General features: G+C 49.1%; 64 protein-coding genes (1 of these 64 cut by a window edge). 44 read left to right on the top strand and 20 right to left on the bottom strand.

Annotated features, from left to right (window positions below; genetic code table 11):
- From groL to KNP68_RS13095, 7 genes are all read left to right on the top strand, one after another.
- Nucleotides 1-1619, top strand: the 3' portion of a protein-coding gene (groL, locus tag KNP68_RS13125) for a chaperonin GroEL (protein ID WP_058765593.1). It extends 22 nt beyond the left edge of the window; the window shows 1619 of its 1641 coding nt (coding positions 23-1641); its start codon lies beyond the left edge, outside the window; the stop codon is at nt 1617-1619.
- 534 nt (nt 1620-2153) lie between these two features.
- A complete protein-coding gene (locus KNP68_RS13120; protein WP_214799885.1) occupies nt 2154-2765 on the top strand; it encodes an AlbA family DNA-binding domain-containing protein in 612 nt (203 codons plus the stop codon).
- Nucleotides 2766-2953: 188 nt separating this feature from the next.
- Nucleotides 2954-4429 (top strand): TIGR02677 family protein, encoded by a 1476-nt coding sequence (locus KNP68_RS13115; RefSeq protein ID WP_214799882.1) that lies wholly within the window; start codon nt 2954-2956, stop codon nt 4427-4429.
- Nucleotides 4426-5580, top strand: coding sequence for a TIGR02678 family protein (locus KNP68_RS13110; RefSeq protein ID WP_214799881.1), 1155 nt, complete (start codon nt 4426-4428; stop codon nt 5578-5580). Before KNP68_RS13115 ends, KNP68_RS13110 begins: the two co-directional genes overlap by 4 nt.
- Nucleotides 5577-9671, top strand: a complete 4095-nt coding sequence (locus tag KNP68_RS13105; RefSeq protein ID WP_214799879.1) for a TIGR02680 family protein — start codon at nt 5577-5579, stop codon at nt 9669-9671. Before KNP68_RS13110 ends, KNP68_RS13105 begins: the two co-directional genes overlap by 4 nt.
- Nucleotides 9668-10942, top strand: coding sequence for a TIGR02679 family protein (locus tag KNP68_RS13100; RefSeq protein WP_214799877.1), 1275 nt, complete (start codon nt 9668-9670; stop codon nt 10940-10942). The genes KNP68_RS13105 and KNP68_RS13100 overlap by 4 nt, the downstream gene beginning before the upstream one ends.
- Before the next feature lie 3 nt (nt 10943-10945).
- A complete protein-coding gene (locus KNP68_RS13095; RefSeq protein ID WP_214799875.1) occupies nt 10946-12838 on the top strand; it encodes a DUF2075 domain-containing protein in 1893 nt (630 codons plus the stop codon).
- 172 nt (nt 12839-13010) lie between these two features.
- On the opposite strand, the gene KNP68_RS13090 is transcribed toward KNP68_RS13095, so the two are convergent.
- From KNP68_RS13090 to KNP68_RS15330, 5 genes are all read right to left on the bottom strand, one after another.
- Nucleotides 13011-13823: an IS30 family transposase gene (locus KNP68_RS13090; RefSeq protein WP_214799873.1), complete on the bottom strand. Its 813-nt coding sequence runs from the start codon at nt 13821-13823 to the stop codon at nt 13011-13013.
- A gap of 253 nt (nt 13824-14076) precedes the next feature.
- Entirely contained in the window at nt 14077-15972 is a 1896-nt protein-coding gene (locus tag KNP68_RS13085; RefSeq protein ID WP_029596190.1) for a sensor domain-containing diguanylate cyclase, read from the bottom strand.
- A gap of 351 nt (nt 15973-16323) precedes the next feature.
- Nucleotides 16324-17031 (bottom strand): ABC transporter permease, encoded by a 708-nt coding sequence (locus KNP68_RS13080; RefSeq protein ID WP_128123920.1) that lies wholly within the window; start codon nt 17029-17031, stop codon nt 16324-16326.
- A complete protein-coding gene (locus KNP68_RS13075; protein WP_128123919.1) occupies nt 17028-17876 on the bottom strand; it encodes an ABC transporter ATP-binding protein in 849 nt (282 codons plus the stop codon). The genes KNP68_RS13080 and KNP68_RS13075 overlap by 4 nt, the downstream gene beginning before the upstream one ends.
- A gap of 131 nt (nt 17877-18007) precedes the next feature.
- Nucleotides 18008-18994, bottom strand: coding sequence for a LytTR family transcriptional regulator DNA-binding domain-containing protein (locus KNP68_RS15330; protein ID WP_214799871.1), 987 nt, complete (start codon nt 18992-18994; stop codon nt 18008-18010).
- A 135-nt stretch (nt 18995-19129) separates the two neighbouring features.
- Between KNP68_RS15330 and KNP68_RS13065 the strand changes: the two genes are divergently transcribed.
- The 4 genes from KNP68_RS13065 to KNP68_RS13050 all read left to right on the top strand — a co-directional run bounded on the left by KNP68_RS13065 (nt 19130) and on the right by KNP68_RS13050 (nt 21797).
- Nucleotides 19130-19510 (top strand): hypothetical protein, encoded by a 381-nt coding sequence (locus tag KNP68_RS13065; protein ID WP_214799869.1) that lies wholly within the window; start codon nt 19130-19132, stop codon nt 19508-19510.
- A 13-nt stretch (nt 19511-19523) separates the two neighbouring features.
- Entirely contained in the window at nt 19524-19832 is a 309-nt protein-coding gene (locus tag KNP68_RS13060) for a nucleotide pyrophosphohydrolase (RefSeq protein WP_214799867.1), read from the top strand.
- The gene (locus tag KNP68_RS13055) at nt 19829-20257 is read left to right on the top strand and encodes a hypothetical protein (RefSeq protein ID WP_214799865.1); all 429 of its coding nucleotides are present in this window, start codon (nt 19829-19831) and stop codon (nt 20255-20257) included. The genes KNP68_RS13060 and KNP68_RS13055 overlap by 4 nt, the downstream gene beginning before the upstream one ends.
- A 346-nt stretch (nt 20258-20603) precedes the next feature.
- Nucleotides 20604-21797: an MFS transporter gene (locus KNP68_RS13050; protein ID WP_214799863.1), complete on the top strand. Its 1194-nt coding sequence runs from the start codon at nt 20604-20606 to the stop codon at nt 21795-21797.
- Between the two features lie 287 nt (nt 21798-22084).
- Here KNP68_RS13050 and KNP68_RS13045 read toward each other — a convergent pair whose 3' ends face one another.
- Entirely contained in the window at nt 22085-22513 is a 429-nt protein-coding gene (locus KNP68_RS13045) for a DUF4279 domain-containing protein (RefSeq protein WP_214799861.1), read from the bottom strand.
- 72 nt (nt 22514-22585) lie between these two features.
- Here KNP68_RS13045 and KNP68_RS13040 point away from each other — a divergent pair, with 72 nt between their 5' ends.
- Nucleotides 22586-23056 (top strand): hypothetical protein, encoded by a 471-nt coding sequence (locus KNP68_RS13040; protein ID WP_214799859.1) that lies wholly within the window; start codon nt 22586-22588, stop codon nt 23054-23056.
- A gap of 26 nt (nt 23057-23082) precedes the next feature.
- Here the strand turns inward: KNP68_RS13040 and KNP68_RS13035 are convergent, their stop codons facing one another.
- Nucleotides 23083-23355 (bottom strand): hypothetical protein, encoded by a 273-nt coding sequence (locus KNP68_RS13035; protein WP_214799857.1) that lies wholly within the window; start codon nt 23353-23355, stop codon nt 23083-23085.
- A 112-nt stretch (nt 23356-23467) separates the two neighbouring features.
- The gene (locus tag KNP68_RS13030) at nt 23468-23695 is read right to left on the bottom strand and encodes a hypothetical protein (RefSeq protein ID WP_214799856.1); all 228 of its coding nucleotides are present in this window, start codon (nt 23693-23695) and stop codon (nt 23468-23470) included.
- 134 nt (nt 23696-23829) lie between these two features.
- Here KNP68_RS13030 and KNP68_RS13025 point away from each other — a divergent pair, with 134 nt between their 5' ends.
- The 3 genes from KNP68_RS13025 to KNP68_RS13015 all read left to right on the top strand — a co-directional run bounded on the left by KNP68_RS13025 (nt 23830) and on the right by KNP68_RS13015 (nt 26821).
- Nucleotides 23830-24363 (top strand): DUF3841 domain-containing protein, encoded by a 534-nt coding sequence (locus KNP68_RS13025; protein WP_214799854.1) that lies wholly within the window; start codon nt 23830-23832, stop codon nt 24361-24363.
- Nucleotides 24363-25118: a nucleotidyltransferase domain-containing protein gene (locus tag KNP68_RS13020; protein ID WP_214799852.1), complete on the top strand. Its 756-nt coding sequence runs from the start codon at nt 24363-24365 to the stop codon at nt 25116-25118. Before KNP68_RS13025 ends, KNP68_RS13020 begins: the two co-directional genes overlap by 1 nt.
- Nucleotides 25119-25780: 662 nt before the next feature.
- Entirely contained in the window at nt 25781-26821 is a 1041-nt protein-coding gene (locus tag KNP68_RS13015) for a flavin monoamine oxidase family protein (RefSeq protein WP_214799850.1), read from the top strand.
- Nucleotides 26822-26864: 43 nt separating this feature from the next.
- Here the strand turns inward: KNP68_RS13015 and KNP68_RS13010 are convergent, their stop codons facing one another.
- Nucleotides 26865-27296, bottom strand: a complete 432-nt coding sequence (locus KNP68_RS13010) for a MarR family winged helix-turn-helix transcriptional regulator (protein ID WP_021065346.1) — start codon at nt 27294-27296, stop codon at nt 26865-26867.
- A gap of 14 nt (nt 27297-27310) precedes the next feature.
- Nucleotides 27311-28516 (bottom strand): MFS transporter, encoded by a 1206-nt coding sequence (locus tag KNP68_RS13005; RefSeq protein WP_214799847.1) that lies wholly within the window; start codon nt 28514-28516, stop codon nt 27311-27313.
- 160 nt (nt 28517-28676) lie between these two features.
- Between KNP68_RS13005 and KNP68_RS13000 the strand changes: the two genes are divergently transcribed.
- The 10 genes from KNP68_RS13000 to KNP68_RS12955 all read left to right on the top strand — a co-directional run bounded on the left by KNP68_RS13000 (nt 28677) and on the right by KNP68_RS12955 (nt 34226).
- Nucleotides 28677-29141: a hypothetical protein gene (locus KNP68_RS13000; protein ID WP_214799845.1), complete on the top strand. Its 465-nt coding sequence runs from the start codon at nt 28677-28679 to the stop codon at nt 29139-29141.
- Between the two features lie 55 nt (nt 29142-29196).
- Nucleotides 29197-29652 (top strand): hypothetical protein, encoded by a 456-nt coding sequence (locus KNP68_RS12995; RefSeq protein WP_029596176.1) that lies wholly within the window; start codon nt 29197-29199, stop codon nt 29650-29652.
- Nucleotides 29653-29663: 11 nt separating this feature from the next.
- Nucleotides 29664-30125 carry a hypothetical protein gene (locus KNP68_RS12990; RefSeq protein WP_029596175.1) on the top strand — a complete coding sequence of 154 codons (462 nt, stop codon included), beginning with the start codon at nt 29664-29666 and terminating at the stop codon, nt 30123-30125.
- An 11-nt stretch (nt 30126-30136) separates the two neighbouring features.
- A complete protein-coding gene (locus KNP68_RS12985; RefSeq protein WP_214799843.1) occupies nt 30137-30619 on the top strand; it encodes a hypothetical protein in 483 nt (160 codons plus the stop codon).
- Nucleotides 30620-30636: 17 nt separating this feature from the next.
- Nucleotides 30637-31092, top strand: a complete 456-nt coding sequence (locus KNP68_RS12980; RefSeq protein ID WP_214799841.1) for a hypothetical protein — start codon at nt 30637-30639, stop codon at nt 31090-31092.
- Nucleotides 31092-31577 (top strand): hypothetical protein, encoded by a 486-nt coding sequence (locus tag KNP68_RS12975; protein WP_214799839.1) that lies wholly within the window; start codon nt 31092-31094, stop codon nt 31575-31577. The genes KNP68_RS12980 and KNP68_RS12975 overlap by 1 nt, the downstream gene beginning before the upstream one ends.
- A gap of 112 nt (nt 31578-31689) precedes the next feature.
- Nucleotides 31690-32628 carry a DMT family transporter gene (locus KNP68_RS12970; protein WP_214799838.1) on the top strand — a complete coding sequence of 313 codons (939 nt, stop codon included), beginning with the start codon at nt 31690-31692 and terminating at the stop codon, nt 32626-32628.
- A 15-nt stretch (nt 32629-32643) separates the two neighbouring features.
- Nucleotides 32644-33069, top strand: a complete 426-nt coding sequence (locus KNP68_RS12965) for a DMT family transporter (protein WP_214716089.1) — start codon at nt 32644-32646, stop codon at nt 33067-33069.
- Between the two features lie 77 nt (nt 33070-33146).
- The gene (locus tag KNP68_RS12960) at nt 33147-33740 is read left to right on the top strand and encodes a Crp/Fnr family transcriptional regulator (protein ID WP_251131513.1); all 594 of its coding nucleotides are present in this window, start codon (nt 33147-33149) and stop codon (nt 33738-33740) included.
- A gap of 12 nt (nt 33741-33752) precedes the next feature.
- Nucleotides 33753-34226 carry a DMT family transporter gene (locus tag KNP68_RS12955; protein WP_214799837.1) on the top strand — a complete coding sequence of 158 codons (474 nt, stop codon included), beginning with the start codon at nt 33753-33755 and terminating at the stop codon, nt 34224-34226.
- Here KNP68_RS12955 and KNP68_RS12950 read toward each other — a convergent pair.
- A complete protein-coding gene (locus KNP68_RS12950; protein WP_214799836.1) occupies nt 34223-34426 on the bottom strand; it encodes a hypothetical protein in 204 nt (67 codons plus the stop codon). The genes KNP68_RS12955 and KNP68_RS12950 overlap by 4 nt on opposite strands.
- Nucleotides 34427-34503: 77 nt before the next feature.
- On the opposite strand from KNP68_RS12950, the gene KNP68_RS12945 reads away from it, so the two are divergent.
- Genes KNP68_RS12945 through KNP68_RS12935 form a run of 3 tightly spaced genes read left to right on the top strand, consistent with a single transcriptional unit; the run spans nt 34504 to nt 36034 of the window.
- Complete coding sequence (locus tag KNP68_RS12945) at nt 34504-34995, top strand: hypothetical protein (RefSeq protein WP_214799835.1); 492 nt, start codon at nt 34504-34506, stop codon at nt 34993-34995.
- Between the two features lie 58 nt (nt 34996-35053).
- Nucleotides 35054-35533, top strand: a complete 480-nt coding sequence (locus tag KNP68_RS12940) for a hypothetical protein (RefSeq protein ID WP_214799834.1) — start codon at nt 35054-35056, stop codon at nt 35531-35533.
- 15 nt (nt 35534-35548) lie between these two features.
- Nucleotides 35549-36034, top strand: a complete 486-nt coding sequence (locus KNP68_RS12935) for a hypothetical protein (protein ID WP_214799833.1) — start codon at nt 35549-35551, stop codon at nt 36032-36034.
- 245 nt (nt 36035-36279) lie between these two features.
- Here KNP68_RS12935 and KNP68_RS12930 read toward each other — a convergent pair whose 3' ends face one another.
- Both KNP68_RS12930 and KNP68_RS12925 read right to left on the bottom strand, forming a co-directional pair.
- Nucleotides 36280-37782: a phytoene desaturase family protein gene (locus KNP68_RS12930; RefSeq protein WP_214799832.1), complete on the bottom strand. Its 1503-nt coding sequence runs from the start codon at nt 37780-37782 to the stop codon at nt 36280-36282.
- A gap of 123 nt (nt 37783-37905) precedes the next feature.
- Nucleotides 37906-38508: a TetR/AcrR family transcriptional regulator gene (locus tag KNP68_RS12925; RefSeq protein WP_214799831.1), complete on the bottom strand. Its 603-nt coding sequence runs from the start codon at nt 38506-38508 to the stop codon at nt 37906-37908.
- Nucleotides 38509-38679: 171 nt separating this feature from the next.
- Here KNP68_RS12925 and KNP68_RS12920 point away from each other — a divergent pair, with 171 nt between their 5' ends.
- Together KNP68_RS12920 and KNP68_RS12915 are read left to right on the top strand one after the other, a co-directional pair.
- A complete protein-coding gene (locus tag KNP68_RS12920; protein WP_214799830.1) occupies nt 38680-39408 on the top strand; it encodes an ABC transporter ATP-binding protein in 729 nt (242 codons plus the stop codon).
- On the top strand, nt 39401-40414 hold the full coding sequence (locus KNP68_RS12915) for an ABC transporter permease (protein ID WP_214799829.1): 1014 nt from the start codon (nt 39401-39403) through the stop codon (nt 40412-40414). The genes KNP68_RS12920 and KNP68_RS12915 overlap by 8 nt, the downstream gene beginning before the upstream one ends.
- A gap of 20 nt (nt 40415-40434) precedes the next feature.
- Here KNP68_RS12915 and KNP68_RS12910 read toward each other — a convergent pair whose 3' ends face one another.
- Together KNP68_RS12910 and KNP68_RS12905 are read right to left on the bottom strand one after the other, a co-directional pair.
- A complete protein-coding gene (locus KNP68_RS12910; RefSeq protein WP_214799828.1) occupies nt 40435-40977 on the bottom strand; it encodes a GNAT family N-acetyltransferase in 543 nt (180 codons plus the stop codon).
- 173 nt (nt 40978-41150) lie between these two features.
- Complete coding sequence (locus KNP68_RS12905; RefSeq protein ID WP_251128757.1) at nt 41151-41660, bottom strand: glucosaminidase domain-containing protein; 510 nt, start codon at nt 41658-41660, stop codon at nt 41151-41153.
- Nucleotides 41661-41997: 337 nt separating this feature from the next.
- On the opposite strand from KNP68_RS12905, the gene KNP68_RS12900 reads away from it, so the two are divergent.
- Together KNP68_RS12900 and KNP68_RS12895 are read left to right on the top strand one after the other, a co-directional pair.
- Nucleotides 41998-42642, top strand: a complete 645-nt coding sequence (locus KNP68_RS12900) for a plasmid pRiA4b ORF-3 family protein (protein WP_214756886.1) — start codon at nt 41998-42000, stop codon at nt 42640-42642.
- Between the two features lie 93 nt (nt 42643-42735).
- Nucleotides 42736-43194 carry a hypothetical protein gene (locus KNP68_RS12895; RefSeq protein ID WP_029596155.1) on the top strand — a complete coding sequence of 153 codons (459 nt, stop codon included), beginning with the start codon at nt 42736-42738 and terminating at the stop codon, nt 43192-43194.
- Nucleotides 43195-43237: 43 nt separating this feature from the next.
- On the opposite strand, the gene KNP68_RS12890 is transcribed toward KNP68_RS12895, so the two are convergent.
- Nucleotides 43238-44731 (bottom strand): DHA2 family efflux MFS transporter permease subunit, encoded by a 1494-nt coding sequence (locus KNP68_RS12890; protein ID WP_214756888.1) that lies wholly within the window; start codon nt 44729-44731, stop codon nt 43238-43240.
- A gap of 155 nt (nt 44732-44886) precedes the next feature.
- Here KNP68_RS12890 and KNP68_RS12885 point away from each other — a divergent pair, with 155 nt between their 5' ends.
- From KNP68_RS12885 to KNP68_RS12865, 5 genes are all read left to right on the top strand, one after another.
- A complete protein-coding gene (locus tag KNP68_RS12885; RefSeq protein ID WP_021065313.1) occupies nt 44887-45759 on the top strand; it encodes a TetR/AcrR family transcriptional regulator in 873 nt (290 codons plus the stop codon).
- 146 nt (nt 45760-45905) lie between these two features.
- Complete coding sequence (locus KNP68_RS12880) at nt 45906-46919, top strand: LacI family DNA-binding transcriptional regulator (RefSeq protein WP_214799826.1); 1014 nt, start codon at nt 45906-45908, stop codon at nt 46917-46919.
- Nucleotides 46920-47117: 198 nt separating this feature from the next.
- Complete coding sequence (locus KNP68_RS12875) at nt 47118-48053, top strand: ABC transporter substrate-binding protein (RefSeq protein WP_251131512.1); 936 nt, start codon at nt 47118-47120, stop codon at nt 48051-48053.
- Nucleotides 48054-48145: 92 nt separating this feature from the next.
- Nucleotides 48146-48646, top strand: coding sequence for a hypothetical protein (locus KNP68_RS12870; protein ID WP_214799825.1), 501 nt, complete (start codon nt 48146-48148; stop codon nt 48644-48646).
- 2 nt (nt 48647-48648) lie between these two features.
- Entirely contained in the window at nt 48649-49098 is a 450-nt protein-coding gene (locus KNP68_RS12865) for a WapI family immunity protein (RefSeq protein ID WP_214799824.1), read from the top strand.
- Between the two features lie 38 nt (nt 49099-49136).
- Here KNP68_RS12865 and KNP68_RS12860 read toward each other — a convergent pair whose 3' ends face one another.
- The 4 genes from KNP68_RS12860 to KNP68_RS12845 all read right to left on the bottom strand — a co-directional run bounded on the left by KNP68_RS12860 (nt 49137) and on the right by KNP68_RS12845 (nt 51358).
- The gene (locus tag KNP68_RS12860) at nt 49137-49286 is read right to left on the bottom strand and encodes a hypothetical protein (protein ID WP_214799823.1); all 150 of its coding nucleotides are present in this window, start codon (nt 49284-49286) and stop codon (nt 49137-49139) included.
- Nucleotides 49287-49363: 77 nt separating this feature from the next.
- Nucleotides 49364-50107, bottom strand: a complete 744-nt coding sequence (locus KNP68_RS12855; RefSeq protein WP_251131511.1) for a PTS sugar transporter subunit IIC — start codon at nt 50105-50107, stop codon at nt 49364-49366.
- A 41-nt stretch (nt 50108-50148) separates the two neighbouring features.
- A complete protein-coding gene (locus tag KNP68_RS12850) occupies nt 50149-50496 on the bottom strand; it encodes a PTS lactose/cellobiose transporter subunit IIA (RefSeq protein WP_214799822.1) in 348 nt (115 codons plus the stop codon).
- Between the two features lie 151 nt (nt 50497-50647).
- Complete coding sequence (locus tag KNP68_RS12845; protein ID WP_214799821.1) at nt 50648-51358, bottom strand: GntR family transcriptional regulator; 711 nt, start codon at nt 51356-51358, stop codon at nt 50648-50650.
- A gap of 199 nt (nt 51359-51557) precedes the next feature.
- On the opposite strand from KNP68_RS12845, the gene KNP68_RS12840 reads away from it, so the two are divergent.
- From KNP68_RS12840 to KNP68_RS12810, 7 genes are read left to right on the top strand one after another with little or no spacing between them, the layout of a single operon-like run.
- Nucleotides 51558-52001: a hypothetical protein gene (locus tag KNP68_RS12840; RefSeq protein ID WP_214799820.1), complete on the top strand. Its 444-nt coding sequence runs from the start codon at nt 51558-51560 to the stop codon at nt 51999-52001.
- Nucleotides 51998-52426, top strand: coding sequence for a hypothetical protein (locus tag KNP68_RS12835; protein WP_214799819.1), 429 nt, complete (start codon nt 51998-52000; stop codon nt 52424-52426). The genes KNP68_RS12840 and KNP68_RS12835 overlap by 4 nt, the downstream gene beginning before the upstream one ends.
- A gap of 4 nt (nt 52427-52430) precedes the next feature.
- Nucleotides 52431-52874, top strand: coding sequence for a hypothetical protein (locus KNP68_RS12830; RefSeq protein WP_214799818.1), 444 nt, complete (start codon nt 52431-52433; stop codon nt 52872-52874).
- A complete protein-coding gene (locus KNP68_RS12825; protein ID WP_214799816.1) occupies nt 52875-53384 on the top strand; it encodes a hypothetical protein in 510 nt (169 codons plus the stop codon). It abuts the gene before it with no gap.
- Entirely contained in the window at nt 53377-53847 is a 471-nt protein-coding gene (locus tag KNP68_RS12820; protein ID WP_021065295.1) for a hypothetical protein, read from the top strand. The genes KNP68_RS12825 and KNP68_RS12820 overlap by 8 nt, the downstream gene beginning before the upstream one ends.
- A 32-nt stretch (nt 53848-53879) precedes the next feature.
- Nucleotides 53880-54425, top strand: coding sequence for a P-loop nucleotide/nucleoside kinase family protein (locus KNP68_RS12815; protein WP_214799814.1), 546 nt, complete (start codon nt 53880-53882; stop codon nt 54423-54425).
- The gene (locus KNP68_RS12810; RefSeq protein ID WP_214799812.1) at nt 54422-55180 is read left to right on the top strand and encodes an endonuclease/exonuclease/phosphatase family protein; all 759 of its coding nucleotides are present in this window, start codon (nt 54422-54424) and stop codon (nt 55178-55180) included. The genes KNP68_RS12815 and KNP68_RS12810 overlap by 4 nt, the downstream gene beginning before the upstream one ends.
- The last annotated feature ends 108 nt before the right edge of the window (nt 55181-55288 follow it).

Here is a 55288-nt window from a genome sequence, read left to right as displayed (position 1 = left end):
CAGAAGACGCACGTCACGCGATGCTTCGCGGTGTCGACGCACTCGCTGACGCGGTAAAAGTCACAATCGGACCGAAAGGACGCAACGTCGTCCTCGAGAAGAAGTTCGGCTCACCGCTCATCACGAATGACGGCGTGACCATCGCGAAAGAAATCGAACTCGAAGACCACTTCGAAAACATGGGCGCGAAGCTCGTTGCCGAAGTCGCCTCGAAGACGAACGAAGTCGCAGGGGACGGTACGACTACGGCGACAGTCCTCGCTCAAGCGATGATTCGTGAAGGTCTCAAAAACGTGACAGCAGGCGCGAACCCGATGATCCTTCGTAAAGGGATCGACAAAGCGGTTCGTCGTTCACTCGAAGAGCTCAAGCTCATCTCGAAACCGATCGAGTCGAAAGAAGCGATCGCCCAAGTCGCGGCCATCTCGGCAGCAGACGAAGAAGTCGGCGAGTTGATCGCTGAAGCGATGGAACGCGTCGGTAACGACGGCGTCATCACGATCGAAGAGTCACGCGGCTTCACGACTGAACTCGACGTCGTCGAAGGGATGCAGTTCGACCGTGGTTACTTGTCACCATACATGATCTCAGACTCAGACAAGATGGAAGCGGTGCTCGACAACCCGTTCATCTTGATCACCGATAAGAAAATCTCGAACATCCAAGAAATCATCCCAGTGCTCGAGCAAGTCGTGCAACAAGGGAAACCGATCCTCATCGTTGCGGAAGACATCGAAGGCGATGCGCTCGCGACACTCGTCTTGAACAAACTCCGTGGTACGTTCAACGCGGTCGCGGTCAAGGCACCAGGCTTCGGCGATCGTCGTAAAGCGATGCTCGAAGACCTCGCAACGCTCACAGGCGGCCAAGTCATCACAGAAGACCTCGGCCTCGAGCTCAAGTCGGCAACGCTTCAACAGCTCGGACGCGCATCGAAAGTCGTCGTCACGAAAGACACGACAACGATCGTCGAAGGTGCTGGAGACGAAGCGACAATCAAAGCACGCGTTCAAACGATTCGCAACCAAATCGAAGAGACATCGTCTGACTTCGACCGTGAGAAACTCCAAGAGCGTCTCGCGAAACTCGCAGGCGGCGTAGCCGTCGTCAAAGTTGGCGCAGCGACAGAGACAGAGCTTAAAGAACGTAAGCTCCGCATCGAAGACGCGCTCAACGCGACACGCGCAGCCGTCGAAGAAGGCATCGTCGCAGGTGGGGGTACAGCCTTCATCAACGTCATCCCAGCCGTTCGTGCGTTGCTTGCAGAAGTGACAGCGGATGAAGCGACAGGTGTCAAACTCGTCCTCCGTGCCCTCGAAGCACCGGTCCGTCAAATCGCGGAAAACGCGGGTGAAGAAGGTTCGGTCATCGTCGAGAAACTCAAGAACGAATCGGTCGGCATTGGTTACAACGCCGCAACTGGCGAGTACGTCGACATGATCGCTCACGGAATCGTCGATCCGGCGAAAGTGACGCGCTCAGCGCTTCAAAACGCAGCATCCGTATCAGCCATGTTCCTCACGACAGAAGCGGTCATCGCAGACAAGCCAGAACCAGCAGGCGCTGGCGGCGGCATGCCTGACATGGGCGGCATGGGTGGAATGGGCGGTATGATGTAAGTCATACGCTCTAATGGAAACCATTCATCAGCGAAAAGCTGATGGGTGGTTTTTTGTCTTTAACATAAAAATTCTAACCTTAACATAATTCATGTTACAGTCATAAAATTCTTGTTCGGCTTAGTGGGACCCATCAAGCCCCACTAAGCTGAATAAAAGAGCCGTTAAGTTCCCATCAAGTCCCGCTAAGCTGAACAAAGGAGCCGCCAAGCTCCCATCAAGTCCCGCTGAGCTGAACAAAGGGGCCACCAAGCTCCCATCAAGTCCCGCTGAGCTGAACAAAGGAGCCACTAAGCTCCCATTAAGCCCCACTAAGATGAACAAAGCACCCATCAAGTTCCCTTAAAGCCTCACCAAGCTATCATTTACTTACTCACCCAATTAAGTTAAATGACAATCGGTTTATGTTAGAGGAAATAAGAAGATTTTAAACTTTTGCGAACTCAATGGTAAAATAATTGAAGGTATAATAGTCTTGCGTCGATGGTTATGATTCGTGAAAAATAACACAGAAATAGGTAAGGGGAGCGGAAGATGAGGAAAGAGCTAATAGATGAAATTAGTATGGGCAATGAAAGTATTACTATTGAATTCAAAGAGGCGCATAACAAACTTCCAAAAAGTCTATATGATACAGTTTGCTCTTTTTCTAATCGACAAGGGGGAAATATTTATTTAGGAGTATCTGATGAGGGTGATATCACTGGCGTTGACCCCAAAGCAGTTGCACAAATGAAAAAAGATTTTGTAACAACCACTCAGTCAGCTCAAAAGATAGAACCGCCTCTCTACCTTGATATACAAGAGTATCAAATCGAGGATAAAATGATTTTACATATTTTTGTACCGAGTAGTTCTCAAGTTCATCGATTGAATCGTACGAAAATTTACGACCGGAATGAAGACGCTGATATCGACATTACACATAATACGACTCAAGTACAACAAATGTATAATCGAAAACAAGCTGACTATACCGAGAGAAAAATCTTTTCTCATGTGAGCATGGAAGACTTAAGAATAGATTTGATTGAGCAACTGAGGAAAACGGCATTAGCACAAGAAGATTATAGAGCCTGGACAACGTTTGATCACCTTGAAATCCTTAAATCTTTAGGTATGTATAGTAAAGACTATACATTTTGATAAAACAGAATTAATGTTGGGATAGCCTAAAAATTCAGTTCAATGCTGAATTTTTAGGTTTTTTTATTTGTCATTCATAGACCGACTACAAAATTGTTTATCACCTTCCAAAAATAGGAATTGTCTATTTCCGCTCTCACGGATCTGTATTATGCTTAATCATGGAGAACACAGAGAGGGGCAACCGTATGCAACCAGGGCTGCAAAAGAAAATCAAAGAAGCGACGTATTTGACGGCGGAGAAGGCATGGAGCTATCGTCCGATTTTACGTTATTTCTACATCCAGCATGAACGAATGCGTGAATTTTTATATCCGGAAGAGATTTATGAGTACTTGAAGCAATACATAGAATTTCAAGAATACACGATGGACGGATTGCATCAGGATTTAGAGTCGCTCGTCAAATGGGGCAACTTGATTGCCAGTCAAGAACACCGAAAGGCGAAGACGATTGAAGAATACAAAAAGAAAAGTTTCCGCTACCAATGTACGCCGTACACGGTCGAATTTGAGCGGATGATGATTCAACTCGAGCAGCTCGGTGACAGTTTCGGCGGCTCACTCGAGAAGACACAGTTCGAGCGGCTCTATCACGTCCTTGACGCGATCGCTCAGGCAGACGGAAAGCCCGACGCCGAATGTGCACAGCTTTGGGAAGATGCCATGCTCTATTTCCGTCAAATCACGCAGAACACGTCGGACTATATCGCCTATATCCATAGTGAAAAAGTCGTCGACAAGATGAAGACGGAAGCGTTCCTCGTCTATAAGGACCGCTTCACGACGTATTTGCGCGACTTCATCATCGCGTTACAGCGGACGGCGATGCAGATTCAGGACTTGCTGACGTCGCTCACGACGAAGCGGCTCGAACCGTTCTTTCAACAAGTTGTCCGGCATCAGCATCAGGCGTTCCGATTCGAAGAAGACGACATGGACCCGATGATCGACTTAGTCGAAAAGTGGCGTAACTTGAGAGCGTGGTTTCTCGGGACGACGCACGGCGAGAGCGAGTTTGAACGTCTGCAAGAACGGACGAACGAGGCTATCCGCCGCATCACCCGCATCGTTCAACGCATGAGCGAACGGCATCAACAATTTCGGAGCCGGCGCCGTGATTACGAGCATTTGGCAAAGTGGTTCGATGGGATGGAGACGATCGAAACGGCCCATGAACTGTCATCGGTCGTGTTCGGCGTGTTCCATACGCGTCACCTTTACGGGGACCATGTTCCGACCGACGACATGTACGTCGACGTGTGGGACGAGGCACCAATCGAACACGAGACGAAACCACGAACTACGAAATTTAAAGAATCGACGAAAGCCGGGGCCATCATTGACCGATCTGATAAGATTGCGGAGATGCGCCGACTTCATTTAAAGCAACTCGAAGAAGAGAAAGAAGCCATCGAACGATACATCGAAGCGGGCGTCATCTCGATCAAGGTGCTCCCAGTCATCGAACCGCATGTGCGAAAGCTGTTACTGTCGTGGCTCGGTAAAGCGATGGTACGGGAAGATCGGGTCATCAAAACGGAGTACGGCCGCCGCGTGCGGGTGACGCTCGAGGAAGAGCGTGTCATCTTGCGTGCGACCGACGGGACACTTGAGATGCCGAACGTGGAATATTACTTCATCGATGAGGAAGTGACGTCATGAGTGAGGAAACAAAAATAGATGAACGGATGGTTGAGGCGCTCGGAATCCTCTTCGAACAGTTTTGGGTATTACGAGCGGAGCAACCGCCCATCTACCAAAAAATCCGAGAACGTGAACATCAACTGAAACGTTACGTGACCGAGAAATTCGGCTTTGATTTGATCGTCCATCAACATTTCATCAAACTTGAGAAGCTCCCGGTCGACCCAAAGCCATGGATGGGCATCCAAGCGTTCACCGAACCGATGGACTACGCAATTTTCTGTTGCGCGCTCGCATTTACAGAAAGCAAGTCGGTCGATGAGCAGTTCTTGCTGTCCCATATCACGGAAGACATTCAAGAGATGTACCCTGGAGACTTGCCGCTCGATTGGACGAACTACCGTCATCGCAAATCGCTCGTCCGCGCGCTCAAACAACTTGATGAGCTGAAGTTGATTCGTGCGGTCGACGGGGACGTCGACTCGTTCGCGATGAGCGAGACGGAAGAAGTGTTGTACGAAGTGAGCGTCCATGCCCGCTATTTCATGCGGTCTTACCCAGAGGACTTATTCAATTACGAGACGATTCAAGATATCTTGACGAGCGAGTGGAGCCGTCAAAAAGAAGATGAGCGGCGGAAACGCGTATACCGCAAGCTCATGTTCTCGCCAATCGTGTATCGGGAGTCAAAAGACGATCCAGACTTCGCCTATATCCGTAACTTCAGGAACCGGCTCGGGGATGAGTTCGAGAAGTTCACGCCGTTCCGGTTAGAAGTGTTCAAAAATGCGGCCATGCTCGTCCTTCCTGACCAAAAACAGCGCTACACATTGTTCCCGAATCAAAAAGGAATCACGGGCATCGCTTTGCATGTGGCAAGTCATCTTAGGAAACTTGAACTGCCGGTCAACGAGATGGGCGAGATCCGGGTCACGTTGCTCGAATTTGAGCGGATGGTCGAGACGGTTCAGCTTGAGTGGGGACCGGGTTGGGCAAAACAATATCGTGAAGACACACCGAAAAAAGTGGCGGCAGAACTCGTTTCGCTCCTCCTTGAATGGGAGTTCGGATATGTGGAGACCGATTCAGGAATCCTTGTCATCCAGTCCGGGTTCGGTCGCACCGTTGGATATTACCCAGAAAAATTTATAGAGGAGCTGACGAAATGAGGGCGCAAAATCGCTGGAAAATGAACCGAGCAGGCTTGCTTAATTTTTGGTATTACACAGAAGAAACGTTCGATTTCTCGGACGGGAAGCTGTTGCTTCGAGGGAGTAACGGATCAGGTAAATCCGTGACGATGCAGAGCTTCCTGCCCGTGTTACTTGACGGGAAGAAGTCACCGGACCGGCTCGACCCGTTCGGTTCGAGAGCGCGCAAGATGGAAGACTATTTACTCGGCGAGAAAGAAATCGTCGACCGGGAAGAGCGGACAGGCTATTTGTTCATCGAATACAAGAAGGCCGAGACGAATCAATATGTGACGACCGGGATCGGGCTTCAAGCGAAGCGTGGGAAGCCCCTCAAATTCTGGGGATTCGTCATCACGGACAATCGTCGCATTAACATCGACATCGAGTTGTATAAACTCGACCGCCAAGGGACACAGACGAGTAAAATCCCGTACTCACGGGTCGAGCTCGAACGGGTCATCGGGGATGGGGGAAAAGTCGTTACGACACAAGGCGAGTATATGCAGCTCGTCAACAAACACGTCTTCGGCTTCGAGTCAATCGATGCCTATGAAGAGTTGATCAAGTTGCTCATCCAGTTGCGGAGCCCGAAACTGTCGAAAGACTTCAGGCCGACCGTCATCTACGAGATTCTCGAGGCAGCGTTGCCACCGTTGTCAGATGATGACTTACGCCACTTGTCCGACACGATTGAACAGATGGATCAAACGAAGCAACAACTCGAGCAGCTCGAGCGTGAGCTCATCGCGTTGCAGAAATTGAGCCGTACGTACGATGCGTACAATGAGCGTCATGTGGCCGACCTCGCCGTCGAGTACCGGATGGCGACCGAACGAGAGACAACGGAAGCGCAAGAGCTTGAAAATTTACGTGAACTCCAGACGTCAAGGGCGCATGAGGTCGAGACGCTGAAGCAATTGATTCAACAGCTCGACCAAGACAAAGCGACGGCAGAGCGTCAAAGGCAACGTTTGGCGTCCCATAAAGTTTGGAACTTAGAAGACGAGTTGAAGAAAGAGGTAGATGCGTTACAGCACATCACGGCTGATTATCGACGGCAGGACGAGCGACGCGCGAAGACCGCTCAAAAAATCTATGACGCGAAACAGCGGCAAGACGAAGAACAGGTAGTCCATCGCACGACACTCCAAACGATCGATGACCTGATTGATGATATGGCGTACGACGCAGAACAGGCGGCGTTCGACCGTCATGAGTTGAACGTCGCCGATTATCGTCGCCTGAATCGAGACTTTGATTTCCTGACGTGGAAACGCGAAGTAGGGGAACATATGGAACGGCTCGGCAAAGTGGCGGAAGGGATGCGCGCGCTCGAAGAGACGAAACGGAAACTTCAAACGGAAAACAAGCAACTCGCCGACGAGCAACAAGCGCGTGATCAGAAAAAGCACGAGCAGAGCGATTGGCAAAAGACGTTCGACCAAGACTTGGAGCGTCATCTCGCAGACGTATATCGGTGGACCGAGGAGCATCCTGAGTTTGGTGTCGAAGGGGAGACGATGGGTCACATCGAGCGCACACTTCGAAACGACTATGACCCGTCAACGTATGAGGATGTGTTGCGTCTCGTTCGACCAAACGTGGTCGGTTACCAGAACCGGCTACGTGAAAAAGCGGCCTCGAAGAAAGCGGCCGAACGCGTGATTGATACGAACATTCAAAACATAGAGTCCTCACTTGCCGAGTGGAAAAAGAAGACCGATCCCGAACCGGACATCGACCCGATGACGAGAGCGTCCCGGGAACAGATGCGGGCCGACGGCGTCGTGTTCGCTCCGTTATATGCACTCGTCGAGTTCGTGGACGGAGTGGAGGAAGACGTTCAAAAACGGATTGAAGCCGCGCTCATGGACAGCGGGATGTTAGACGCTCTCGTCACCGAGGCGGACGTCACATACGACCGGGTCTTGTTGCCGGCGCCACAGATGATGGCGCATACGTTGGCCGATTATTTGAAGCCGAGCCCAGTAGATACGGGAATTGCTTCGGACCGAATCGACGACGTGCTCCGCAGTATCCTCATCGGTGATGGCGAGACGTCCATCGGAGAAGACGGGACGTATCGGCTCGGTCAATTAAACGGACATGCGGTACCGGTCGAACACGTCCGTTTCCTTGGGCGAACTGCCCGTCAACGATATCGGGAAGCAAAGATTGAACAGTTACAGCACGAAATCGAACAACTTCAACTCGAGCGCGTGACGCTACGTGGTGAGCAGGCGGAGTTGGGTCAACACATCCAATCGGCTGAAGCGGCGTGGGAGGCATTCCCGTCTGACCGGGATTTGCGGATGAGTCATCAAGAAATCCAAAAGATCAGATTTGAGATCGAGAGTTTGGAGCGACGTTGCCGTCAAATCGAAGACATGTTGAAACAGACGAGTGAGCGGTTCAACGTGTTGAAGCGTGAGGTATATACACTGGCTGAGCCGTTCGAACTAGAAAAGACGCAAGCCGCGTTTGAACAAGCGAAGCGGGCGGTGGTGAGCTATAAAGATTTACTACTCGACACACATCGGGAGCACGACAACGCGGTCGCCTCGAACAAACGGCTCGCCACGATGGAGGCGGCCCTTGCGGAAGCGGAAGAAGACATTCTCGAACTCATGGGTGAATTGAATGAGCTCGAGGACAAAATGGTCCGGGTTCAAAAAAATATTGCGCAAATCGAGGACCAACTGGCGAGAGAGGGCGCTGACGACATCCGTCAACAAATCCAAAACGTCCAAGCTGAATTGGCAAGAATTGAACATGAACGGAGCCAATCGTTACAGCTTGTCGCGACGCGCCAGGCGCAACTTGATGCGGACGCGAACAAGTTGCACGAGAAGCAACATAGCCACACGTTGTCAAAACAGATGCGAGTAGCATGGGAGACGGCCTTGAAAACGGAGTGGAAACGAGGAATCGTCTCACTCGACGTAGACGGGGGTGATCCCGAAACATTGTCCCGAACGGTTGAAGCGATGTACGGGAAACGACTCACGAACAGCGCCTCAAAAGCCGACGAACATCTATCGAAAGCGTTCATCGACCAGCAAAATGATTTGATGGAATACCGGATGCGTAACTTCACCGAAGAAGTGCCGCTTGAAGCGTGGATGCGAGACGTCGATGACCGGTTCAGACGAGAAGTCGAGATGTGGCAACAGAAGACGACACGCCGCATCATCTCGCTCGACTTGCGGGGCCAACAGGCGAGCCCGCAAGCGGTCAAGCGAACGGTCGAGGAAGAGTTCGCCCGGCAAGAGAGCGTCTTGAACGAGAGTGATAAGGAACTATATGAAGAAATCCTCTTCAAATCGGTCGGGACGAAACTCCGCTCGCGAATCCGCCGGGCCGAAGAATGGACGGGGGAAATGAACGCGTTGATGGAGAGCCGGAACACGTCGTCTGGGCTTACGTTTTCAATCAAATGGCGGCCACGTACAGCGGAGAGCGAGGAAGAGCTCGATACGAAAGACTTGGTCCATATCTTGAAACAAGATGCGAAGCTGTTGAAGGACGAGGATTTCGAACGGATCACGGCCCACTTCCGGTCGAAACTGAGTAAGGCGAAGCGGATGATTAAAGAAGACGGAGACGGACAGACGCTCCTGCAAGTGCTCCGTGAAGTGCTCGATTACCGGAAGTGGTTCTCATTCGTCTTGTACTTCGATCGAACGAATGAACCGAAGCGCGAGCTGACGAACAATAAATTCGATAAGTTCAGCGGCGGGGAGAAAGCGATGGCGATGTACATCCCTCTCTTCACAGCGTGTTATTCCCGATATAAAGAAGCGGCCGATACTGCGCCGTATATCATCTCGCTCGACGAGGCGTTCGCAGGAGTCGACGAGAACAACATCCGTGAGATGTTCGAGATTGTCGAGCAACTCGGCTTCGACTATATCATGAACTCGCAAATTCTGTGGGGCGATTACGATACGATTTCGTCGCTGTCGATTTGTGAGCTGTTGCGTCCGAAAAACGCCGACTACGTCACCGTCCTCCATTACGTGTGGGACGGCGAGAAACGGCATGCGAAAGAAGAGACGTTGTTATGAAGTCGTTAGTCGACGAAGCCGTACACTACTTCAAAGCATCGACAGGCTTCTCGCGTCTGTTTGAACAGTTCCGGAAGAAGTATGCCTCGCTCGGAAAAGTTGGTGGATCGGTTTCGATTCAATCATTTAAACATGATGAACTTGAAGCGATTGCCCGCTTCTTCGGAGAAGACGTCGCAACGATCCGGTTGAAGAAGACGGTGACACTTCGAGCGTTCGAGAAGAAACTTCAGACGACCAAGTTTGAAGGCGTGACGTTGCTCGAGTTGCTCGAGGCGTATTTCGGAGAAGCGCTTGTGACGAAACAAGAAGCGCTTGCCCAAATGGAAGGACAGCGAGCGGAGCGTTTTCGTGAGCTCAAGCTGACGTATCCGACCCTCACGTTTTGGTTCACTTATTTAGAGGGGCGTACGGCAGACACGCACTGGATCAATCGGATGGTTGAGACGGATAAATTTGACGTGTCTTGCGAGCAACTGTCGCAAGCGATGGAACGGTTGCCACTTGATTATGAGCGGCTGCCAGTGTTCGGGCAACGTATCCTCGGCAATCCACATGCGTTCGACCGTACAACAGATCTCGGGAAGCTCCTCATCCATGCGTTGCATATTAAACGGGGACAGATTGGAGCACCACCGAGCGATACGGAACGGGTAAACGACTTGTTGTTGGAATTTAAGTTGTTACGGGACGACATTACTAATTTTGTGACATGTGCGAATGTGACGGCGGAGCGTGAGGGGACGGAGCATGCAATGTGGCATGGAGCGGCAGCAATGCATAGCGTCTTGAACGTGCCGATGCGTGAGCTGTTGAACGTAGACCGGGTGAGACCAAGCCGAGGACATACCGTATGGATCGTCGAGAACTCCGGTGTGTTCTCAAGCTTACTCGATGACGTGCCAGATGCACCGCTCGTCTGTACACACGGTCAGTTCAAACTTGCGGCCTATCGGTTACTTGATATGCTCGTCGCATCGGGTTGTCAATTGAAATACGCCGGTGATTTCGATCCGGAAGGACTGCAGATGGCGGCACGGTTAAAAGAACGATACGGCGACAAGCTCGATTATTGGTGCATGGACTTGGAGAGTTACGTGGCGTCCGAGTCGAACGTCGAGTTGGCTGAGGAACGATTGGTGAAGCTAGATCGGGTGACGGATGTTGAGTTACAAGACGTGGTGGAAGAGATGAAGCGGCGAGGGAGAGCGGGGTATCAGGAGGCGTTAATAGGAAATATGGTATCCACACTATACATGAAAAAGGAGTAAACTATGATTATTTACAACGAACCTAAAAATATTTTTGTTGAACATATTTTAGAAAAAGAAATTAGTTACGTCCTTAGTAAGAACATTGAAGAAAAGATGAATCGACGCGTTAGTGCTTCCGAAATGACCTCATGGGAAAATTCACTTTCAGAAATGATGCGAGTCATTCGAGGAGAATCGATACCTGATGATGTAAATATTCTACTTGAGTTTAATTTGCCATCAACTCAAAAGCGAATTGACTTCATTATTGCGGGGAAAGACGAAGATGGTCAAAAAAATGCAATTATTGTAGAACTAAAGCAATGGACGAAGGCGGAACTTGCTGACGGAGACGGTATTGTCCAAACCGCATTTCGCGGAAGAACCCAATCGACAGTCCACCCTTCGTATCAAGCTTTATCGTATCGACGGTACTTAGAAAATTATCTCGAATCGGTAGATCCGACCGAGTCTGATATAACGCTTGATTCATGTGCTTATTTACATAATTATATTCGGTCAAGAAAAAATGAAGCTGAACCTTTATTGAATGATAGATACAGTCACTACTATAAGGAAGCACCGATTTATTTCAAAATGGATGATTTGCGCTTAGCTGATTACGTCACAAAGCGGGTTGGGGCCGGTAAAGGCGCAGAAATTGCCAGAGAAATTGAAACCGGGAAACTGAGACCTTCCAAAAAATTAGTAGAAACGTTAAATCTGATGTTTGAAGGGAACGAAGAGTTCATATTACTAGATGAACAAAAAGTAGCCTATGAACAAATTTTAACGATCTATACTGAGCACGTTTTACATACGGACGAGAAGCACGTTGTATTAATTAAAGGGGGACCGGGAACCGGTAAATCCGTAATCGGTTTAAATGCTCTAAAGGCACTAGTGAATGAACAGGCATTAGTCGAGTATATTACGCCGAATGCAGCTTTCCGAGAAGTCTTGAGAAAAAAACTTGTAAGACAAAAGAGTATGATTGAAATTCGAGATATGTTCAAAGGTTCTGGTTCTTACGTGGATACTCAAGCGAATAAAATTGACGTATTAGTTTGTGATGAGGCACACCGTTTGAAAAATCATGGACATATGCAACGGAAAATTGCAGGAGAGAATCAAGCGACTCAAATTATTCGGAGTGCGAAAATGAGTGTCTTCTTCATTGACGATGAGCAAATGATTTCAAAGAAAGACGTTGGATCATATACGTTAATCAAAGAAGAAGCTAAGAGACAAGACGCTATTATTCATGAATTAACACTAGATTCTCAATTTCGATGTGGCGGGTCAGGTAACTACATCCAATGGTTAAGCGAACTTTTTAATAATGAAGCAACGACTGAATTAGATGGATCATATGATATTCGAGTGTTGGATTCGCCACAACAATTGATGGATGAGGTTGTATCAAAACGTGATGGTCGTGTGACTGCAGGCTATGCATGGAGTTGGACGAAAGAACGAATAGATGGACAACTTGTTCCAGATGTTCAGATTCCTGAACATGATTTTGCAATGGCATGGAATGATGCAAAACGTCTGGACTGGGCCATTCATCCAGATGGAAGAGAACAAATTGGATGCATCCATACAGTACAAGGATTAGAAATGACATACGCAGGTGTGATTATCGGACCGGATTTAGGATATGATCCACAATCAAGACAATTGATTGTGCGACGGGAAGAATTCAAAGATAGCGGGGCAAGACCTGCAAAACCGAAGAAGAATGAAGTGGACGCTCTTGAAAAACTCGTGAAAAATACGTATCGAACATTAATGACTCGTGGGATGAAGGGCTGTTACGTGTATTGTTGCGATCCTGAATTGCAAAAGTATATGAAGCAGCGAATAGATTCTACTAGCCATGAATACAAAAGTGTAACTAGAGGAATCTGACTCTAGTTACACTTTCGTTTTGGTTATGAATTTACATTGATCAATTAAGTAAACGTAAACGGGTCGTGTTAATGCCTTAAACATTTTTTCGTTAATGTTAGCGTCTTTAGAAAGCGACGGTTTGTCAAATTAAGCGCAACACTTCCTCCGCGAAGGCCTCGTGTGCGGTCTTTCAGCCGAGACATTTCCTCGGCCGCCCGTTGATCTTGGCGAGCGCGTCCGCGATCTCTCCTTGGCCGACCGTCGCGAAGTCCGATCCTTTCGGGAAGAACTCGCGCAGGAGGCCGTTGGCGTTCTCGTGGCAGCTGAACTCTTTGCCCCGGTCCGTCGTCGCCGTCCTGAACGTGCCCTCCGGGAAGGCGGCGTGGACCGTGTGGATCGCCCCCTCCATCGAGGCCGCGCTACGGTCCGCGATCGGCAGGGCGAGGTAGAACCGGCTCTTGCGCTCGACGAACGTCGCGACGCAGGCCTTCGACTTCCCTCGTCCGGAGACGACGGTGTCGAGCTCCCAGTGCCCGAACGTTTGGCGCCCCCTGACCTCCGAAGGCCGTTTCGAGATGGACAGCCCGACGTTGAACCTCCCGCGTGTCTCCACCGGTTTCCGGCGCTTGCCTTTCTGGCGGAGCGCGGTCGTCGGCACGTCGATCAGCCCCGAGTAGATCCAGCGATAGATGGTCGAGAAGGCGATCCTTCCGTCGAAGAGCCGCCCCACGATCTGTTCCGGGGACCAGGTCGCCCGCAGCTTCCTGATGATCGTCCGACGCATCGTTTCGTCGAGCTTCGTCTTGGCGCCGCAGTTCGCTTTCGCCCTCACGTAGTGTTCCTGTGCACGTTCCGACTTGTACCCGGGGTTCCTCCTGATCTCCCGCGAGACGGTCGAGGGCTGTCGCCCGAGCCGTCTCGCGATGGACCGGATGGACATCCCGAGCTCCAGATAGGTCTCTATTTTCACGCGTTCGGCTGTGGTAAGATGGGTGTAGCTCATAGCGATTCCTCCGTCTGAATGTTTGTGTGGTAACTTCATTCTACACGAGGCCGTCGCTATGGGCTTTTTTGCGTTCACGTTCAGGTGTTGCACTTAATTTTATAATTCATCATATAAAGATTAGGATAGAGATTTGGAAAAGCTCAGATCCATAAACTCTATGCTTTTTCAAGCGAGATATTATGGGATATATTTGTGAATTCCAATATAATTTAGTCTGTTATGTTAGATTTTCTCCACAATATCGAGATACTTACAGATGTTTAATTTCATTCTGATAAAACAATGATATGGAATCTCTGCCAATTTGTTTTGAACGATAAAGAGCTTCGTCAGCCTTACTGATTAGTTGCTCTTTTTCTACTAGATTTGCAGAAGTAGAATGGGCAATTCCGATACTAATTGTTATTGTATCTGCAACCGTTGAAGTTTTATGTTGGATTTTTAATTTATGAATGACATCATTCATATCTTTAGCTATATCAACGGCTTCTTCAACGGATTTCCCATCTAATAAAGCAAAGAATTCTTCTCCGCCATACCTTGCAAAGAATCCTCCAACCATATCCAATCTATTTTTCAATGATTGAGCGACTAATTTTAGTACCTCATCACCTTTTTGATGACCATATGTATCATTAAAAAGCTTAAAACAATCTATATCGATCATAAATACCGTAATTGGTTTCAATAAATCCTTGTTCATCTCCCAAACCTCTTCATAATTTTGGTTGAGTGACCGTCTATTCGGAACATTTGTTAGAGTATCAATGTTTGAAAGAATTTCGAGCTTCTGATTCAGTTGTTTTAGTTCATTTTGTGATCGCTCCAGTTGAGAAGTTCTTATTTGCACTTTTTCCTCAAGGGTGTTATTTAGTTCTCCTAAACGAATAGACAAGGTTTCAACTTTTTGAAAGGTAGATGCATATTTAATAGCAAGAACGATAGACTGAGCAAAGACAAAGATATATAATCCAACACTTGTAAAATCACCTGTATGAATCCATTCATTGTAATAAAGGATATCATTTAAGGCTGTACCAGTAAAAATGACGGTTGAGATCAATAAAACCTTTACACCTGGAACATTTCGCTTCCACGCTTTGGTCAATTCAAAAAGTACATACAACATCATCGCTGTCATGATCAGTTGATAAAAGTTAATCGTATACGAAAAAACTTTAGCAGGTGTAAATAAGACAAATAAAGAATAAAGTAAACTTATAAAAAAGGACATTTGTAAAATGGATTTTTTTATATAGTTAAGAAACATTGCATTAAGAAACAATAAAAATACTGGAAACGCGATTGAAATCGTCCAATATTCGATTTTTCTGTGCCATTCCCAAGAGAAATTAGGGAGTAGATCGGTTAAAACTACCTCGCCGACTATCAGCGAGCGAAGAGCAATTAGTAAACAAAGAATCCCAAAATAGAGAGCAGCTCGATCTGTTCTACGTAGAATATAAATAACAAAATGGTAAAATCCGAAAATAGTTAAACCACCAATAATAAACATTTCTTTAAGCATTCGTTTCTCAGCCATACTTATTAATTCTTCTGCATTTCCGAATAAAAACTCTCCCCAAATTCCACCGTTTCGTGCAGAGTAATTGGAAACCTGTAAAACTAGATCAAATTCTGGCTTATCTAAATCAAGAGTGATGACTTGTGGATTATAGGTTGGACGTTCATCTTTTGAGCTCATACCAATTTCACCAATTTGACTCACTAATTTCCCATTGATCCATAGTTTCGATGCATTCGAAATAAGCGGTACATAAAGGCCCTTATGAGTTGATAAGCTCTCTTCATTTACTTTTATTTTAAGTGTATATGTGGCATGTCCCTCACCTGGTAATGTCTCATTGTTCATTTCAGAACCCATCCACCTATGAGGAAATGAAACAAAAGTTGAGGGATTATCCGGTACTTTTTCTGGTTTGAGGAATTTGTTCCAATATAAACCCCACTCCCCACTCATCTCTATATAATTGTGCTCTTCAAAATTTATATCACGTAAATCAAGTACCCCATTTTTTGCTGTTATCTCATTACCATGAACTGCAAAATTAACAGTTGGAGCAACTGTCAAACAAGTAAACACCATCAGAAACAATAATAAAAGGAATTTTTTAATTCTTTCCATACTTATCTCTCCACTCGTCTTTTGGTGCGATTATTCTTTAGACGTCAAAAATAAAGTATAAATATACAGTAAGTACATATATTTTAAACAAAACAAACGAAATGGACTTCATATAACAAAGAAATAAAGAAAACATGGCAAAAATAGATAGTTTTCAATTGATGAATAAATTGAAGTGTTAAGAATTCTTTTTGAACAGTCTCTTTAATTATACTTATTCTACAACTATATTGAAACCTAAGTGTTTATTAATTCAAATCGGCTCATCACCATAAGGTGTGGTTGACGCATAAAATCCATCAGATTTTGAATTGAACATAGAAAAAAAGCGACGAGTAATATCGTCGCTTTTTAGTCTGTCTGTTTCCGGTTATACATCACAATACTTCCAACGAACACGACAAGTGCCCAAGCCGACAGAACCGCAAGCTCCACCCATGTAGAGCCAAGTCCTGCTCCCGCCTCGATTTGATGCGCGAGGTCGATCAAGACGATGTTCGGCAAGTACTCGAGGAGACCGATGATGGAGAAGCGGTCCTCGTATACCAACAGCATCGGTGAGAACGAGAAGAAGAAAAACGCCGGCATGACGATGAGTGAGGCTTCCATGACCGTCTTCGTCATCAATCCGAGAATCGTTCCAATCCCGATATAAAAGAACGTCGAGACGATGAGTGCGAGTGAGATGACGAAAAGGTTCGCCGGGCTGTATCCCATGATAAAGGCACACGCCGCGATGAGGATGAGCGTCGTCACGAACGTGAGCGCGCTCTTTCCGAGTAAGATGTCGAGCGTGCTCGCTGGCGACAACATCAGTCCACGGAGCGTGTTCTTTTCTTTCTCTTCGGCGATCAAAGCACACTGGACGAACGTCGCAACGAGGCTGAACGTGATATTGATGACGAAGTACGTTACGTCGATGCCTTCGCCGCCGAGCTGTGAATAGAAGACAGCGAAGAACAGCGGCATAATCAACGTCGACGAGACGAATAAGTTCCGCGACAAGTCTTTATAGTCTTTCTGGAAAATGGCGAGTGCCCGTTTCATTGAAAATGTCATGATAATTTCCTCCCCGTCACTTCGATAAAGATATCCCCGAGCGTCGGCTCGTTTGAATGAATGGCCGCGATATTTTGGTCGCGCATTTGTGCATGGAGCCAGTCGGCCCCGTCTTTTCCTTGTTTCAAGTCCACCGTTTCCCCGTCATGCAGTTCGACGCGCATCGAGCCGTTCGCATATTTCCGGCGCAATTGTTTTGGGGCGTCGAGCAATTGAATCTCCCCTTGATGCAAGAACGCGACGCGGTCGCACAGTTCCTCGGCCTCGTTCATGTCGTGCGTCGTCAAAAAGATGGTCGTCCCTTTTGCCTTCAACCGTTCGATGCCTTTATAGATGTGGCGCGAGTTGACCGGGTCGAGCGCGGACGTCGGTTCATCTAAAAACAACAGTTCCGGTTCATGTAACAACGCCCGGGCCAGTGTCACTCGTTGCAGCATCCCGCGTGATAAGGCGGAGATGCGTTTTTTGCGTTCCCCGGCCAAGTTCACTGTCTGGAGCACATCGTCGATTCGTGTGCGTGGCTCGTCGTATAGGTCGCAGTAGAGCTGTAGATTCTCTTCGATCGAAAGGCGCGTGTATAGGCCGCTGTTATCGGTCAACACACCGATCCGCTTCCGATACTGTTCTTGTTTCAACTCCGAGACCGGGACGCCGAACACGGTGGCGTCACCTGACGTCTGCGCGAGTTGGGACGTCAAGATTTTGATGGTCGTCGTCTTCCCGGATCCGCTCGGTCCGAGGAACCCGAACACCTCTCCTTTTTTAACAGAAAACGTCACGTCGCGTAACGCTTCTTCGTTCCCGAACAGCTTTTTCAATTGATTCACGGTGATAATATCCTGCATCGCTCGTTCCTCCTTGGTGATGTCGTATTTCCTGCTTACATCATATCGAGAGGAAGAGTGGGGCGCATTAGAATGGCCATAAATGGCGCTTCTTGAGGACTGAGTGGAGCAAATCGGACAGTGAATGGAGCCTATTTCAGCCCAATCATCGTCTTCAATTCGGCCATTTTCGTCTTCGAGAGCGGGATTGTCGTCTTCGCCGCATCATCGAGCACGAGGCTGAAACTGTTCTTCGTGTACGTGATGACTTCTCGCACCCGTTGAAGGTTGACGATGTAGGATCGGTGACAGCGGAAGAAGCCGTATGGGGTCAGACGTGTCTCGAGTTCGTTCATCGTGAAGACGCTCGGGAACTGCTCGGACTGACTGTGCAATACGGATTGTCCGTCCTGACTCTCGATGTAGTCGATTTCCGGCGGATCGAGCAAGACGATTTTCTCGTTCACTTTCGTTGGAATCTTCTCGAAGCGGACGTGTATCACCTCTGGCGTGACGTCTTCGTTCGTATCCGGTTCATCCGGTTCCACGTCGAGTAGGCGCAAGTGTCGGTGGTCGATCCGATAGACGGTCGACGTGACGAACAGGGCGCTTTCCATGTTGCTCGTCAGAAGCAGGATGGCTTTTTGTTGCTGCTTCAGTTGCATCAAGACGGTTGCGAACAAGTGGCGTGTCTCTTGGTCGACGTTTTGATCCGGTTCTTCGAGAACGTAGATGTCACGATTATGTAAGAGCAGCGCCGCATATTGGACGCGCCGGACGAGCGACAGGCTGAGCCGGTTCAAGCGTTTGTTCCGGTATGGGGTGAGTTGAACGGTTTGCAGGATTGCATCTAGCGATTCCGTCGAGTCGTAGAGCGTGTGCGTGAAACGCAAATATTCCTCGACCGTCAGCCGGTCATACAATCCATCACGGATGGAGAAGACCGAAAGCGTACGATTCGCTATATCGATGTTTCCGGAGTAGTTCGCGTGCGAGTCAGTCAATAATGCGAACAATATTTCCCGGGAAGTGACGCCGCAGTGGATGGCTGCGACTTCACCCGGATTGATGGTGAACGAGATATGTTCAAGGATGAGCGTGTCTTGTTGGCGAACAGAGACGTTGTTGAACGTAAGCACCGAATCCCTCCCTTTTTAGTTGGAGTATAACATTTTACAAAGAAGGTCTTAAGAGGGAAATTATTACTCATGTAAGTTACATCTTTTGGTAAAATTGAAGGGTGCAGTTTTATGATAAGGTGGTGAATCAATCATATGGTCGAAGAATACGAGCGACTCCAAACACAAGTTTTTGAGCTTCAAGTAGAAGTAGAGATGCTCCAAACGTTGTTACGTAAAATGATTAATCAGGATGAGGCGTTACATCATAACATCGAAAGCGAACTGGAATACGTCTTTCTCACACAAGAGTTGCCAGTCGAAAAACGTTTCGAGGTTTCTTTTTATTTAACGCGACTGCAAAAAGAATATCGATTCGAGAAAACAATTCCCGATTTTTTATCTTTCCACGAAGGACTAAAGGAAAGATTAGGAGTAGATGAATTGTCGATGAGGGTGTCAAAGCGATTGATTCAAGAATATATCGATCGAGGTATTTTTTCAGTGGGGAAAGAAATTTTAACAACGATGAAATGAGGCTGTATCAAACATGAACGAAATACAACGATTGATGAAAAAAGTGATTGAATTCCGTGACGAGCGCGATTGGGCGTTCCATCATAACCCGAAAGACTTGGCATTATCGTTATCGCTCGAGGCGAGCGAACTGTTGGAGTTGTTCCAATGGGTGTCGAGCGAAGAAGCGCTCGAGACGAAACACGTCGAGATGAAAGAAGAGCTCGCGGATGTCCTCATCTACGCGCTCACATTCGCCCATGCAGCAGGAATCGATGTGTCGCAGGCGATTGAAGAGAAGCTCGAGAAAAATGCGGTGAAGTATCCGAGTCCGCAATCATGAGTGAAACGCTCGAAAGGTATCCTCCAGATCAATTTATGATTCCTTGCCATTTAATCGGAAAGAATTTCTCACCTCGCGTCGCATCGGAGAAAACAGGCATTCGGTTTTATACCCAGACCGAAGTCGGGGAGATGGAGCGCATAGGAAAGCTGATTGCTACGCACGGTCATGCGTCATTTGAACCACCACTGGAATTTCAACAAATGGAAAATCCGTATATCGGACTCTTTTGGATGGTAGACACCCTTACGGAACATATCGACACCCTTCGTTCTTGTGGAGCCGACCATATTTATATCGACTTAGGTGTCATTTATTATGGTGATTTAAAGTTGGGGTTTGACCCAGACTTCTTGATGAAACTTGCAAACTTGAAGATTGAGTTTTGGATTAGTGGTTATGAAGAGAAAGGAGAGAACTCATAATGAGAGCGAAACATCGACGCCTTTTTCTCATGTATCTCAGTGTAGGTCTATTGAATATCGTCCTTTTGCTTATGATGCCGCTTTTTCAAAACGAGAGTTCAACATGGATGATCGTCATGTTTCCGTTATTGACGATTATTTGGTTTGCGAATGCTTTCGTTCATTGGAGACATATGAAACAAGAGACAATTCGATAAAAAACGGCTGAAGCCTAGCATCTAGATAAAATAAATTCGAAAGGAGCTCGTCATGTATCATTACCTGAACGACATATAACCTTATATTCGCGGACCGCCTTATGATTTGTCTCGAACTTACTAGACAAATCAAATGAGGAGCGGATGATATGAATCGGAACATAGTAGTTTTGTTAGCTGTACGTGTGATTGCGAATTTCGCGGATAGTTTTTATTTTTTAGCATCGGTATGGTACGTCAAAGACATGACGGACTCGTCTTTTTGGGTTGGCGTCACGACGTTTGTGGCAATGGTGCCGGTTGCGTTTCAAGTGCTGTATGGACCGTTGATCGATCGTTACGACAAAAAGAAGTTATTGCTTTGGGCAATGGCAGTGCAGGCGACTGTCTTCACAATCCTCGCGAGTTTATATGTAATAGATGAACTGTCGGTAGGGGTCGTCATTGTCGGTTTGTTCGTCGCGACGTTGGCGAGCGAATTGAGTTATCCAACGGAGTATGCACTCGTTCCGACTCTCGTTCGGGAGGCGGACCTACAAAAAGTCAATGCACTCTTCACGTTCACCTATCATAGTCTCGATATCTTGTGCAATGCCATTGCTGGGATTTTGCTTGCGCTTATTGGTGTCGGTCTCGTCTATACGAGTAACGCCATCCTCTATCTGTTTTTATTTGGGGGGATTGGCTTTTTGTTACGCATCAACGAAACAAAGGCCCACACACCAAGTGATTTTACGTATTTTGCTGATTTACAATTTGGATTTCGTTACGTATGGAAACTCGGTTCGTTTCGCACGTTGATTCTTGTCTTCACGTGCCTTAACTTCATGATTTCGATCTCGCTTGGCGTCCTCCCGATTTTGGCGACGACGGAACAGGAATACGGCTTATGGCTTGCAGCCATTTCGATTGGTACGTTATTGGGAAGCGGCTTATCGATTCGATTTGGCGTTCGTTCGTTACGATGGACATTCGTCTTGGCAACCGGATTCGGTGGAGTCGCTTGGTGCATCTCGGCATTTTGGTTGAATCGTAATTTTGGCGTGACGTTGATTTGTTTTAGTATGGCTTGGGTGGCGATTGGGATGATGGGGATTCAATTTCAAACGCTTCTTCAGCGTCAAATCGAACCTGATTATTTAGGACGCGTATTGACCGTTGTCTATGCCCTTCAAGGAATATTGGCTCCGTTCGGTTATTTACTCGGTGGAGCGCTCGCGGACTGGGTTGGACACGGATTACTGTATCTCGTCGGGGCAGTTACCTTATTAGGTATGAGCCGCTATTTTTTGAGAAATTCTTTTTTGAAATCTTCTATTGCGATGCACGATCAAGCTGTGTGACGCAGACGCCGTACAGCCTTTCCGAAAAAGACTGTACGGTGCTTTGTTAAATCAACATGTCGAACAGTGAAGGCGAAAAACATGCGAAAAATTGTGGAGCATCATAAATGATCCATATCAAAGGAGATCAAGAAAGTGAATGCACGAACCAAAATGTGGTAGGGGCTCGCCATCCTTCACGGGATTTCCGTATGATTTTCCCGCTGTTGCTGTGCGGGTTTCAGATTCTGTTAGCGAGACAAGAACAGGAAGTGTCCTTAGACGAATGAATGTTAGTCCGGTGAAGTCTAATAACCCTCATCCTGATATGGGTTCGCATATAAATCGATGTCAAACTCGGCACGGATCCGATGGGCGAATTGAATCGTCTCCAAATCAAACACAAGCGACGGTGTTTGACCGCCTTCCATTACGATTACGATGATGAATCGCGCTTTGATGTCGTCATACGCACTGTAAATGTCATCTAAAATTGGTTCTTTTCCACGAAGTTGAGCAATGATATGTTGCAGCTGATCGTTCACATCAAATGAAGGCTGATAGCCCGTACCGAGTGACCACGATGTATGTTCGCGAGGATGGGAAGAATAGCCTTTTTCACCTCGTTTGAAGGTTTCTGTAGGAATGATTCCTAGCCGACGCGTCACATCTTCGATTGAGAAATCATCGGCAAGCAGTTGGAAATAGACCAGGACTTCGGTTTGTGTAGAATTCATGAACACCCTCTTTTCTTTGTATGACAGTCTACTTGAATATAAACGATGCAATCGTAAGAAAGGAATATGAATATGACCCAACGCGAACGGTTTGACCATTTATATGAGGCGGGGAAACGTTCCACCCGCCAAGCACTTCTTCTTGGAGTGTTTATCGTCTTACTTGGCGTCATCTTTTGGTTCACAGGCGAGCGTCGACTCGCTGAACTGGTATGGTTCATCTTGTTCATTCCGGTCGTCTCGTTCGTCAAAGTGTGGGCGCGGACGAAAACGCTGCTCACGTTCAACGAGGCTCCTGATTATCGGCGTCTCGTCTGGTATGAATATTGGAGTGGGATGGCTGTGATTGCGATCTTTTGTATATTGATTGTGACGTTGCTGTTACGTCCGGAACAAGCGAATATTTTGATTCTCGTTGTGGCGTTCAATCTATTTGCGTGGATTGCCTCTTCTAAGATTGATCAAAAGCTTGCTAACATCGACCCGGAACACGTGACGCATAAAGCCTATGAACGCGGTAAAGTCGGTTTCTTTTTAAAATAAAGGCAGTCAAAAAGGAGTAGCACACGCTACTCCCTTTCGTTTACCCGATCGACCAATTGTTTCGCTTCAAGCAGCGACAGGCCATATGTCTCACGTAAGAATTTAACGGTCGGGACCACGCCAATCGTATCGATTTTTTCTTTAATCGACGCATGAAACTCAGCATCTTGAACGATTGGTTCGGTATGAAGTTGTTTTCGTTTCAATGCACTCATGTCCTTTGCTTGTTGCGCAATGATATTGATCAAGAAGGCGTTCAAGATCAATGAAGCAATCAACATGACAGTAGTCCAATCCATTCAACCACTCCTTTCGACTTAATCATCGATGATATCGAAACTGTAAGCATTGGTGAGCGGGATCAACTCATAACTGAGCTGTTGTTCGTCCACATCGTGAGTGATGTCAACATTAAGGGCGTGTCTCTATTTTTTCTTCGATTCGCTCGAGGCGCTCTACTAAGACGTCGAACTGTTGTTGCTGATGAGCCGCGGTTTGACGATTCAACTCAAGTCGCGCGTCCGCTCGCTTCTCGTAGCGACCGATAAATCGAACAATCATCACGATGACCGCGATGAGTAACGCGAGTGGGACAATGATTGCCAATAAACTAAATAGTAAGGTGATTAATACATTCATGCTTTTTCCTCCTTTATGTAATCCATACGGCTAGTATACTTCCAAATTCAGACAAACCCAAACGATTCCCATGATGGATAAGGAAACGGCAGGTCAGTTATGCTAACAGTATCTTCTTAAAAAGGAGTGGACCTATGGCAATTTACTATACATATCAACATGCGGGTGCATGGGAAGCGGCGAACGAGTGTGGATACTTGTTTGGGAATCCGGCGTACGGCATTTTTCAAGACGAGGATTACGCGTATCATCGCCCTGCTTACGACTGGCTCGCAGAACAATATGAACGACGGACGGAGGTCTCGCTTCATGGAAACTATCCGGTTTGGTTGAGCAAAACAAAGCCAGACGTCGCACGGGGTGGCTACTTGGAACCTGGAGAACCGGGCGTCGTGCTGACGGTCGAGTTGCCGGACGCACACGTGCTCGAAGTCGAGGCCGGTTACTGGACGTTCGCGTTGAATCGGTATTTTCTCTCGTTTGAAGACCGGGAAGCTAAAGGCGAGGAAGAGTTGAAAAAATCATGGGAGAAGATGTTCGACCGCGACTGGTGCGAATCGATTGTCGAGGAGTACCCGGAGACGAACACGAAATATCACTATCTCGTCGATCGGATTTATCTCGAGCAAGTGCTCGACGTGACGACGTTTATTGAGGAGGGTGTGTGATGGAGCTACCGACACGACTAGGTACAGACGAGGCGGGTTACGTCATCAATCAAACAGACGTGATACGTATCCAACCGATGTTTCGGCCAGTGCTCGATGCAGTGATTCAGTTGTTGCGAGAAGAATTCGCAGAAGCGCTACATAGCGTATATGTATACGGAAGCGTCGGTCGTGGGACGGCTGTAGTCAGACGGTCCGATTTAGACGTGACGGTCATCGTCAAACGGGAAGTGGACGTTGACGTATTAAAGCGACGGACTATGCTTCTGGTGCAGGAACATCCGGAAGTAGTCAAAATTGATTATGACATCGGGCTGTTGGATACAGTGCTTGAGCCCACTAATCACGTTGAATGGGGCTTTTGGTTACGTCACATGTGTGCATGTGTTGACGGGACTGACTTGTCTCATCGTTTTCCGTACATGAAACCGGACGAGCGCATCAGCCGAGCGTTGAATCGAGATTTGTTCGATCAGTTACGAGAAGCGCGAGTGAAATTGACGACAAGACGTATGACGGAAAACGGAAAACGGTCACTCGTCAAACGGATGATTCGAGGCGCGTATTTGACAATCAACGTCGAAGATCAAAGTTTTGTATCGACAATCCCAGACAGTCTGTTTGTGTTACGCCTTTATTTTCCGAACAGTGAAATCATAGATGACTTAGAGCGAGGCATGGAGTCAGAAGAAGTGCAAGATGACTGGTTGGGTAAGTTGATTGAGCAGTATGAATCGTTGTTTCTTCCAAGATGACAGTCATTTATTAAAGCGACTTCTGTTGGTCTAAATCATCAAAATGAAATTCTATATGAAGCATTCCTACTAAAACGTATAACTGAATCAATGACTTAACGAAAAGGGGAATATAAATGATTTCAAAAAACAATAAGCCCTCGAATAAGAACATACCTAACATGATAAGAAGGAAAATGAACGTTTTACCTCTTTTGAATCGAGAAAATAGGCGAATGCCTACAAGGAACGGATAAAGTAGCGTCTTAACTGTGTTGGGCATGTTGGTAAATCCTTTCTTAGACGTTACCGTTCATTGAGCGGAACATATCCTGGCTTTGTGCGTCTACGTCTGACATCCGATTCGAAGTAATACATTGGGGTGAACAATCCTGCCAAAAGGTAAATTCTAAAAACGGTTTCTAGTAAGAGCGACACTTGGAGGCCATATCCGATGATAAGGATATGGGCAGGAACAAAGAACAGCATGAATGCATAAGACATTGTACTTTCAGTTTTGATAAATCGATATAGCCCCCGCATCAGCCAGATGTATGGAAATAAGATGTAATAGAAGACACGCTTCACGTCGTAACGCCCTTTCCTGAGCGGTGCGCCCAAATTATGTATATTCGTCTTTTTCAGTATAATGGGAGCACCACGTATAGAGAAGGAGTATTTATATGACCAAATCAATCGCCATCATCGGGGCAGGCGTGAGCGGCTTGTATGCCGCGTCGCTCCTCACTGAGAAAGGCTATGACGTCACCGTGTTCGAGGCGCGTGACCGTATCGGGGGACGTGTGTTGAGCCATGACGGGTTCGACCTCGGCCCGACCTGGTATTGGCCAGAGACGGAGACGACAATCACGCAACTGATCGAACGACTCGGTCTCCCGACGTTCTCTCAACACACGACCGGGGATTTGATGCTCGAGCGCCAGTTCGGTGTCATCGAACGCCATACGCTCCCGCCAGGTCATATTGTTCCATCGATGCGACTCGTCGGGGGCATGGCCAGCTTGACGACGGCGCTCGCTTCGACACTACCGGCAGGGACAATTCAACTCGAGTCGACGGTCACCTCGATCAAACAGACCGAAGATGAGGTAACGATTGAACTCGAAACAGGATGGTCCCAAGCTTTCACACACGTCATTATGGCCATCCCGCCACGACTCGTCTCACGTATCAGCTTCCAACCAGAACTGTCTGAAACGACGAAGTCGAAGCTGGCAAACACGCCGACCTGGATGGCTGGACAGGCGAAAGTACTCGCCGTCTACGACCGCCCGTTTTGGCGAGACAATGGTTTATCCGGTCAAGGCATGAGCTGGGCCGGGGTGTTGCAGGAGATCCATGATGCTTCGCAGCCGGGTGGACTTGCGGCGTTGTTCGGCTTCTTCCGGTTGTCTGCTGCCGAACGCTCGGTATTCGACCAAGACGAACTGAATCGTCGCGTCATCGATCAACTCGTGCGCCTATTCGGGGAAGAGGCGCGGCAGCCGCGTGAAGTTATATACGTCGATTGGTCGAGTGATCGGCATACGGCCACGGTTCAAGATGGGGTGCCGTTGACCGACTTCCCTGTCTATGAGCCGATCGCACTCGATTCAGCATGGGAAGGATGGCTCTCACTCGCCGGGACGGAGACGGACTCCTTGTTCGGCGGTCATATCGAAGGCGCGCTCCGGGCAGCGGAACGTGTCGTCAATCAACTCTAACTAAAAATGCGTATCCTCCCGAGTCAGGGACGATACGCATTTTTCATTTGAACTTTTTAATCATCAGCGCGAGTGAGCGATTGATCATCGTCATCTCATCATCTTCGAGCACGGAGAACATCTCTTCGGCGAGCCGTTCTTCAATCGCATCGATTTGTTTCGAATATGCCATACCGATTGGGCCGAGACGGATGAAACTCTCACGTAAGTTGTCCGGGTTCTTCTCTTTTTGGACGAACTCACGTTGTTCGAGCACTTTGAGCACTTGGCTGACCGCACTTTTCGAGATATTCATCTTCGTCGCAATCTCGGTCGTCGTCCATGTGTCTTGTCGTTTGAACAGAAGTAACATCTGTTCTTGCTGGTAACTGAGTTCGAATTCGTTCAACTCGGTAAAGTATTTGGTGAACAACAAGTCGAGCTCGTCGATTTGACGATACATCTCGATGACTTGTTGTTTGCGTGTGTCGTTCAATCGTCGTTCTCCTTTCATCGCGTGTCACGGAACGTCTGGCTCCGAACGTATAACACGATACTGCATACTAATCCGATTATACCAAACGAGATGAGGAGCGTTTGAATCGGTACGGCCAGGGCGACCAGAATCGACAGGACAGCGAACGCTATCGGTTCTAGTCCGGATGCGGCGAGCGCCATGATGCTCATGACCCGTCCGATCTTGTCATGGTCGCTATGTTCTTGCATGAGTGTGACCGTCGGCAAATAGACGAGCATCAACATAAACCCGCTCGCGGCCGCAGCCAAGGCGAGAAGCGTGATGGACTGCGCCTGCGTATAGAGGAAGAAGGCCCCAATCGTCAAAAACAGGACGCGGAAGACGAAGCGTCCACGATGGACCGAGCGGAACAACAGGACGAGAAAACTCGCCACGAACGTCCCGACGGCAAGCCCACCTTCAATCAGACTCAAGTCAAACGCGTTGCCGCCCCGTTCACCGACGAGAATCGGGATGCTCATGATGAGTGGTCCCATGACGAACAAGTTGACGATAGCAATCGATAACGTCCCGCTCCGCAAAATCGGCGTGCTCGAGACGTAACGGATGCCCTCTTTCAAATCGACGATGACATGACTGAGCGACATGGCACGGGCGAGGGGGATGGAGTCACGAATCAAGCGCGGCATAATCAAGATAGCGGCGATGAAAATCAAGACGGCTGCTGTCCCGAAACTGAGCCCGAAGCCGCCCCATGTGAGTAACGCTCCGGCGAGGAAGGGGCCGAATACGAACATGAGCTCGAGCGTCCCTTGGAAGAGCGAGTTGGCGCGTTGCAGCTCTTCTTGTTTGACGAGCGACGGGATCAAGGAAGACAACGCCGGATAGGACATGCCGTCGAGCAGTCCGAACACGATGGAAATCATAATTAAGGCGAACACCGAATACGCGTCCGCAAGATGGAGCGCCACGACCGCGACCATGAGAAGACCTTGCCCGAGGTTCGTCAAAAACAAGAGCTGACTCTTTTGGAATCGGTCGGCGAACACACCACCGAATATCATCATCACGACACGCGGCAACGAGACGGCGGTCATGATAATCCCGAGGAGAGCCGGTTGCTTCAGCACATCGATCGTGAGCCACGATACGCTCAAGAAGAAAATCGAGAAGCCGAGCGTGAGCGTCATGCCGGATAACCACGTGAATACGAAGCGTGGATTTTGTAGCAAATTCATAAAGAAAACCTCAGTCTTTCTGTCTTTTAATATAGTTAAGTTAACTAAACTATAAGGCGTAGTGACTTTCCCGTCAAGCGAGTAGGCAGTTACAAAACAATTGTAAAAAAACGGAACTTTTTTCCCTAAGAGTCGTATAGTTAGCTAAGAGGTGAACGATATGAACAAACAAGAACGATTACATAGCGTGAAACAAATGAATGTACAGTGGATGTTGTTACGGCTCGCCTTCGCCCTTCCGACCGGTGTGCTCGTTTATTACTTTTTACAGTCGCAAGGCTCACCGATGATTATGGCAGCGTTCCTTCTATCGTTGACCAGTGCGGCAAGTGTTTTGTTTATGAGGGAAGCGCGCTTCGTCAGAGCATTAACGGCGCATGATCAAGCGAAGAAGGTGATCGGTATCCAATATCAACTCGATTACTTGTTCGTCATCATGATGGCCGTGATTTTTCCGATGATGATGCGACTGAATATCCTGACCAACCTGATTCCTTTCCTTCTATTCGTCAGTGGCAGCGCGTTAATCTGGTTTACGCAACATAAACTCGATCAACAGTTAAACTGGATGGATGTAGAACAACCGACCCGTCGCGAGATTCAACGCACAAGGTTCACATGGTGAGGTTGAAAAGACACGAGGTTAGCGTGTGAGTCCATCACAAATAAAGGAGTAGCTTATGAATAAACATCAGCGTTTGAAGCAAATGGTTACCGCAAACCGGAAATGGCTTCTCGTACGACTCGGTTTTGCGATTCCGGTTGGGGTATTGCTTTTCTTCTTTCTGCAAACTGAGACACGATCGCTCATGTACGGAAGTTTGATGGTCGTGTCGCTGTTGGCGTACGGCGTGATGATTGGGCGGGAAAGTCGATTCATGAGCAGTTTCACAGACCACATTCGAGCGAAGCGGGTCATCCACATTCAATATGTGTTCGACTACATGATGGTTGTCTTCAGCTGTTTGTTTTTCCCGTTGCTCATGAAGCTCGAAACAATCAGTTGGGTCCCATTCTTCATCTTCTCTTTTACAGCGTTAGCGCTAGTGATTGTCGAGCGGTTACTTGATGAGAAAGTAAAGCTGATTGATTCCCAGCAACCGACGCGTCGAGACGTCAAGCGGGAAAGTTTTTAAGGGGGGATTTGATGACCAAACAAGAACGCATCAATCTGATTTATAAAGCGAATGTGAAGACGGCCGTTTTCCAAAGTTTGCTCACGTTTCCAATGGTGTTTTGTCTCGTCGGATTTATCGAATCGGATTCATGGAACGGTTGGTACGTGGCGGGAGCGCTCGTCTGTCTGTTGCTATTAGGCGGAATCTTCTTCAAGGCGAATCGAGTCGAGACCGAGTTGACCGAGCAAGAGGAAGTCAAAAAGATGATCGTCCGTCGGAACGGATTTGTCTTTGCGCTGTTCGTCCTTTTCCTTTTGTCGTTTGCCCTGACGCTTAAGCTAGGGTGGACATACGCGTGGATATTAGGTGTAGCGGTCGGTGTCATCTATGTCGGGTATCGTTTGATCCGAAAGCAAGACGAGCGGTTGATGAACATCGATCCGGAGCATCCGATGCTTCGTGAGATACGGCTCGACAACGTCAGAGACTGAGGAGGGATGAGATGGATCGAGAAGCCCGGACTGAGGCATTGTTACAAATCTACACGACGTATCGTCGTTTCATGATTGGAAGCAGTGTCGTCATCTTTGTGAGCGCGCTTTATTTCATGATGCACACGACATATTCTGGCATGATTGCGGTGGCCAGTCTTGTGCCCACACTGTTTTTCGAATGGAAACAGACCGTCCTGTATCTTCGGTTCAATGACGACTGGACATATCGGCGTCTCGTGAAAGGACAATTCTTTATCTTGGTGGCTACCTTCCTCACGTTGTTCAGTCTCATCACCCTGTTTTTGACGGGGCAGATTCATCCGGACGTGTTGATGTGGGCGATGGTCATCGGGGCACCACCGTCTGTGTTGTTGCCGCTGTGGATGGACCGAAAACTGCTCAAACTCGACCCGGAACACGTCACGTCAAACATGCTGGCTAAAGCCAATCGTGAGAAGCTGAAGCGTCGACTTGACGGAATCAATGATTAGAAAAGGAATGGAATCGTATGACGAAACAACAACGGATTGACGAAATGAACCGATACCGTGAGCAAAAGAAGCGGCGGCGAGACATGCTATTCGCTCCTGTCCCTGGACTATTGTTTGTCACGCTGCTCGCCGATCAACTGTGGTGGGTATGGGCAGGTTTGATGAGTATATTCGCAATCGGTTCGATTGTATATGTAATACAAGAGGGCAAGGCGCTCGCCAATCTGTCTGCGGAACGGAAAGCGCAAGTCGCGACGCGAAACGTCTACTGGGTGTTAAGCGGATGGTACGTCATTATCATCGGTAGCGTGGCAAGTTATAAATTGGAGGCTCCATGGTGGACGTGGATTCTCACCATTGGGATTGCCGTCACGTTGCCGCTTTTGTATAAACGCTTCAACGAAGCTGTCCAAAGCGCAGATACAGCCCAACCGGTCCGATCTGAATTGATGACGACGCGGGGGTTGATGTGATGATCTTGACGAAACAAGAACGAATCGAGCGATTACTTGCGCATGAGGATGCGACGTGGCACTGGCGCTACTGGGGCCTTTTCTTCAGCCTTGTCGCTGTCGCGTTCATCTCGTATCAGACATCGATTTACTTACCGCTCATCCTATTTGCTGTGTATTTTCCCCAATTGTGTGTCGCGTGGTGCAAGACGAAAGTGTTGCTGACATTTAATCCGGATCCTCGCTATCGACGTTGGATTTACAGTGATTTCATCGTCGAATGGTTCATCTTTTTGCTGTTCATCTGTCTACTCGCTGCCTATCACACGGGCCTTCTCACGATTTGGCCACTCATGGTCATGTTGGTGACTGGGACGATTGGCGGGTTACTGTTTTCATACATGGTCAACCGAATCGTTCTGACATTTGATCAACATCACGTCACGAATCGGATGTTCGACGAAGCGAAAACTGAGCGCCGTACACATCAAAAGACGAGTTCCTGATAGTCGGAACTCGTCTTTTTTGATATTTCAGGACATCGGTCCTTTAGGCTCGAGCGCTCGAGGCGTAAGCTTGAGACGTACACAGTATATAGAGAGAATCGAGGAAGAGACTATGTTAGCCATTGTAATTGGACTCGTCATCGGGATTTTGTTGCCGATGCAGACGAGCGTGAACTCACGTCTGCGCACCATCGTCGGGTCACCGTTCGTCGCGTCGTTCCTGTCGTTCGCGATCGGGACGACCTTTTTAACACTTATGTTATTACTCACCGGGCAGTCGTTCGGGATTGAATCGTCCATCTTCCGAGCAGAACCGCTTTGGATGTGGTCGGGCGGCTTGTTGGGGGTCATCTTTTTAACGGGTAACATCCTCTTGTTTCCAAGGCTCGGCAGCGTTCAGACTGTCATCATGCCGATTTTTGGACAGATTTTGATGGGACTGTTGATTGACCACTTCGGTTGGTTCAACTCGGCCGTCAACGTCCTCACGCCGTGGCGCGTGTTCGGGGCCTTGCTCGTATTACTTGGCGTCGTCGGGACGGTCGCACTTACGGACTGGATTAACCGTCGCCGCGGCAAACTCGTCGCCCCATCGCAGACGGGAACCGGCAATTTGAACGTCTGGCGCCTCGTCGGAATCGGGACCGGGATGATGAGTGCGACGCAGACGGCCATCAACGGCTATTTGGGAACGGTGCTCGAATCGGCTTTGAAAGGGGCGCTCGTCTCGTTCGTCGTCGGGACGGTGACGTTACTGCTCATCTTGCTCGTCTTGCGGCCGAACGTCGAAAGGGGGGGGCTACGCGGGCAGCCGTGGTGGATTTGGCTCGGCGGCATCATCGGGGCACTGTTCATCGGCGGTAATGTGTTGATCGTGCCAATGGTCGGGACCGGCATCGCCGTCGTCATCGTCATTGTCGGCTTGCTGTGCGGAAGTCTGCTCATCGACCGCTTCGGCTGGTTCGGGGCCGCGAAGAACCCGGTCACCGGGATTCAACTCGTCAGTTTACTCGTCATGGTCATCGGGATCATGCTGATTCGTTTGTCATAGGGGAGGAAAGGCATCATGCGCGGAGTACTGTTCGCCATCAGTGGAGGTTTCTTTTTGACACTGCAGAGCGTCGCCAACGCTCGCATCAGTTCAAGTATCGGGACGTGGCAGGCTGCGACGTTGACGCAATTGACGGGCTTTCTCGTCGCGCTCGTGATCATGCTCGTCGTCCGCGACCGGACGTACGTCCACATGCGTCGCGTCGAGCCGCTCTATTTGTCAGGGGGCGCGTTCGCCGCGTTCATCTTGTTCAGCAATATGACGGCCGTGCATGAGCTCGGCGTCACCCTCACCATCTCGTTGTTCTTGATTGCCCAGCTTGCCCTCGCGCTCGTCATTGACTGGCGCGGCTGGTTCGGGATGTTGCGCCGTGACTTGAACCGGACGCAACTGCTCGGGGTCGTCATGATGATTGTCGGGATTCTCGTATTGAAAGGATGACGTGCGATGGAACAGATTGAGCGTTACATGAAGCAATATGGACTAAATGAGGTGCTCCCATCATCCGTCCCCATCTCATGCACGTCCGTTACGTACCGGGGGAGGCGATTTGCATCCAAGGCGCTGAGGCCGAGCAGCTCCACTTTCTCGTCAATGGAAAGATTCGGGTGGCCCACACGTCGGCGGCCGGGAAACGGCTCGTCTTGTCGTTCAAATATCCACTCGACTTGATTGGCGACATCGAATACGTCCGCCGCACGCCGTTCTTGAACACGGTCGAGGCGGTCACGCCGGTCGAGATGCTCGTCGTCCGCTTCGAGGATCTCGCGCGTCACGCCCAAGACGATGTCACGTGGCTGCATTATCTGCTCGAAGGGATCACGAAGAAGTTTGAGATGAAGTCGCAGTCGATGAGTTTCAACTTGTTTTATCCGGTCGATGTGCGGCTCGCGAGCTATCTGTTGTCGATGACACCGGAAGAGACGACACTCGGGTCGACCGTCGATGAGTTGACCGACATCGCCGACTTGATTGGGACGAGCTATCGCCACGTCAACCGGACGCTCAAGCGGTTCGTGGAACAGGGGTTGATTGAACGGGATCGTCGGTCGATTGCCATCGTTGATCGCGCCGGATTGATTGCCGTCACCGGGGAGAGTATTTATGAATGAGGAGGACACGTCATGGCACTTGGAATGATGCTCGCGGTCATGGGCGGCATGCTCGTCTGTGTGCAAAACACGTTCAACGCCAAAGTGAAAGAACAGGTCGGGGCATGGGCGACGACGACGCTCGTGCTCGCCCTCGGCTTCTTGGCGTCACTGTTCGTCGGATTGATCAGTGAAGGAATGGCTCTGTTCGCGGTCACAGGGATGGAGACGTGGTACTGGTTCAGCGGCATCATCGGGGTCGGCGTCGTCATGAGTGTGACGCAAGGCGTTCAACAGCTCGGACCGAGCCACGCCATCTCGATTGTCATGGTGTCGCAAATCCTCTTCGCGCTCCTGTGGGACACGCTCGGCTGGTTCGGGCTCGAAGCCATCCCGTTCACGTGGAAGACAGCGCTTGGCATCGTATTGATTGTGGGTGGGGTGTTGTTGTTCCAATTGAGTGGAAAAAAAGAGACGGCTCATCAAAAAGCAAAGCAGGTCGGTTAAAACGATTTTCGACAAGTTGAACAAGTTTGCCCGTGTTCCTGCCGTTTGACGACGGTTTGGCAATGCGGGCATTTTTTTGTGAGCGAGGCGCTTGGTTGAATGGGGGAGCGGTCGCCAAACGATGACGGATAGATGGTATAAGAGCGGGTCACAATGAAGCCGACGATACCGAGCAGGACGACTAAAATCAGAATATCCATCGAAATACCTCCTAATTATTGGTATGCTACTTGTATATACGGTAAATGTCCGAATTGGTTTCAAGGAGGAACAAATGATGATGACGCGAGAAGAACGAATCGAGCAGTTACAGATACGACCGAAAAAAGGGGTCTTTAAATTATTATGGGCTACCGCGGCTGGACTAGGGCTAGGGTGGTGGATTTACGCCAATGCGTCGTTGCCACTACTTGCCATACTCTCCTTTTTGATGATGACGGCTGTCCCGCTCAGTCATGTAGCTTGGAAAAAGACACGCGTATCTGTGACGTTCAATGAAAGTCGATCCTACAAACGGTTGATTCGGGCGAAAGGCGTCATCGCGATTGCGATGTTATGGGTCATGCTCGGTCTGATGGGCGGGTATGTATCAGGATACTTCGGATTGCCGGTATTCAGCGGACTGTCGGCGGTGTTGATTGCAGGCATGTTAGTGGTTGAGACGTGGCTCGATACCCGCTTGCTTCGGATCGATCACGAGCATGTCGCGGATAGCTTGCTTGGATTTACGAAACGTGAGCGGTTGAAGAGAGGGTGGGACAAAATGTGAAACCTGTTACCTTCTTCTTTCGTAAAAGAAGGTAACGAGATTTGATTAGGGGGATTGGATGGTTGACCATAACATGAGACTTGAACGCATGATGGAGAACGATCGAAAGCGTCAAAGACAAATGTTGTATCCGACGATAGGAATCATTGCACTGTTCATTATCTATTTTTGGATGACGGACGTCCTCTTACTGTTGCCGATTATCTTGGTCGGACAGCTACCCGTGCTGTACAAAGGATGGCACCGGATGAAGTTGTTGCTCACCTTCAACGAGGATGCTCGCTACCAACAGAAAGTACGGTCCGAGTTCGGCTTGGCCGTCGGGAACATCGTGTTTCTCTTGTTGTTGATTGCGAGCTCGATGCTCGGATGGATTACGTTGCTCACATTCATCATCGTGATCATCGTCGGTCTGATCACATTTCTGGCGCTTGGGATTCGCATCGACCGTGAGTTGAAAACGATTGACTCGGAGCACGTGACCGCGACGGAGCTTGGTAAGGCGCAACTCGAGCGCGAAAAACGAAAGTCATCATGATGGGAGTACTTTACTATGGTTAATAAAAATGAACGACTAAAACAAATGGTCGAGAACGACCGTAAAGTGAACCGGACGGCACTCCTGCTCACGTTCGCGATTTTAGGAATCGCTTTTTACTTCATCTTCACGCAAGAAATCTCGTTATTGACGTTTGCCGTCATCATCATGGCGACGCAGCTGCCAAGTCTCTATCGGGCATGGCACCGGATGAATTTACTGCTCACCTTCAATGACGACGCACGCTATCAAAAGTTCGTACGCCTCGAGTTCGGCATCGTCCTCGCGAACATTATCCTGCTTGGCATCTTTATCGCCATCGCTTGGGCGATTGAAGGCTCGCTCGTCGTCTTCGCCATCATGTTGCTCGCGTTGTTCATCCCATTCATTTTCCTATCAGTGTGGGTGAATCGGAAGATTGAATTGATTGATCCAGAACACGTGACAAACCATGAGCTGCGGACGGCGCATCGCGATGAAGCGAAACGCCAGCTCAAATAAGGAGGCATCTGATGGATATGCGAGTGTTTGACATGCTCTGGTCACTTGGGACCTACGCTGTCGTGTTAGGCGGAATCATTTTTGTATTGAAGCTGATTGTCGGAAAATCGAATACAGGCAACTAAAAGAAGCATCTGACGCGACGTCAGATGCTTCTTTTCATGAAAACATGCCCACCAAGATTCCGCAGATGACCATGCCAATCGTATAGAACTTGAAGCGGTGTCGTTCCCAAAACGAGTCGGTCATCGATTTGTGACTCCGTCGCGTTTCGCAATCTTATCGCTCACTTGCTGGCCGCTCAATGTCACCATCGGCATGCCGCCGCCGGGATTGACCGTGCCGCCGACGAAGTAGAGGTTGTCGTACAGCTCGCTCTGCTTCTTGTGCTTAAAGCCGCCGTTCTGTTTCTTATCGGCGACGGTCCCATAAATCGCGCCTCGGTCCGAGCCGTACGTACGCTCGATATCATGCGGCGTCCAGACGTCACGTGTCACCGTATGTTCCCGCAACCCGTCCAAGCCCATCCGCTCGAGCTTATCGAGGACACGCTCTTCAAAGGCGGCGTAGTCCTCTGGCGTGAACGGGTTGTCCTGGATGTACGGGATGTGCGGCAAGATCTTAATGTTCTCATGCCCAGGCGGTGCCTGTGTCGGGTCGGTCTTATTGACGTTCACCAAGTAAATCGTCGGGTCGTCCGGCAACTCGTGCTGCTCGAAGATCTTGTCCATCTGTTCGTGCAAGTTCTCCGAGAAGAAGAAGTTGTGGTGACCGAGCGCCGGATACTCTTTGTTCACGCCGAGGTGGAGCACGAAGCCGGAGCTGGCGGGTTCATATTTCTCGACGAGCTTGTCGACGAACTGTTCGTCGGCTTCGACCATCTTCTGATAGAACGGGATGACTTCCATATTGGAGACAAAATAGTCGGCCGAGCGGAGCCTTCCGTCCTCGAGCTCGATGGCCGTCAGTTGACCATTCAGCGTGTGCGCGCGGACGACGCCCTGCCCGGTATGGAGCTGAACGCCAATCTCTTCCGCGAGTTTCGTCAGTCCTTCCGCGAGTTTATGCGTCCCGCCTTCGACGTACCAGCAGCCTTGGGCGTGTTGCATATAAATCATCATGTTGAGGACGGCCGGCGCGCTATACGGGGATGATCCTACGTACTTGACGTAATACGACAGCATCGTCCGTAAATGCGGGTTGTTAATCCGTTTGGCGATGCCGTCGTACATCGTCGACGTCAAATCGAATCCGAACAACGTCGAGAAGAGACCGTTCTTCGCGACCGCTTCGCGCGGCGATTCAAACCCCTCTTTCAAGTATGCCTTCTCTGTCGTGTTATAAATCCGCTCAGCGTATTTCAACAGCTCGCGGTACTCGTGCATGTCTTTGCGTGACAGTGTCGGGTTGGCGCGCTCCATCTTGTCCAAATCGTGATAGAGATCGAGCACGGTGCCATCCGGGAAGAACGAACGCCACTCGAGATCGAGACGTTTGATTGGCACGTAGTCTTCCATCCGCTTGCCGCTACCTGCGAACAGCTTCTCGAAAATTTGTGGCATCGTTAAAATCGACGGGCCGAGGTCAAAGCCGAAGCCGTCTTGTTCGAGCCGATTCACTTTCCCGCCGATATGGTCGTTCTTTTCGTACAAGGAGACGTCGTATCCTTTTTGTGTGAGCGAGATGGCCGCGGAAATCCCGCCGAGCCCACCGCCAATCACAATCACAGACTTGTTCACATTTTGCATAGACGAGCCGCCCTTCTTTCGCCAGTTAAATTTTATAAATCTAAGACATTCTTCTCCGTATACATACCCATTCGAGAAGTATTTTATCCAAATATTAACGTACAAGAGGGAACGGTAAAAGTTTCAATGTGCACGGAGACCACCCGCGACGAGCGGCCCTTCGAACGTGATCATATAGATGATGCGGGCGATGTCCTCGGCCGTTTCGGGTCGGTCGTTGTACAGCCATTCGTAAATGACCCCCATATGGGCCGAGGAAATATAGGACACGAGATAATCGGCCGGCACGAGCGCCTTCGTCTCGTCGAATAAGACTGTCGGGGAACGATGGAACAGCGCCGCATGCATGTACGACCGGAGCCGGGCCTGGAACTGCGGGTCCCCGTTCGGTCTGAGGAGCGGCTTCATCAAGATTTTATTGTCTTCGATGAAACGGATGAACGGGACGAGCAATTGATAGGATGATTCACCACGCTCTTCACCGAAGACGTGAGGGAGGTTTTTGACGAGTTTAAGTTCGGCCTCATGGAAAATCGCTTCAATCGACTTCTCCATCAAGTCGAACTTATCCACATAGTGACTGTAAAATGTCCCGCGATTGATGCCGGCCCGTTCGGTGATCGCTTTCACGGTGACCGCCTCGAACCCGTGCTCGTCAATCAACTCGAGGAAGGCACTTTTAATCAATTGTTTCGTTCGTGTGATGCGTAAATCTTCATGTCCCATCTGAATATTCTCCTTTATCCAACACTTGAGTGAAAACTGTCTGATAACCGACACGATGCCCGATATTGCCGATTGTTGGGCTTTCGGACGAGGTCTATACTGAACATATAAACCAACACGGTGTCTATTAGTCAAGTGTATATGAATCGGGCATCGAAAAGGAGAATCGCTATGGACATTCAACTGAACGGCGTCAGTAAATCGTTCGGTGACCAATTGGCCATCGACCACGTCGGCTTTACCATCAACTCAGGGGACATCTGTTGTCTGCTTGGTCCATCCGGTTCGGGGAAGACGACGCTCATCCGGCTGATGATTGGTGCCTTGAAGGCAGACAAAGGCTCAATTCGCATCGGGGAGACGGCCATGCCGAACATGAGCATGCTGCACAACATCGGCTTCATGCCACAGAACGATGGGCTGTACGACGACTTGTCGGCCGAGGCGAATCTTGAGTTTTTCGGCTCCATCTATAAGCTCGGCAAGACGGCACTGCAGCAACGCATCACGGAAGTGCTCACGCTCGTCGATTTGACGGCCGACCGCAAGAAGCTCGTCCGAAACTTCTCAGGCGGGATGAAAAAACGGTTGTCGCTCGCCATCGCCATCCTGCATCAGCCGGACGTCTTGTTTTTAGACGAGCCGACGGTCGGAATCGATCCTATTTTACGTCGCCAAATCTGGGATCAGTTTCAAGCGATTCGGGCGAACGGCACGACCATCATCGTCTCGACGCACGTCATGGATGAGGTGCTCGAGTGTGACCGGGCCGCGCTCATCTATAACGGTCGCTTGATTGCTTACGATACGGTGCCACATCTGTTAGACAAGACGGACAACGGTCGCGTTGAGGAACTGTTCCTCATCGCCGGTCGAGAAGGAGGGGCGGATCATGCGTAACTTGGCGAAGCGCGTCATCTTTCAGACGCTCAATGATAAGCGGAGTGTCGCCTTGATTTTGATTGCGCCGCTCCTCATCTTGACGCTCGTCTACTTCCTGCTCGGGGATTCGGATTATGTGCCGGTCGTCGCGGTCGATGCGTCCATGCCTGAGCAAATCGTCGATGCGCTAGAAGGGGAGACACTTGAAGTGATTATCGTGGATCTTGAGGACCCGGAGGCGTATCTTAAGGAACACGAGAACGTTGACGCTGTCCTTCTGAAAACGCCGAATTCGACGTTCCTCATGCTTCGAGAACCGTCGACCAAATCATCGAAAGCGGTGCAAGAAATACGAGACGGCTTGAACATGGTCATGCCCTCGGCGGAAGGGACGACGGCTTTCGTATATGGGGAAGCTGGCCAATCGACGTTCGATTCGTTCGGCTATGTGTTCTTGTCGCTGTTCTCGTTCTTCTTCGTCTTCATCCTGTCGGCGATGGCGCTCGTCAAAGAGCGGAGCGGCGGCACGCTCGAACGGCTCTTGATGACTCCAATCAAACGCGGGCAGGTCATCTTGGGGTATACGCTCGGCTATGGCGTATTCGCGGTCGTCCAGTCCGTCTTCATCGTCCTGTATACGATTTACGTGCTTGGGCTGACGTCACTTGGAAACATTGGCTGGGTCATGTTGGTCATGCTGCTCATGGCCGGGACGGCCGTCTTGTTCGGCGCGACGATTTCGGTGTTCGCTCGTTCGGAACTCCAAGTCGTCCAAATGATTCCGTTCACGATCATTCCGCAAGTGTTCTTCTCGGGATTGATCCCGCTCGACTTGATTCCATACGGGCTTGGCAACTTGAGCTACGTCATGCCCATCTTTTACGGGGCGACGGCCATCAAAGAAGTGATGGTGTACGGTAGCGGGTTCGCCGGCATCTGGGGCTACGTGCTCGGCTTGATTGTCTATGCCGGGGTACTCTACTTGCTCAACATGCGGGCGCTCGGGAAGTATCGGGGGCATTAAAAAAGAGTTGAGCCATTTGCTCAACCCCGATTCAACCGTCCCATCATTATCGTGTCATAGTACTTACCATCGCTCAGGCGTTTGTCATGACGCAATCTGCCTTCCTCTTCAAAGCCGTAACGCTCATAGAGTGCGACGGCTTTTTCATTCGCCTCGATGACGCTCAAATTGATTTTATGAATTCCGTTCGTCTCGGCCCAATCGATTGAAGCGCGCAATAGTGCCGAGCCGAGGCCGAATCCCCAATAGGCTTGCAACACCCCGACGCCGAACTCGACGGCATGCACTTTCCGTTTCAACGAACTGCCTTCGCAACGGGCAAACCCGACAAGGTTTCCATCGACTTCGGCGACTAGGAAGACACGGTTGGCTGTTTCGCGGTCTAGTTGAATGAGTCGTTTGAACGCAGGAGCGTCGAGATAGCCCTCGCCCGGCTCGCGGTCTAAAAATTCGGTTTCGCTGTCGATTTGAAGACGAATCAATTCAAGTCGCTTCGCATCGTTCGTCTCGGCCAGTCGAACGGTACATCGTTGACCCTCTCGGATATACGTGCGTGGTTTCATTGAGGTAGCTCCTCTTTATTGTTGATTGCGTCAAAAAAGCATCCGGGCATTCCCGGATGCAGCTTAACGTTTAAGTAGTAAAGCGACGCCGGTCACGAGAAGTGCGAGTCCGCTAAACAATCGTACTTGGTTGCAAGTCACTATCTTTCACCCCTGTAAGTCATTGTAGTCGTTCATTTTTTGGCGACGCGAAGTTTTGTCCGTTCCATCTCTTTGTAGATTGCAAGGATGTCGTTGCCATAGTTGCCTCTCGGCTGCATCGCCCATTTGCCTTGAAGGGCAGGCCAAGTTGGTGCAGATCCTCGTTTCACGTAACGGAAGCGAGGGTCCACGAGCTTCATGTTCAGTTTGTCTTTCGAAGCGTATGCTTTCAGGTGCTGAATATGGGCCGTGACGCCTTGGAAAGGCGAGCGGAACGTATGACCTTTTACCCCGTTACCGACCGTTCCGATGCCCGCATAATTATGTTGCCTCGGGAGCACGTCACCTTTGTAACTGAAGTAGCCGGTCTCCTTCAACGCTTGCGCGAACGCGACATCGCCACGGACACCTTCTTTTGCTCCGATGACGACGAACAGCTTGGCGAGCTCTTCGACGGTCACACCTTGAAGCCGGACGTTTTTCGGATTTTTCTTTTTGACAAAGTCCGCCATCTGTTGAGGTGTTAATGCTGACGTTCCCATAATAGCACGATTTTCTTTTTTTGACGCAGCTGAAACAGATGGCATCGATATAATCAACGAAAATAGGATTAAAGCAATTCCGATCGAATAAACGAACACGTTTTTCATCCTTGTTCCTCCCTATTCAATAAATAAACTATGCAAATAATACCATATATTAGGCTTTTTAATTATTTCATTTTGATTAAGCGGGAGGAATCATCCAAATTTATGCAACTAAATCGTGAAGTGCTATTTTGTAAGTGGCGAGTTTCCATTCATTCAGGTATTTTTGAAACAGGAAGAATCATCATCAGAAAAAGAAGCGACCGAAACGAAATTAGGAGGAATCGACTTTATGTTCAAAGCGTATCAGTTCCACATTCAACTTCTCGACAGCCCAACACCGGTCTGGCGCCGCTTTAGCATCCCGGCCGAGACGAACTTCAAACGGCTCCATGACGCGATTCAAATCGTTATGTGGTGGGACGACTCTCACTTGGCAAAGTTTGAAAATGATTTACGAAAGCCGACGTTCCGGTTCGTCTTATCTTCAGATGAAGCCGAGGAGCATAAGGCTCGGTTGTCTTACTTCAAGTCTAAGTCGCAATTACAAGCATTCGAACAACAGATTTATGAAATGTATCGGCAATTATCCATTCGCCAGATGAAGAACGTAAAATTGCCGACCGTCATCGAGTCGAATCCGAAACTTTACTATACGTATGACTACGGGGACGACTGGAAGCATAAACTGACGTTAGAGAAAGTCATCGACGACTATCCGTATCCATATCCGATGGTGACAGAATGGGAAGGGGAGACGCCATTCGAAGACGTGGGCGGGATGACTGGAAATCAGATGATTCAAGACATCCTAAACGATACGTCTCATCCGCAACACGAGGAGTATGTGGAAGCGTCTAAAGAAGTACAATTCTATCAAAAGGATAAAATCAATTTCCTATTGCAAGAATATGTGACTGTGAAGAGAGTGAAATGAGAAAAGCGGCGGAGTGAATATCTCTATAAAAACCCCACGATTTAAGGAAACTAAAATCAGTTGGCTTACGTAAATAGAAACGAGGTGATGGGAATGGAGAAACAAGCACGGATGCGTTCGATTCAATCGTATCAAAAAAGATGGATGCCCTTGCACGTATCCGTCGTCATCGCGGTCGGGATGTCGTTTGCGTTATTGGTTATGAATGAGTTTCAAACGGGTTATGGGATCGTCTTCTTAGCGGCGCTCGTCGTGTTGATTTATTTGGAGTGGCGCGAAAGCCAATTCATGCAACGGTTGACAGACGAACCATCCGTCCAGAAGTTCATTCGCCGCACGTATCTCGGCCGCAACGCTGTCTCGTTGTTCGGGGCCATCGGGTTCTGTTTGTTGTTTAAGAACGGATTCCAGTCAAATCTGTTCTTATGGATGATGATTTTCTTTGGTGCGGTCGCGGGCCAAGCGGCGACGACGATGTATTACGAACGCAAGATTCGCCAGCTCGACCCGGAACATCCGAGTCGGCATGACTTGAGTTTTACAAAAGGATAAACAGAAAACAAGCCGCCCTGTTCGAACAGGACGGCTTGTTGTGTTAATTCGCTTTTTTGAGTTCGGATTCTTCTTCCTTGAAGTCGAGCTTGCGTACATCGACTCGTTTTACGAAAAATGCCAGTACAAGCGCAAGTAGGTTCATCCCAAGTGCCACATAGAATGAAACTTGAATTCCTGACAGTAACGCTTGTTGCGTCAACGCGCCCATCGCACTCTCGGTGAGTGTCGCTGGGTCGACGCCGGTCATGAGCGACTCGGCTTCTGTTTTCGTGACAGAGTTCATGATGGTGACGAGGACTGCCGTCCCGATTGCACCGGATACTTGTTGGGCCGTGTTGTTGATGGCCGTTCCGTGCGGGTTGAGACTCGTTGGCAACTGGTTGAGACCGTTAGTCATGATTGGCATCATGACCATCGACATCCCGAACATGCGGAGCGTGTACGTCGTCACGATGTACGTGTACGTCGAATCGAGTTGAACGTTAGCGAGCATATACGTCGAAATCGCTGTGATGGTGAGACCTGTGATCGAGAGCAACTTCGGTCCGAACTTATCGAACAGTTTCCCTGTGATCGGTGACATGATCCCCATGATGATGGCACCCGGTAACAGCATGAGCCCAGAGTCGAGCGGCGAGATGCCGCGGACGCTTTGCACGTAGGCCGGTGTCAAAATCATGCCGGAGAACATGGCGACGGCGTTGACGATTGCGATGATGGAAGCGAGTGCGAACATCGGGTATTTATACGCCCGAAGGTCGAGCAGCGGTTTCTCCATGTTGAGTTGACGGATGACGAAGGCGATTAACGCGACGAATCCGACAATCATCGTCGTCAAGACAATCGGGTTGTCCCAGCCATCCGAACTCGCCGAGCTGACACCGTACAAGACGCCACCAAAACCGAGCGTCGATAAGACGAGTGACAAATAGTCGAGCGATTGATCTTTATTCTGGACCATGACGTTCTCGGCTTTCCAAATGGCGAGACCGAGACCGATGATAGCGAGCGGGAGAATCATCTCAAACAAGACGCGCCAGTCGTAATACTCGACAATGTAACCTGAAAGCGTCGGTCCAATGGCTGGTGCGGAGATCATGACGAGACCGAAAATCCCCATCGCCGTTCCACGTTTTTCACGCGGGAAACTGACGAGCATGACGTTCATGAGGAGTGGCCCCATCGTCGAGGCACCGACCGCTTGAATCATCCGACCGGCGAGCAAGATGCCGAAGTTCGGTGAAAACGCGGCGATGGCCGTCCCGACAGCGAAAATCGCCATCGAGGTGATGAAGAGGCTTCGGTTCGAGAACCGGGTGATCAAGTAGGCCGATGCTGGGACGAGCACACCCGTCACGAGCATGAAGCCGGTCGCGAGCCATTGGACGGTCGAGTAGTCGGCAATCTCCAAATCGACCATGATCGATGGGAGTGCGACGTTAAGTAACGAGTTGTTGAGGAAGGCGATGAACGCCCCGGCAAAGAGGACCGCGAGCATGAGATACGGCGGTTTCTTTTGGAATTCTGGTTTCATACGAGTTGCTCCTTTATGTTCTGAATAGTTATATACTAGTAAGTGTCGATGTCATGATTTTATACCCGTCGTATAAATAAATCAACCATTTTGTACTATCGGTTCAAAATGATATACTGAATCTATAAATGAAACAGAACGGAGCAGGAAATGATATGAAAGATAAGAAACGAAAAGTCGCCGATGTCGCCATGAACCTCTTCATTGAGAACGGGGTCCAACAGACGTCGGTCCAAGAAATCATTGAACGGGCGAACATCTCGAAAGGGACGTTCTACAATTACTTCGCCTCGAAGACGGACTGTGTCGCCAATATCCTTGAGAACTTGCGCTATGACGCCGGCCAGCGCCGCATCGAGATGCAGATGGGGCGGGACAAGCGTGACAAGGACGTCTTTATCGAGCAGATTTCCATCCTCATTCAATTAAATGAAGAGCGGAACCTCCACGCCTTATTTGAGTCGATCATGTCGGCGAATGAGCCCGAGCTGAAGAAGCTCGTCTTGCAGCACCGTGTTTATGAGATCGAGTGGCTCGCCATGCGCTTGACCGAGATTATCGGTGAGGAGATTCGTCCGTACTCGGTCGAGTTGACCGTGCTCTTCAATGGGATGTTGCAACACATCTTGTTCACGCTCCGCATCACGAACACGGCCTATTCGATTCAGAAACTGATTCGTAACTTATACGCCTACGTCGAGCTGATGGCGGCCCGTATGGTCGAGACGAACGAGCATATTTTAAATCCGGTCACAGTCGATCAGATGCGTGGTACGACTGATAAAAACCTCGTCACAAAAGACGAACTGATTGAGATGGCGGAACGGATTCGCGCACACGTCAAGATGACCGAAGAACAAGCGGATTTGTTTGAGGCAATCACGTATGAGTTGCATCAAGACCGGCTTCGTAAAATTGTCATCGAGCAATTGCTCAAGCCGTTCCAACGTCTGTTCAAAGGAGTGACGGGGGAGACCGAAGTTCAGAAATTTACGAATCTCGTTTGGCTGTATACACGGACACACTAACGACAAAAAAAGATTGGTTGCTGTAATATAGAAGAAACACGGTACGAAAATAAATCTCAAAATATTCCACGAAAAAGAATTGATTCCTACAAATTCATGCGCTACAATCAAATTACCGAAAGCGCTTTCGGGAAGAGGAGAATGACATGGGTACGATTTATGATTTAGCAAAAATAACCGGCTTTTCGATTACGACCGTCTCCAAAGCGTTGAACAACTACAAGGACGTCAGCGAAAAGACGAGAGCCAAAATATTACAAGCCGCGGCTGAGATGGACTATCTGCCGAACGCGCACGCGCAGTCGTTATCGACGAAAAAGTCGTGGGCGATCGGGGTCATGTTCTCAGAAGCGAATGAAGTCGGAATGAAACATCCGTTCTTTAACGGCATCATCGAAAGTTTCCGTCACGCGACCGAGGAGCACGGCTATGATTTGATTTTCGCCTCGCGTAACCTCCGGAATCGTGACATGAGTTACCTCGAACACTTCAAACATCGAGCGGTCGACGGCATCGTCGTCATTTGCTCGGACCGGATGGACGAACAAGTACAAGAACTCATGCAAAGCGACATCCCAATTGTCGTGGTCGACATGGACAGCGCCAACTGTAGCGTCGTCTACTCGGACAATACGGAAGGTGCCCGCATGGCTGTGAACTACTTGTATGAGTTAGGCCATCGCCACATCGCTCACATCGCCGGAGATACGTCGATTGACGCTGGGGCGGCCCGGGTGAAAGGGTACGAGCTCGCCATGCAAACGCTCGACTTGCCGATTCAGCCAGGATACTTGGTCAACGCCGGGTTCTTCTCGGTCGAAGAAGGCAAGCAGGCGATGGAGAAGTTGTTACAATTGGCGTCACCGCCGACGGCTGTCTTTGTGGCAGGCGATCAAATGGCAATCGGGGCAATCGAAGCCGTCCATGAACACGGTCTCCGGGTCCCGGAAGACATCTCGATTATCGGCTACGATGACATCGAGATGATCAAGTACATCACGCCGAAACTGACGACAATCCGGCAAGACACGGACGAAATCGGAGAGGCGGCGGCCGAGCTGCTCATCGAGCAGATGACAGCCAAAGAACGACGGACTGAACGTCGCGTCATCCCGGTCACATTGATTGAACGGGCATCGTGCGCGCCAGTCAAAAAGTAAACAAGTCACGATGATGTTTCGAAGTCGCTCTGTTCGCTTCAGCGGAATGGAGAGAAGAGAGCGATTTCGAAAATCATTCACCCCAAATCGAAACCGCTTTCGATATTTTATTTCGATTCTTTCGAAAGCGCTTTCGAAAATTATTTGCCTCTTCTTGTAAACGCTTTCTCAAAAACACTTATAAAGGATGGTTCACACATGCGTAAAAAATTAGTTAGCTTACTCTCTATCGGAGCACTATCAGTCGGTGTCTTGGGCGCATGCTCAAATGACGAAGGGTCTTCAGAATCGTCAAACGGCAAAGACGACGTACTTAAAGTTTGGTCGTTCACGGATGAGCTCAAAGAACCAATCAAAACATACGAAGAGAAGAACGGCGTCAAGGTCGAATTGACCATCGTTCCAATCGCGGACTATCCGACAAAACTTAAGCCGGCACTTGAAAGCGGCGTTGGGGCACCGGACGTCTTCACAGGCGAAATCGCGTTCCTCAAGCAATGGGTTGACGCAGGCTACTGGGAAAACCTTTCAGACGAGCCTTACAACGTCAATGAAATCTCAGACGACTACATCCCTTACGTCTTCGACCTCGGGAAAGACAAAGATGGCAACGTGCGCGCTCTCTCATGGCAAACGACACCAGGTGGCGTCTACTACAAACGTAGTTTAGCGAAAGAAGTCCTCGGTACGGACGATCCGACTGAAATCGGCAACATGATGAGCTCGATGGACGGCGTCTTCGAAGTTGCTGAGAAGATGAAGCAAAAAGGCTACAAGATGTTCCCAGACGAAGGCGCGATCCGTTGGTTCTCACAAGGCGCGAACCCAGAAGCATGGGTAAACGACAAGAACGAACTCGTGTTGACAGAAGACAAGATCAACTACATGGACTACGCGAAAGAACTTCGTGAGAAACAATACACGGCACTCGCTCCAGAATGGTCACCATCTTGGTTCGAAGGCATGTCGAAGCCAATCAAAGTTAAAGAAGGCGGCAAAGAGACAGAGACACAAGTCTTCTCTTACGTCCTCCCAACATGGGGTCTTCACAGCGTCTTGAAAGACAGCGCGAAATGGTACGCAGGCGTCATCGCGGACCAGAAAGCCAAACACGCGGATAGCGTCGAGGCGTAAGCTGGATCCATCCCTGCCGCTACAGGGGTGGATTTTTTGTGTGGAACCGATTCAAGCGGGGAACGTATGAAGTATGGAGAGGAGGACGGATGATGGAGTCACACCATAGAACGGATCAAGAGCGGGAACAGGGTAAGACGACCACGCTTATGATGATGTCGTTGCTGTGCTGGTTCATGTACGGTTTGCTCTATGGGTTTGTCTATTCGAATGTCCTCATGATCTTTATTGTGTTGTTCTCTTCTTTTTTAGGCGTGAGAGGACTGATGGAACGGGACAAACGGATTGAACGGGAACGGGAAATTTGTGATCTCGGTGTGGAGATTGATTCGGAAGAAGGGGAGATGTTGATGAAACGTGAATATGCGACGTACGAAGTGACAGGCTATGACGACAAAGGAAAAATCAAGTTCATTCACTTGAAGGAAGGCGAGTTCGTATTGCCGGTCGAGATCAAAGGCGACGACTTGACGAAAATCAAGAAGATGATGGAGCTCAACCCAGGAGTGACGGTCATCGTCCACGCAGCGGTGGATCAGAAACGGATGCGTCTACAGGAGATTGACGGTTATTCGCTCAGGAAGGACGGATAACGATGCCCATCGCCAAACTGATGTCACGAGATGAGTCATGTGATGTAACGATTGAAAGCTACGCCTATGCCTATCCGGACGCCGACAACATCCATGACGCGGCCTGGCATCGCAACTGGGTCGGGCTTCATACGCCGGACCATCGCATCACATTCGATGACGTCATGCTCGACAGCCTGCTCGTGGCTCACTACATACCAATGTTCGAGTCATTCGTAGCGGGCGACGTATCCGAAGTTGAGTTTGAGCCGACCGAACCGTTCGTCAGCTTGAAGGTGACGAGAAGGGACGGGGATGGGGATGAGGTCATGGTAAAGGGATATCTCGAACATCCGCTTGAAGGAGAGTCTGAGGAGCTTGCGTTCACGTTTGAGACGTCTGTGAGCAATGTGACGCGTTTTTTGGAAGGGTTACATGCCATCGCCGACGCGTACCCGATTCGTGATCTGTAATCGAAAGCAGCCACCGCTACGAATAGGCTGGCTGCTTGTTAATGAATGATTTCTTTTCTAGCTTGAACGCCAGCTGCGAACAGACAGACGACTCCTAGCACGAACGGGATGACAGACTCTAGGGCGATACCGGCAAGGAACGAGGCGCTCATCAGTGAGCAGAACGCGACCGTATAATGTCGTTTCATCTATGTACCAACTCTCATACTCATTTTCCTAAATATAACAGCCCTTCTCATCGCTGAGAAGGGCTGTCGTTATTTGCTTAGGCTGACGCTTTGTCTGCGTCTTCTTGTGCTTTCAACTCTTCACCGTACGAGACGCGGTCTTGCATGCGGACGAACGGGAGGTAGACGGCTACGGCCATCGCGATTGTAACGATTTGCAAGAGCGCTGCACGCCATCCGCCGATTAAGAAACCAGAGATAATCGGTGGTGTCGTCCATGGCACTTGAAGTGCGTTGAACAGGTCGACCCAGCCCCAAAGGATTGAGAAGTACACCATGAACGATGCGATGGCAGGAACGATAACGAACGGTACGAACATGATCGGGTTGAACACGATCGGCATCCCGAAGATGACCGGCTCGTTGATGTTGAAGAGACTTGGTGCAAGCGAGAGCTTACCGAGTTGCTTCAAGTGAGCCGAGCGGGCGACGATGAGTGTTGCGATAATGAACCCGATTGTGATGCCTGATCCACCGAGCTTCGTGAACACGTCGAGGAACTGGATTGTAACGATTTTCGCGTTCTCACCGGCAAGGAGTGTTTCACCCGCATCGAGGAGTGCTTGGTTTTGAAGCGCGTTAGCTGTAAGGAGTGGTCCCTTAATCCCCATGAGGATGGCAGCACCGTGAATTCCACACCACCACATGACTGACATGAGCACCACGATGATGACGGCTCCGGCAAGTGTGTCTGTCAAGTTTTGAAGTGGTGCTTGAAGCACGTCATAGACGACTTCTGTGAACGTACGCTCGGCAACCGCTTTCATTTTTTCGACTAACATATTTGTTGACATACCTGCTGCGCAGAAGAGTCCGATTTTCATCATTTTTGATCCATTCCTTTCAATTGGTTGATTTCGTTTTGCATGTTCATCATATAGCCGAGCATCTCTTTGACGAGGATCGTGTTTATTAAGTGGTCTTGCGCGTGCACCATGAGGACTCCGACCGTAGCCGTTTTCCTTTGTGCCTCGAGTGTGACGAATTTCGTCTGGATGGCGTGTGCTTCTTTTAATGTCGCGTCACCAGCTTTGACCGCTTCAGCCGCTTCTTCTGCTTTGCCTTCTTGCATCAACAGCATCGCATGATGGTAGCTTGCTTTCGCGTCGCCTGAAAGGGCGATTAAACCGAAGATATCTTCGGGAGTAATTTCGATTGTTTCAGAAACCATAGTATCTCTCCTTTTTGTATGGATAATCAAAATTCATAGGTACAAATTATACAAGATGATAGTAGTACGATACTGCTTACATGTAAGCCCTTTCTTTTGTCCGAAATGCGAACATAAAAAAACGCACACGAGAACAATCTCTCGAGCGCGTTTAGGACTTGATGTTTGAGACTTTGAGCATCTTCACATGGCGGAAATGATGTGTCGAGCGCGATACGTCGAAGATTTGACCGTTCGTCAAATAGACGGTGTTGTCGACGAGGAGGGCCGGATCGTTTTCGTTCAACCCGAGTAGTTTGGCATCTTCTGCGTTCAAAAAGTCGGCGTAAATGACACGATCGGCGAAACCGATGGCGAGTTTTTGGTCGTTGCGGAAGTAGTTGTAAATCGACTTCTCGGTGATGTTCCGATCGAGATAGACGACAAGGTCTTTCCGGAAATACGAATCCTCGACCGAGAACGGATGGTCATCGACGAGACGAAGGCGTTTGACGTAATAGACGGGTGTGCCGATATCACACTTCATCCGCTCGGCCACTTCATCGTTCGCTGTCGTCAATTCGAAATCTAGGACGCACGTCTCGACTTTCCGTCTACTGAAGTCACTCGTGAGACCTTGCAACTTCTCGAGGTTCACATAATCGCTCATATAATGGTCACGGACGAAGACACCGCTCCCTTGCACTTGATAGACGTAGCCTTTATTGACAAGAATCTCAATCGCTTTTCGGATCGTGTTGCGGCTGACGCCGTATTTCGTGGCGTATTCTTCCTCGGTGAGGAGCTTGTTCGTATGTTGATAGACGTGATTCATAATATCCGTCTCAATCTGTTCAGCGACTTGCTTATACTTTGGACCCATGACTTTCTGCACCTTTCGCAACAAAATTTGTAGGTATGAATACGCTATCAGTATATTAGAAATTATAGATTGATGGACGACAATCCTTCGGCATTTGTTGAAAAACGTCGAACGATTGTGAAGAGAATCCTTGAAAATGGCGAAACGAATTTGAAAGGGTTTCGTATAGAAAAGGAGAAGAGTTGAGGAGGAGATGGATATGGCACAATCAGTTCGAATGGAACGAGAACGAGAATGGAAGCAACGGCATACACGCATCGGGTACGTCTTATTAACGGTCGTCATCCTGACGTTCGCGTTGATGTTCGTTGGACAGACGACGTGGATGACTGTCCCGCTCGGTCTCGTCGGAATCGCCCTGCTCGTCTCGGACGTGGCGAAATATCGGATGAGACGGTCGTTTCTGGTCAATCCTGTCGCCAAAAAGATGCTCCGCTGGCAATTAGGATACGAACTCGTAAATACGAGTGTGCTTGTCATCATGGTCGGTGGGCTATTGATCTTTAGTCGAGACAACCTCTATTGGGCGTTCGCTGTCGTCATCTGGGGAATCATGGCCGAGATTGTGTCGCGCCGTTTGAACGGGACACTACAAGAATATGACCCAATCTTACGCGCCCTCGAGTTGGAGGAAGCACGATGAAGGAACGGATCGAACAGGAACGGGCGTGGTTTCGTTCGTTTCAACAACTCATCTTTGGGATTGTCGGTGTCTTGTTGACTGTCGTCTTTCCAGTTATAGCATGGACGGATCATCTGTTTTGGGGAATTCTCTATATCGGACTAGCGCTCGTTCCCGTCAATGTTATGTATATTCGACGGTCCCGGATGCGGCGGACATTGAATCCGAAATTGTCGCATCTCTATCGCCGACAGGTCGGAAGTGACTGCTTCAATACGATTGCCTTCTTTATCGCTTTAAATGGTGGTGAGTTGTTTGAGTCGAACGTTCTGTATCTAGGTGGGCTGCTCATGCTTATAGTAGCAGGGTTGTTGACGATACGAATCGAAAAGCGGATGAAAGAAGAGGATGTGTGGCTTCCTACATACGAACAGCTTAGGGGGTGAGCGGATGGAATATTCTATTCAAAAAGAAGTCCAATCGATTAAACGAATTCAACGCTTTGGGGGCGCGGTTCTGGGCATCTACATTCTATTAATGATTGTTGCGCTTCTATTCGAAAAGATGTTATTGATTCCTTTAATGTGGACCATCGCCGTGTTCCTTATTTTCATGGGGCATAAACAATACCGTCTCCTTCGCTATGTCTCGACGCACTCAAAAAGCTTACAGTGGCTAAAGGTCGAATATGCGGACACTTGGATTAGCGCGATGTTGATGGGAACGTTTATGACGACCTTGCTCACAACGGAGTCGCTTGGATTTGGGATTGGACTTCTATTTGGGATTTGGGGTTTAACTGAAAATCATCGGAAACGATTCATTGAACGTCAGTTGAAAAAGCATGATCCTCATGCACCGACGTATGAAGAATTGATGGAAAGGATGAGCTAAATGGAACTGTCACCACAATCAAAACAACAGATTGATACGATTCTCCGGTTTGAGAAGTGGACGAGTTGGGGTTTCGGTATAACTGTCTTCTCAGCGGTCGTTGGGATGTTAATTTACGCATCGTACTGGGACATGCCCGAGTCACTTATCCTTGTGCTCTTAGTGTCGGTTTTCGCTCTGATGATTAGCATCGAAACGACTCGATTTCTCATGTGGCGTCGGTTCGTGAAAAATGGACAGGCACGGAAATTGCTTACGCTCCGGTATACGATTTATTTGATTGGGGTTAGCGCAATCGGATACTACGGGATTGTCGTATTCTATGAGACGCCACAACCGCAGTCATTTCAGGCGTTCTTGTTGTCGCAAGCCTTTTTCTGGGGAGCTGCCTTTTTCGGGAAGTGGCTCGATCGCATCATCCAAAAGCATGACGGCCATTATTTGACGGGGGAGGATTTAAAACTGATTCGGGAAGCGCGCGACATCGAGAAGGAGCAAGGTCATGGATAAACGGAGCCAAATGCGTGAATTGACGGCGTTCGACCAGAGAAAGCATTCCACACAAGTGTTCTTGTCAGCGGTGTTGGCCGCACTTCTATTTTTCTCATTAGAGTATAATTGGCTATCACCCATGACAGTCATATTTCTCAGTATCGCAGCGGGTCTTCCCGATTTTCGTAAGATGTGGCAACGCGAGAATATTAAAAAACAATTTTTGAAGTCGGATGCAGCAAAGCGGCTCATCCATCTTAACTCCATCTTTGGGCTCGTGACGCTACCATTCTTCCTAGTGTGGATTTACGCATTGCTCACGGATTGGATTTCACTTCAAGCGTTCGCTTTGATTGGGCTAGGAGCTTACATGCTCGCCATTCTTGAGCATCGTCTTTATGAGCGGCATATGGCTCAGCTCGACGAGCACTACGTCACGGAAGCCGAATTGCGAGAAGAACAAAAGTGGGGGAGCGCTTAGGCGCTTCCTCTTATATGTTAAGGAGGATAATGATGAATCGGAAAGTATGGATCATTTCAGGTCCGGCTGGTGTCGGAAAGTCGACGACGGCGAGATGGCTCGCTCAAAGCATGGAGAAGAGTGCATACGTGTCAGGCGATGACATCAGTCATATGACGGTGTCCGGTCGTGAAAGACCGTGGGAGACCGAGCGGGCAAACGATTTGGTTTGGAAGAATATCGTCGCGTTGACTGATAATTTTCTTGAGGCGGGATATGACGTCGTCGTGGACTGGGTCGCCTTTTGGCAAGACGTGAAGCGTTACACGGCTCACTTGATTGAACAAGGTGTCGAAGTGCGCTACGTCATCTTATGGGCGGAGCAAGACGTTCACATCCAACGCGATCAGCATAGGCCGAGCGATGCGCAGATGGGGGAGCGGGTCATCATATTGCGGAACGAGTTTCTAAGTTCGGGTGCACCGGACCGTTACTATTTAGACAACACGGTCGGTGAGTTGAGCGAAACGATTCAACAGCTTCAAGAAAGCGAACAATTCGTGCTGACAGATTTGCAACAGAGTGGAGCCAGTACATGAGGATTGCGACGTTCAACCTCTGGAACAATCCGACATTATGGTCGGAGCGGATCGAGTCCATCTGTGCCACAGTGAAGATGATTAACGCCGATGTGCTGGCGCTTCAAGAAGTCAAAACGCATGTGGAAGGGGAGAAAGGCATCAGTGTAGCCGAGCAGATTGCCCACGAAACGGGCTATCCGTTTTGCGTGTTTCTCGCCTATCCGGATTCACCCGGTGAAGGGCTCGCTGTCTTAAGTAATATTCCGCTCGATACGAATGATGCGATTTGGCACCACGAGGTAGAAGAAGAGAACTACTGTGCGATGCGAGTGACGTTTCAAGCAGGAGGTCACGCGTTCGGATTGACGAACGTCCATCTGAATTGGAGGTCGCCGGTCATTCGGGAAGCGCAAGTGCGAGCGGTCCGCGAGTGGATCGGTGAGGGAGAACGTTACGAGCTATTATGTGGTGACTTCAATGACAATCCGCAGTCGGAGATTTATCGTGATTTGACCGCACATCGTTGGATCGATGTCGCCACATGTGATCGTGGAGGGGATGAGCCGACGCTGGATTATGTACACAATCCGTATTTGAAACAGGATGCCTTGCTGAAACGACCGTCGCGTTATGATTGGATGTTATTGCGTCACGACGAAGGAAACGTCCCGCTCATCTCGAGCGTGGACGTGTTTGGGAAGACGTCCGATTCAATCACCGACATGCTGCCGAGTGATCACTATGGAGTCTTACTCGATCTCGACATCTCTTAAAAAAGGGGGAACGCTTAGTTAATCTGTACCCCATGTAAAGGACATTAATAAAAAAACTTATGCTGCTTCAAGGAGATGATTCCTGTACTGTACGGGAGTCATCTTTTT

The sequence above is a fragment of the Exiguobacterium sp. s50 genome (genome assembly GCF_018618175.1).
Lineage (GTDB): Bacteria > Bacillota > Bacilli > Exiguobacteriales > Exiguobacteriaceae > Exiguobacterium > Exiguobacterium chiriqhucha.
This window is presented reverse-complemented; position numbering and strand designations above follow the sequence as displayed.

Bases quoted from the DNA above. Each gene is read 5' to 3' on its own strand.
- KNP68_RS13120 (WP_214799885.1), top strand. From the start codon at position 2,154: ATGAGGAAAGAGCTAATAGATGAAATTAGTATGGGCAATGAAAGTATT.
- KNP68_RS13115 (WP_214799882.1), top strand. From the start codon at position 2,954: ATGCAACCAGGGCTGCAAAAGAAAATCAAAGAAGCGACGTATTTGACG.
- KNP68_RS13110 (WP_214799881.1), top strand. From the start codon at position 4,426: ATGAGTGAGGAAACAAAAATAGATGAACGGATGGTTGAGGCGCTCGGA.
- KNP68_RS13105 (WP_214799879.1), top strand. From the start codon at position 5,577: ATGAGGGCGCAAAATCGCTGGAAAATGAACCGAGCAGGCTTGCTTAAT.
- KNP68_RS13100 (WP_214799877.1), top strand. From the start codon at position 9,668: ATGAAGTCGTTAGTCGACGAAGCCGTACACTACTTCAAAGCATCGACA.
- KNP68_RS13095 (WP_214799875.1), top strand. From the start codon at position 10,946: ATGATTATTTACAACGAACCTAAAAATATTTTTGTTGAACATATTTTA.
- KNP68_RS13090 (WP_214799873.1), bottom strand. From the start codon at position 13,823: ATGAGCTACACCCATCTTACCACAGCCGAACGCGTGAAAATAGAGACC.
- KNP68_RS13085 (WP_029596190.1), bottom strand. From the start codon at position 15,972: ATGGAAAGAATTAAAAAATTCCTTTTATTATTGTTTCTGATGGTGTTT.
- KNP68_RS13080 (WP_128123920.1), bottom strand. From the start codon at position 17,031: ATGACATTTTCAATGAAACGGGCACTCGCCATTTTCCAGAAAGACTAT.
- KNP68_RS13075 (WP_128123919.1), bottom strand. From the start codon at position 17,876: ATGCAGGATATTATCACCGTGAATCAATTGAAAAAGCTGTTCGGGAAC.
- KNP68_RS13065 (WP_214799869.1), top strand. From the start codon at position 19,130: ATGGTCGAAGAATACGAGCGACTCCAAACACAAGTTTTTGAGCTTCAA.
- KNP68_RS13060 (WP_214799867.1), top strand. From the start codon at position 19,524: ATGAACGAAATACAACGATTGATGAAAAAAGTGATTGAATTCCGTGAC.
- KNP68_RS13055 (WP_214799865.1), top strand. From the start codon at position 19,829: ATGAGTGAAACGCTCGAAAGGTATCCTCCAGATCAATTTATGATTCCT.
- KNP68_RS13050 (WP_214799863.1), top strand. From the start codon at position 20,604: ATGAATCGGAACATAGTAGTTTTGTTAGCTGTACGTGTGATTGCGAAT.
- KNP68_RS13045 (WP_214799861.1), bottom strand. From the start codon at position 22,513: ATGAATTCTACACAAACCGAAGTCCTGGTCTATTTCCAACTGCTTGCC.
- KNP68_RS13040 (WP_214799859.1), top strand. From the start codon at position 22,586: ATGACCCAACGCGAACGGTTTGACCATTTATATGAGGCGGGGAAACGT.
- KNP68_RS13035 (WP_214799857.1), bottom strand. From the start codon at position 23,355: ATGGATTGGACTACTGTCATGTTGATTGCTTCATTGATCTTGAACGCC.
- KNP68_RS13030 (WP_214799856.1), bottom strand. From the start codon at position 23,695: ATGAATGTATTAATCACCTTACTATTTAGTTTATTGGCAATCATTGTC.
- KNP68_RS13025 (WP_214799854.1), top strand. From the start codon at position 23,830: ATGGCAATTTACTATACATATCAACATGCGGGTGCATGGGAAGCGGCG.
- KNP68_RS13020 (WP_214799852.1), top strand. From the start codon at position 24,363: ATGGAGCTACCGACACGACTAGGTACAGACGAGGCGGGTTACGTCATC.
- KNP68_RS13015 (WP_214799850.1), top strand. From the start codon at position 25,781: ATGACCAAATCAATCGCCATCATCGGGGCAGGCGTGAGCGGCTTGTAT.
- KNP68_RS13005 (WP_214799847.1), bottom strand. From the start codon at position 28,516: ATGAATTTGCTACAAAATCCACGCTTCGTATTCACGTGGTTATCCGGC.
- KNP68_RS13000 (WP_214799845.1), top strand. From the start codon at position 28,677: ATGAACAAACAAGAACGATTACATAGCGTGAAACAAATGAATGTACAG.
- KNP68_RS12995 (WP_029596176.1), top strand. From the start codon at position 29,197: ATGAATAAACATCAGCGTTTGAAGCAAATGGTTACCGCAAACCGGAAA.
- KNP68_RS12990 (WP_029596175.1), top strand. From the start codon at position 29,664: ATGACCAAACAAGAACGCATCAATCTGATTTATAAAGCGAATGTGAAG.
- KNP68_RS12985 (WP_214799843.1), top strand. From the start codon at position 30,137: ATGGATCGAGAAGCCCGGACTGAGGCATTGTTACAAATCTACACGACG.
- KNP68_RS12980 (WP_214799841.1), top strand. From the start codon at position 30,637: ATGACGAAACAACAACGGATTGACGAAATGAACCGATACCGTGAGCAA.
- KNP68_RS12975 (WP_214799839.1), top strand. From the start codon at position 31,092: ATGATCTTGACGAAACAAGAACGAATCGAGCGATTACTTGCGCATGAG.
- KNP68_RS12970 (WP_214799838.1), top strand. From the start codon at position 31,690: ATGTTAGCCATTGTAATTGGACTCGTCATCGGGATTTTGTTGCCGATG.
- KNP68_RS12965 (WP_214716089.1), top strand. From the start codon at position 32,644: ATGCGCGGAGTACTGTTCGCCATCAGTGGAGGTTTCTTTTTGACACTG.
- KNP68_RS12960 (WP_251131513.1), top strand. From the start codon at position 33,147: ATGCACGTCCGTTACGTACCGGGGGAGGCGATTTGCATCCAAGGCGCT.
- KNP68_RS12955 (WP_214799837.1), top strand. From the start codon at position 33,753: ATGGCACTTGGAATGATGCTCGCGGTCATGGGCGGCATGCTCGTCTGT.
- KNP68_RS12950 (WP_214799836.1), bottom strand. From the start codon at position 34,426: ATGGATATTCTGATTTTAGTCGTCCTGCTCGGTATCGTCGGCTTCATT.
- KNP68_RS12945 (WP_214799835.1), top strand. From the start codon at position 34,504: ATGATGACGCGAGAAGAACGAATCGAGCAGTTACAGATACGACCGAAA.
- KNP68_RS12940 (WP_214799834.1), top strand. From the start codon at position 35,054: ATGGTTGACCATAACATGAGACTTGAACGCATGATGGAGAACGATCGA.
- KNP68_RS12935 (WP_214799833.1), top strand. From the start codon at position 35,549: ATGGTTAATAAAAATGAACGACTAAAACAAATGGTCGAGAACGACCGT.
- KNP68_RS12930 (WP_214799832.1), bottom strand. From the start codon at position 37,782: ATGCAAAATGTGAACAAGTCTGTGATTGTGATTGGCGGTGGGCTCGGC.
- KNP68_RS12925 (WP_214799831.1), bottom strand. From the start codon at position 38,508: ATGGGACATGAAGATTTACGCATCACACGAACGAAACAATTGATTAAA.
- KNP68_RS12920 (WP_214799830.1), top strand. From the start codon at position 38,680: ATGGACATTCAACTGAACGGCGTCAGTAAATCGTTCGGTGACCAATTG.
- KNP68_RS12915 (WP_214799829.1), top strand. From the start codon at position 39,401: ATGCGTAACTTGGCGAAGCGCGTCATCTTTCAGACGCTCAATGATAAG.
- KNP68_RS12910 (WP_214799828.1), bottom strand. From the start codon at position 40,977: ATGAAACCACGCACGTATATCCGAGAGGGTCAACGATGTACCGTTCGA.
- KNP68_RS12905 (WP_251128757.1), bottom strand. From the start codon at position 41,660: ATGGGAACGTCAGCATTAACACCTCAACAGATGGCGGACTTTGTCAAA.
- KNP68_RS12900 (WP_214756886.1), top strand. From the start codon at position 41,998: ATGTTCAAAGCGTATCAGTTCCACATTCAACTTCTCGACAGCCCAACA.
- KNP68_RS12895 (WP_029596155.1), top strand. From the start codon at position 42,736: ATGGAGAAACAAGCACGGATGCGTTCGATTCAATCGTATCAAAAAAGA.
- KNP68_RS12890 (WP_214756888.1), bottom strand. From the start codon at position 44,731: ATGAAACCAGAATTCCAAAAGAAACCGCCGTATCTCATGCTCGCGGTC.
- KNP68_RS12885 (WP_021065313.1), top strand. From the start codon at position 44,887: ATGAAAGATAAGAAACGAAAAGTCGCCGATGTCGCCATGAACCTCTTC.
- KNP68_RS12880 (WP_214799826.1), top strand. From the start codon at position 45,906: ATGGGTACGATTTATGATTTAGCAAAAATAACCGGCTTTTCGATTACG.
- KNP68_RS12875 (WP_251131512.1), top strand. From the start codon at position 47,118: ATGCGTAAAAAATTAGTTAGCTTACTCTCTATCGGAGCACTATCAGTC.
- KNP68_RS12870 (WP_214799825.1), top strand. From the start codon at position 48,146: ATGGAGTCACACCATAGAACGGATCAAGAGCGGGAACAGGGTAAGACG.
- KNP68_RS12865 (WP_214799824.1), top strand. From the start codon at position 48,649: ATGCCCATCGCCAAACTGATGTCACGAGATGAGTCATGTGATGTAACG.
- KNP68_RS12860 (WP_214799823.1), bottom strand. From the start codon at position 49,286: ATGAAACGACATTATACGGTCGCGTTCTGCTCACTGATGAGCGCCTCG.
- KNP68_RS12855 (WP_251131511.1), bottom strand. From the start codon at position 50,107: ATGTTAGTCGAAAAAATGAAAGCGGTTGCCGAGCGTACGTTCACAGAA.
- KNP68_RS12850 (WP_214799822.1), bottom strand. From the start codon at position 50,496: ATGGTTTCTGAAACAATCGAAATTACTCCCGAAGATATCTTCGGTTTA.
- KNP68_RS12845 (WP_214799821.1), bottom strand. From the start codon at position 51,358: ATGGGTCCAAAGTATAAGCAAGTCGCTGAACAGATTGAGACGGATATT.
- KNP68_RS12840 (WP_214799820.1), top strand. From the start codon at position 51,558: ATGGCACAATCAGTTCGAATGGAACGAGAACGAGAATGGAAGCAACGG.
- KNP68_RS12835 (WP_214799819.1), top strand. From the start codon at position 51,998: ATGAAGGAACGGATCGAACAGGAACGGGCGTGGTTTCGTTCGTTTCAA.
- KNP68_RS12830 (WP_214799818.1), top strand. From the start codon at position 52,431: ATGGAATATTCTATTCAAAAAGAAGTCCAATCGATTAAACGAATTCAA.
- KNP68_RS12825 (WP_214799816.1), top strand. From the start codon at position 52,875: ATGGAACTGTCACCACAATCAAAACAACAGATTGATACGATTCTCCGG.
- KNP68_RS12820 (WP_021065295.1), top strand. From the start codon at position 53,377: ATGGATAAACGGAGCCAAATGCGTGAATTGACGGCGTTCGACCAGAGA.
- KNP68_RS12815 (WP_214799814.1), top strand. From the start codon at position 53,880: ATGAATCGGAAAGTATGGATCATTTCAGGTCCGGCTGGTGTCGGAAAG.
- KNP68_RS12810 (WP_214799812.1), top strand. From the start codon at position 54,422: ATGAGGATTGCGACGTTCAACCTCTGGAACAATCCGACATTATGGTCG.